Raw genomic sequence first — 57,671 nt, 5'->3', positions numbered from 1 at the left:
TCGTCTCCCTGGTTCACGTGACCGAACGCAAGCTGACGGACCTTGTGGCGATCGTCCATGTCGGTGATGAGCACCGGCGTGGAGATGCTGGGGGCGTTCTCGCGGATGTAGTCGAGATCGAACGTCAACAGTGTATCACCGCGCTTGACCTCATCGCCCTGCGCCACGTGCGCCGTGAACGGCTTGCCGCCGAGCTTGACGGTGTCGATGCCCACATGGCACAGCACGCCCGTGCCGTCCGGGAGCTCCAAGCCGACGGCGTGCTTGGTCTCGAACACGAAGGCGACCTTGGCGTCGCAGGGGGCCACGAGCTCGCCGACCGCGGGCACCACGCAGGCGCCGTCGCCCATCATCTTCTCGGCGAACACCGCGTCGGGGCAGGCGGTGAGCGCCAGGGCCTCGCCGGTCAGCGGGCTGCCCAGGGTGATGGTGGCAACCGGCTCGCGCGGGGTCTCGGGCTCGGCGGGGGCATCCTGCTCAGCGGCGGCCGAGGCGTCGGATGCGGAGCTTGCGGGATGTGCGGCCAGGTAGGCCTCGAGGTTCGTCTTGATGACGTTCACCTGCGGGCCGTACACGACCTGCACGCCCTCGCCGCGACGGATGACGCCGGCGGCGCCGGTGCCCTTGAGCACGCCTTCCTGGACCTTGGATCCGTCGTGCACCGTCACGCGCAGGCGCGTGGCGCAGCAGTCGACGTCGCGGATGTTGGCGACACCGCCCAGGCCCGCGGCGATCTGCGCGGAGCGCTCATCATCGGACGAGGCGGCAGGGGCGCCATCGGCGGCGTTACCCTCCTTGCGGGCGTTGTAGTCGGCCTTGGTGTAGAGCTTGGTCTCGGCGTCGCCCTCCTCGCGACCGGGGGTCTTGAAGTCGAACTTCTTGATGAGGAAGGTGAACAGCAGGTAGTACACGGCAAAGAACGCGATGCCCAGCGGGATGATGAGCAGCCAGCTCGTCTTGTCGTTGCCCTGCAGGATACCGAACATGAACAGGTCGAGGAAGCCGCCGGAGAAGGTGAGGCCGACGGTGATGTTGAGCAGGTAGCACAGCATGTAGGCGAGGCCCGCGAACACCGTGGAGATGCCGAAGAGCACGGGCGCCACGAACAGGAACGAGAACTCGAGCGGCTCGGTGATACCGGTGAGCATGGAGGTCAGGGCAGCGGAAAGCAGCAGGCCGCCGACGGCCTTCTTGCGCTCGGGCTTGGCCGCCTGGTACATGGCCAGGGCGGCACCGGGGAAGGCGAAGATGTACAGGACGAACTCGCCGGTGAAGCACCAGGTGCCCGCGGTGGAGAAGTGGGTGACGGTGGGGTCGGCGAGCTGGGCGAAGAAGATGTTCTGGGCGCCGTAGACCATCTGGCCGGCGACCTCCATGGAGCCGCCCACGGCCGTCTGCCAGAACGGCAGGTAGAACACGTGATGCAGGCCGAAGGGAATGAGCAGGCGCTTGATCATGCCGAACAGGAACACGCCCACCGGGCCGGCGCTCGCCACCGCGTAGCCGAGCGCGTTGATGCCCTCCTGCACGGGCTGCCAGACGAAGAACATCGCGATGCCCACGAACGTGAACACCACCGTGGAGATGATGGGCACGAAGCGCGAGCCGCCGAAGAACGACAGCGCCTGGGGCAGCTGGATCTTATAGAACTTGTTGTGCAGCGCAGAGGTGCCGAGGCCCACGATGATGCCGCCGAAGGCGCCCATCTGCAGCGAGGTGATGCCGAGCACGCTCGCGGTGGCGCCGTCGATGAACTGCTCGACCCCGCCGGTGAGGTCGATCATGGCCGAGATGGCCGAATGCATGACGAGGAACGCCACGGCGGCCGAGAGCGCAGCGACCTCCTTCTCGGCGCGGGCCATGCCGATGGCCACGCCCACGGCGAAGATGAGCGGCAGGTTGTCGAAGATGACGCCGCCGCAGGCCGACAGCACCGTGAAGACATCCCATGCGATGGTGCCCGGGCCCATGATGCCCAGCAGGTTGTAGGTCGCAAGCGTCGTCTCGTTGGTGAACGAGCTGCCGAGGCCCATAAGCAGGCCGGCAACGGGTAGGACCGCGATGGGGAGCATGAACGAGCGCCCCACGCGCTGAAGGATTCCGAAGATCTTGTCCTTCATGTGCGCCTCCTTGAGGTCGTGCGCCCTTGCGGGCGCGGGCTTTTCCGGGCGGGCGCCCGGAAGGTTCGTCGCCGGCTCAGGGAGTGCGCGGATGCTGCGGCGTGTCGCGGGCCCGATGCCCGGCTGGTTCTCGGCATGAAAAAAGCACCGACCTGCGACATATCCGCAACGACGCCATGCGCCGCCCATGAGCCGAAGGTTAGTGCCTGCTTGCCAGTTACACGCCTCGTTATGCGATTCGATGCCATTGTGCCGTGCGGACGCGGGCTGCCAAGACCGCCGCCGGCGAGCGGTCGGTTTTTACGGACGAACGGCATGAGCTTTATGAGGGACCTGACGGCGATCTCAGTTTTTGCAAAGTCTGCTTGTCTTTTTTTGCAAAGTAGACTATGCTTTTCTTGCAAAGCAAACTTGACATTTGAAAGAGGTCGCCATGGATATGAACACCGTCGCCGCACTCGCAGCCATCTTCCTGTGCACATGCGGGGCGCTCGCCCGAATCCGAGACGGGCGCCGTCGTGCCTCCGGCACCCGACGCTAGCATGCGAACGCGCATCAAGGAGCTGCGCCGCGCAGCCAAGCTCAGCCAGGCGGAACTCGCCGACGCGGTCGGGACTACGCGCCAGACGATCACATCCATCGAGGTCGGAAAGTACACCGCCTCGCTTCCCCTGGCGTACAAGATCGCCCGGCATTTCGGCCTTTCCATCGAAGAGGTCTTCGATTTCTCCGAGATCGATGAGGAACTGTAAGGAGCAGCACCCATGAATCCGTTCGAAACGCTTCGCCGAAGTCTATCGTTGTTCGATGAACCGGAAGGGGTACCCATGAAACGCACTCTCGAGACCGTGCGCGCCGATGTCCGCCGCCGTCTGCGCCGCGAGACCGCCTCCGCAGCCGTCATCTGCGGCTCCCTGATCGCCCTCGGCGTGCTCAGCGCCAGCGACAGCCTCCCCGCCCTGCACGGCGACATGCGCATCTCGGGGTTCCTCGCCGGCTTTCTGACGGGCCTGTTCGCCGTGGCCGGCGTCATCACTATCCGCCGGATCGTCGACATGCGCCGCGCGCTGCGCGACGACGCCGCGCTGCGCCGGCTCCATGCCAAGGAGCACGATGAGCTGCAAGCGCACATGGAGCGGGAGATCGCCCGGACGTTCATCCAGATCATGCCCGCCCTGGCCGTGGTCGCCATCTTCGCCGGTGCGCTCGTGGGCCTCGAGGCCATGGCCGCCGTCGCCGCGACGCTCGTGTTCCTCTCGCTCGCCCTGCTCGCGGTGAAGCTGTACGTCAAAGCGGGCTACCGCCACGAGGTCGCCGAGGACGCCTAGCGTGCCGTCGTCGGCTTTGCCATCGAGGTGCCAGGGCGGTGCGCGGCCTACACGCCATTTTCAACAAAGCGCACCGTCGAATTATCCCAGTGCCCACGGTAGACCCTGCTCTCGACCCTATCGAGGTTGAGCTGGTACATCCTGAACACGACGGGGATGTCTTTCGGCTGCCATTGCTCCTCATAGGAATATCGGTACCTCATCCCCACGTTGCGCATGACCCCGCCGCTTCTGGGATTGTTCCTATCATGCGTCGCCGTCACAAACGGCATGCCGTCTCGTTTCACCCGCTCGATGACGGCCCGCGCGGCCTCCGTCGCAATTCCCCGATGCCAGAACTCCTTGCGGAGCCCGTAGCCAAGGTCATGGTGCTCCTCCATGGAAACGTTTATGTAACCGATGGGGCACCCGTCTTCCTTCAGGCATATCGCATAGGCATACGCTTGCGGCAGCGCATACAAGGGGACGTATCGCCCCTCATAGAATGCCTTCGTTTCCTCGAGGCTCTCAACGGGGTACCACGGCAAGAACCGGTTGGCCTCCTTATCCCGAAGGATCAGGAACAATGCGTCGAGATCCCGTTCCGTAAATGCGCGCAATACCAGACGCCTGGTCTCCAAGGCGGGCGTATTCATCCACATCTCCCTTAGCCGACACATGCACGCTCATGCTCTTTATCCCATCATAGCGCCGGACCGTTTCGCGCTCTCAGCTTTGGCGAGCCTCTCGCCATGCCCGTCCCCGCCGCAAAGGGCAGCTTGGGGCGCATGGGGACGCGCTCAAAGTCCTCAACAAAACACCAGCTCAGAACCCCTGACAAGAACTCTTGTCAGGGGTTCTGCCGTCAGCCGGGCGCCTGTCGGGAACCTTTGATGGTAAAGTGGGACGCGCCGTGCCACCCTGCGAGGTGAAGGACTGGCACGCGAGGACCCGAAAGGAGGGACATGATGGACACGATGCAGATCGGGGCGCAGATCAAGCGACACCGCGGCGAGCTCGGCCTGTCGCAAGACGGCCTTGCCGCCAAGGTCTACGTCTCGCGCCAGACGATCTCGTCATGGGAGACGGGCAAGACCTATCCCGATGTGCAAAGCCTCCTCATGCTCTCCGAGCTCTTCGGCGTGACCGTCGACGACCTCGTGAAGGGAGACCTGGAAACCATGAACAAGGCCATCGACTCCGACATCATCTTGATGAAGCGCTTGAGCATCGCCATCCTCGGCTTCTTGCTGCTGATGCTCGCATGCCTCATTTGGCTGAGCGTGCAGATGATCGCGTGGGACTGGACCTTTGCGCAGACGATGCCCACCGCCCTGCTCGCGCTTTCCATGTGGGGCATCGCCATGTTCTTCGCCGTCTGGACGGAGCGGATCAAGAAGGACCGAGACCTCATCACCTATCGGGAGATCGAGGACTTCCTGGCGGGCCGCACGGTCGACCGCAGCACAGAGCGCGGCCGGCGCGAGCGCATGATCCCGGGCTGGATGAAGATCGTCCGCACCGTGGGCCTCACGCTGCTCGCAGCCGCTATCGGAGCGTTCTTTGGATACGGCGGCGCGGCGCTTGTGGACCATCTGATGGGATAGGGCGCCGCGACGGATCTTTCGCCTTCTGGCAGGCTGGAGCTCGAACCCATCCGCCTCACGCCTGCGCCACGCTGCGCGCAACCACCGGTTGACACCTCTTGAGGGCCGAGCCGGCCGAAACTCCCTGCAGCCCGGTACAATCGGGATGACCCCGGCCAAGGGAGGCACCTATGAAGGCAGACACGCGCAACGATCGCACGCCGTCCATCGCCTGCGGGCTGGCCGAGCGCCTGGGCGCACGCAGGCGCGAGCGCGGACTCACCCAGGGCCAGGTCGCCGTCCGCCTCGGGATAAGCAGGCAAGCGGTCTCCAAGTGGGAGCACGGGCAGTCCGCCCCGGACCTGGACAACCTTGCCCGCCTAGCCGACCTGTTCGGCTGCACCGTCGATGAGCTGCTGGGAGGCGCCGTTTCCGGCGATGGGCCCGGCGACCGCCACCCGGCGCACCAGCAGGCCCCCGCCATGCAGACGCCCGCCGAGTCCGAGCGCATCGCATCCGACCGCCGCTTCATCGCGGGCGCCACCTTGGGGCGCGGAGCGCTCATAGGGCTCGGGCTCGCCCTCATGCAGCTCGCCCACGACCCCTCGCCGCGGCAGGACGCGGGGCCGCTCGCATGCGCCTACCTCGTCTTCATCCTGCTCTGCGCCATCGGGCTGTCCGTCTGCAACCTTCGCTACACGAAGCGCGGCGGCCCGAAGCGAATCATCCTGTTCGACCTCGCCGCCATCCTGATGGTCTCCATCGTGCCGCATGCGCTCGGGGGAGCTCCGGCGGTACTCGCCGCCTGCGGCATCATCGCTCTGGCGCTCACGGTCTGTGCGTCCAGCATATACCGCTGGTGGCTGCTCTATCAGCGCGTATGGAACCCCGTCGAGGATCTCCGCGATCCCTGGGGGCGATCTGCGCACTAGGGAAACGCTGATCGAAGGGCTTCGAGCCCCACGGAGCACCGCGGACGGGCGAGACGGTACGCTATAGGCACGCCGCCCCGTCGAAAGTACGCTATGGGCACGTTTTTCGCCCGAAAGCGTGCCCATAGCGTACCGTGGATGGGTCGACGTGCCATATGCGTACCGTCGATCCGGACGGGCCCCGGGATGCGCGGCACGGAGCGATCGGGGACAGGGCGCTTCGACCGGCGTTTGCCCCATGCGGTTTGCGGCGGGATAATCGTATCGACCGCACCCGCTATCCAAAGGAGCCCCGTGCACGTTCGCGTCGAACCATACTCCCCCGCTTGGGCAGCGCAGTTCAAGGCCGAGGCGGCACGCGTCGCCCGTGCGCTGGGCGACGCCCTCCTCGAGGTCCATCACATCGGCAGCACCTCGGTGCCGGGGCTTGCCGCCAAACCCGTCATCGACATGATGCCCGTCGTGCGCGACCTCGCCTCGGCTGACGCGCGGCGCGAAAGCCTGGAGGCCCTCGGCTACGAGTGGTGCGGGGAGCTCGGCATCCCCGGCAGGCGCTACCTGCGCAGGTCATCCCCCTCCGACTCAGACCTCCGCCTGTTCCAACTGCACGTCTTCTCGCAGGACAGCGTCGACGACATCCGACGCCATCTGGCGGTGCGCGACTACCTGCGCACCCATGCGGACGCCGCCCGCGCGTACGGCGCGCTCAAGGGACGGCTCGCACGGCGCTTCCCCGAGGACATCGACGCCTACGGCGACGGGAAGGACGACTTCGTGCAGCATCTGCAGCATGACGCCGTCGCCTGGATGGCCGGGCGCGTCCAGTCGCTTCCCGTCATCGCCCTGCGCGATCGGCCGGATCTGATCGAGTGCGCCGCCGAGTGGTTCTCGTCGATATGGGGCGTCGCGACAGAGGATTACCGCACAAGCATGCGCGCATGCGTGCAGGGACGGACCGCGATTCCCCAGTGGTACATCGTGTGCGACAACAGGCGGATCGCGGCGGGCGCGGGCGTGATCGACAACGACTTCCACGAACGCCGCGACCTCGCCCCCAATGTCTGCGCGGTCTATGTGCAGCCCGAATATCGCCGTCTGGGCGTGGCGAGGCGGCTGCTCGATGCCGTCTGCCATGACATGGCGCGCCGAGGCGTGCCGCACCTGTACCTGCTCACCGACCACGATAGCTTCTACGAGCGCCTGGGCTGGCAGTTCGTAGGCATGGTGCGCGACGATGACGGAGAGCTCGGGCGCATGTACGCGCGCCGGATGCCCGACGGGTGCGCGGAATAGCCGCTTTTGCGAACCGAGAGACGACGTAAGAAGGAGGAGCCATGGAGCGCCGTGACGACGAGCTGGAACGCTTCTTTGCGCGCGACCCGCTCATGCTGCCGATCTACCGCGTCCTCGAGGACCGCATTTTGGAAGAGATCGGCGCCGACGTGCTCATACGCGTGCAGGAGACGCAGATCACCTTCTCGGACCGTCGCGTCTTCGGCTGCGCGTCGCTTCCCATCCGGCGCAAGCGCGACTGGCCCCGTCACTGCCTCATGGTGACCTTCGGGCTCGCGCACCGCGTGGACGCGCCGCGCATCGCGGTGGCGACGGAGCCCTACCCCAACCGGTGGACGCACCATGTGCTCGTCGAGCGCCCGGACGAGATCGACGACGAGCTCATGGCCTGGATGCGGGAGGCGCACGCCTTCGCGCTGAGCAAGGGAGGCGCCGGCAGACCATCCGCGTGATCAGCGCCGAGAGACCGCGCCCACCCCAAACCCCACCACGACCTTTCCTGGAGGGAACATGCCGACATTCACAGAGGACACCGTGATCAAAACCGGAGCGGCGACCAGCGACGAGCTACTGTGCGAGGCCGCCGGGCTGCGCTGGCTCGCCGAGGCCGAGGCGGATGGCGGCATTCGGTGCGCCCGCGTCCTCTCGGCATCGCGCCGTCAGCTGGTGGAGGAGCGCATCCGCACCGGCGCGCCCTCGCGCGCGGCCGCCCGGAGCATCGGCGCCGCGCTCGCCCGCACGCATGCCGTCGGCGCCCCGTGGTGGGGCTGCCCGCCTGCGGGATGCCCCGAGGGCGCTGCGGGCATCGGCCGCGCGGCGACGCCCTACGTCCCGCGCGATGAGGCGCCGTCCTCATGGGGCGCGTTTTTCGCAACCTATCGCATCCGCTACTACGTACGGATGCTCCGTGACGACGGGTCCTTCGGCCCGCGCGAGACGGACCTCCTCGAACGCGTGGCGTCCCGCGTGGAGCGCGGAGATTTCGACGCCGAGCAGCCCGCGCTCGTGCGGGAGTCGGGCGCGGTCTGCGCGCGGCTGCACGGGGACCTGTGGGCGGGCAACGTCTTGTACCTGGCCGATCAGACCGAGCCGAGCGGCGGCGCGCTGATCGACCCCATGGCATACGGGGGACACGCCGAGACCGACCTGGCGATGCTCCAGCTGTTCGGCTATCCGTACCTCGACGACGTGATCGCCGGCTACGACGAGGCCTCGCCGTTGGCCGACGGCTGGCAAGAGCGCGTGGGCGTGCACCAGCTGGCACCCCTGCTGCTGCACTGCGTGCTCTTCGGAGGCGGCTATATCGGCGAGACCATCGCCGTCGCCCGCCGCTACGCGTGAAGGCGTAACATCCTCTGCCTTGCTGCCACGCCGGTTTGCTATACTCGGAGCGTCGGCTGAGCGAAACATGGGGTTTCGCAGCGCGTGTGGCGGCGCCATCGGCTCGACGGAAAGAAGGCTGAACATTGCGGATTCGCTAGACACACTCATCTGAACGCACGCGTATCGTCGCTCATCCAAGGAGTATGTCTATGCAGCTTTCGCTCACCGGCGTCACCTTCGCCTACCCTTCCGCCCAAGAACCCATTCTCAACAACGTCACCGTCGCGTTCCCTGTCGGCTGGACCGGCCTTCTCGGCGACAACGGGTGCGGCAAATCCACCCTCGCGCGCATCGCCTGCGGGCAGCTGCAGCCCGATGCGGGATCGGTCACGCGCGGACTGGTCAGCATCATGTGCGCGCAGGAGGTCGACGAGATGCCCGACGGGCTGTACGACTTCGCGGCGGACTACGGTCGCGACGCGCGCGAGCTGCGCCGCATCTTCCGCATCGAGGACGACATGCCTTGGCGCATCGACGAGCTCTCCTTCGGCGAGCGCAAGAAGCTCCAGATCGCTGTCGCCTTGTGGCAGCGCCCCGACGTGCTCGTCGCCGACGAGCCCACCAACCATCTGGACGCAGACGCTCGCTCCCAGCTCGCCGACGCGCTTCGGCGCTTCCGCGGCATCGGAATCCTTGTTTCGCACGACCGCGACCTGCTGGACGACCTGGTGGACCGCTGCGTATCGTTCGAGGCGGGCGGCTCTCTCGTCGTGCGGCCGGGCGGATACACGGCGGCACACGGCCAAGCCGAGCTGGAGCGGACCTCCGCCCTGCACGAACGCGCCGCCGCCAAGGAGCACCTGGCGAGGCTCACCGCCGAGCAGGAGCGTCGGGCACACGAGGCCGCACGCGCCGACGCGCGCCGCAGCAAGCGCCGAATCGACCCCAAGGACAAGTCCGCGAAGGCAAAGATCGACCTCGCCATCTACACCGGCCAAGACGGGGCGGCGGGAAAATCCGCGGTGCAGATGAACGCGCAGGTCGACGCCGCCCGCAAGCGGGTCGCGGCCGCATATGTGCACAAACGCTACGACGGCGACCTGTGGGTGGACGCGCAGCCGAGCCGCCGCAAGACGGTGCTGCACATCCCGGCATCGCGCATTCCCTGCGGGCCGGCCGAGCTCTCGATCCCCGAGCTGTTCGTGGGGAACACCGACCACGTGGGCATCGTCGGGCCGAACGGCGCCGGCAAGTCAACCCTGCTTGCGCATCTGCGCCGCCTGCTGGCCGACGACCTGCCCGTGCTCGATATCCCGCAGGAAGTCGAGCCCGACGAACGGGAGCGTCTGGTCGCACGCATCGCCGCGCTCTCTCCCGCCGAGCGCGGGCAGGTGCTCTCGACCGTCGCGCAGCTCAACTCAGATCCCGATCGCATCCTGGAAGGCGGCCGCACGAGCCCCGGGGAGCTGCGCAAGCTCATGCTCGCCGAGGGGCTGCTACGCCGCCCGGTCCTCATCATCATGGACGAGCCCACCAACCATCTGGACCTGCATTCCACCGAGGCGCTGGAGCGGGCGCTTGCCGGATATCCGGGAGCGCTGCTGCTGGTGAGCCATGACCGAACTTTCTTGCGAGCCTGCACCTCGAGCGTCTGGGACGTCCGCGACGGACGGGTCTCGCCCCATGCATAACGTGCCCGGGCGCCGATCCGCCCGGGCATCCGTCTCTCACGCGCGCATGGGTTGAAACGAGACCGCCCCCAGATGCACCAGGGGCGCCCGCCACGGGGGCGCCGGCGCGAAATGAATTGATCAGTGTTCCCCTAGAGGGAGCGCAGCCAGCGCACCTCGAACGGGGCGAGCTCGAGCGATCCGTCCAGCTCAACCGGCGCGGCACCGCGATCGAGCAGGTCGGCAAACGGCCCGCGCAGCTCGTCGGCCTGCAAGGTAAAGGACTCGTCCACAGCGTTCACCGCCACCAGCACGCGCTCGGCCGGATGCTCGCCATCCATATCCGCCGCGCGCTCGAACAGCAGCTGCTTGTTGGTGATGACCACGTTGCGGTAGGACCCGTAATTGAGGGCACGGCTGTCGGCACGCGCGGCTATGAGCCCCTTCAGGTACTCCGTCAGCTCGTTCGGCTCGGGCTCGACGAACTCAGGACGCAGGTCGTAGTCGTCGTGCGCGCCCTTCACGCCGGTCTGCCCCCATTCGCTGCCGTAGTACAGGCACGGGATGCCCGGCATGCCGAACAGCACGCCATAGGCGGGGCGGATGGCGCGCGGCTCGGTCAGGATGCTCGCCAGGCGCGTGACGTCGTGGTTGTCGGCGAACGAGAGCAGGTGCAGCCCGCGATAGATGCACCACGGGTCGCCGCCGAACTGGCGATGCAGCGAGTGGGCGATCTCGAACATGTTCTGGGAGTTGAAGCTCGAGTACAGCCCCTTGTAGCACTCGTAGTTCGTGCACGAATGCAGCATCCCGTCGTTGACGATCTGGCTGTAGTCGCCGTGGAGCGTCTCGCCGATGAGGACGAAGTCGCGCCCCGGCTCGCTCGCCGCGGTGATGTCGTTTGCGACCTGGCGCAACCGGCGGATGAAATCATGGTCGAGCGAATAGGCGACATCCAGGCGCAGGCCGTCGATATCGAACTCGTAGCGCCAGGCGCGCACGATGTCGAGCAGGTACTCGACGACCACCGGATTGCGCAGGTTGAGCTTCACCAGGTCGAAGCACCCTTCCCAGCCCTCGTACCAAAAGCCGTCGCCGAACGCCGAATCGCCCTCGAAATTGATGAAAAACCAGTCGCGGTAGGGTGAGTCCCAGCGCTTCTCGCGCACATCCTGGAACGCCCAGAACTCGCGTCCGACATGGTTGAACACCGCATCGAGCACCACGCGGATACCGTGGTCGTGGAGCTCGCGGACAACCTCGACAAAATCATCGTTGGTGCCCAGGCGGCAATCGATCTTGGTGAAGTCGCGCGTGTCGTAGCCGTGCGCGCTCGACTCGAACACGGGGTTGAGCAACACGGCGCCGACGCCCAGCTCCTCCAGGTAGTCCGCCCATTCCGCCACGCGCTTGATGCGATGCTCCTGGATGCCGTCGTTATGGAGTGGCGCACCGCAGAACCCGATGGGATAGATCTGATAGAACGTGCTCTCGAATGCCCACATGACAGCTCCTCCTTTGCCGCCTGATGCCCACAAGCAAGTAGTATACCCGTCGCGGCGCAGGCGAACCGTCCGCGGCGAATGCGGAGGCGGCCGTAGCGGATGCGGCAGCGGTCGCGGCGAGAATCAGCCCATCAAAGAACCGTTGAAATGGATGATGCCTCCCAGCATCACGACAAGGCCGATACCGCACAGCACAAGTGCCGCCACCAGCAGGATCTTGACGATTCGAGGCATCGGTCGACGTGTGCAGAACATGGCCAGCCCGATGGAGGACGCCAAGCCGGCACCGAACACGATGGTACCGGCGCCGACCCATGCGGCAAGCGCCGGGAGATCATCGGGATCGACGTTGACGAGATGGTACCCGTGCAGCATCGACGGGTCGCCGGATGCGATCATGAGCACACCCGGCACCACGGTCGCGGCGCACACGACGACCGCGGCTAGAGCGCCGAGGCCGATCATGAAGGCGCGCGATGTCCCCTGCGTGCTACCTCCCATCGTGACCAAGGAGCCGTTGAAGTGCACGATGGCACCCAACGAGATCCCGATGCCGGCGATGAGCAGCGCGATCCCTATGACGCTCATCCAGTCGGGCATGTCGGCGGGCGGCATCAGCAGGGCGCACCCGACGCCCGCGACAAGCAGCCCCGCGCCCGACCAGCGCGCCAGCGGAACCATCTTGGAAGGCGGCACCGACGCGTAATGGTAGCCGTGCAAGATGCGCGGATTGCCGGAAACCAGCATGTAGACGCCCGTTGCGCCCACGATAAGACCGCAGAGCATGCAGGTGATGAAGCCGCCCATCTGTTCGTCCATGACGAGCCTCCTCAAGGTCGCACATCCCATCGATCCGAAAGGATTGAGCAATCATAGCGCTCGGCGGCAACAGTGCAAGGTGCCCACTCGCACGTCGGCAAGCGGAGCCTTCAGAAGGATGAGCGGATGCAAATCGGGGGACGTACCTTCCGCTTGCATACTTAGGGTGCCTATGCATAGCAGGGGCATACTTTTTGCATACATTTATATGTATCGCATATCTAAGGCGTACCAGCCGCACCAAAAGTGCAAATCGGGGACGTACCTTCCGCTTGCATACTTAGGATGCTCATGAATATCGGGGTCGTATAGTTTGTATATATTTTTATACATATCGCATATCGGAAGCGTACCCGCCGCACTAAAAGAATGCACGCGGAAGGTACGTCCCCCGATTTGCACCGATCAGCGGTCCTTCAGGATTGCGCGGATGGGCGCCGCCGTCTTGGGCAGCCAGAACTGGACCAGGGGGCCGGTGAGCAGCACGGCGACGATCGTCCCCGCGCCCACCGTGCCGCCGAGCGCAAAGCCGGCGGCCACGAAGAACAGGTCGCAGGCGACGCGGACCCAACGAAACTCGATATTCGGAAGCTTGTCGGACAAGATGATCGCCACCAGGTCGTTCGGACCGGTTCCGGCGTTGCTGTTGATGACGATCGACATGCCGAGCGACAGCACCACGCACCCGACGAGCATGCTTGCGACGCGCAGCGCCATAGGAGACATCTCGTTGATGGCACCCTGGAGCAGCCAGGTGAACGCGTCGATGATGGGGCCGCCGCAAAACGCGCAGACCACCGTTCCGGGTTTGACGTAACCTTTCGTGGTGAGCAGCATGACCGCCATCAAGATGCACAAGACGATCACGTGGACCGTACCGACCGTCAGCCCGAACACGCGCGAGAGGCCCTGGATGAACACGGTGAACGTATCGGTCCCGAGCGACGACTGCAAAAACAGCGTGACGCCAAGATGCGCCACCGTGAGCCCGATAAGCAAGATAACCAGGGCCTTTGCCCAATCCTGTGCGCTCCTGGCAGACGTATCCGATGCGAACTGCGCCATATGGCCCCACTTTCCGACGAGAACCGATCGGCCGCATTATCTCACGTCGGCCCCGAAACCCGCACGACGAACGGAGCGGCTAGCTGAGCAGGCGCCGGTAGATGGCGAGATCCTCGTCGAGAAAGACGTCGAACACGACGCGAAGATCGGCAGCAGGGTTCGCATCGAGCCACGCGCGAACGGCTTCGACCGCGATCTGCGCGGCCTCGGCTTGAGGAAAGCCGAACACGCCGGCTCTGATGCAGCAAAACGCGACGCTTGTGAGGCCCTCCGCCGCCGCGGCGTCCAGGCACGCCGCATAGCACCGCGCGAGTTCGCGCCGATGCCGCGCGGTGGGCGCCCCCCGCGCGATCGGCCCGACGGTATGGATGATGCGGCGGCAGGGCAGGTTGTTCGCACCCGTAACCTTCGCCTGCGCGGTGGGCTCGGGGTGGCCCTGCGCCGCCATGATGCGCGCGCACTCAAGACGCAGCTGCACGCCGGCAAAGGTGTGGATGGCGTTGTCGATGCACGAATGGAGCGGCTGCCAGCATCCCGTCATGGCGGAGTTGGCGGCGTTCACGATCGCGTCCGCGGCGATCGTGGTGATGTCTCCGCGCCACAGCCCCATGCGCGTATCGGCCGGGCAAGGTGCCACGTCCTCCACGCGCGTGATTCCCGCCTCGACGATCAGCCCTTGCAGCAGCTCATCTTGCACCGCCAGGAACTCAGGCGCCGCAGGAGCCGGCTCGCGCGTGTTGACCAGGGCCCGAAACGCGCTCCAGAGCTCTTCGAACGAAGACCCGGGGCCATCATCCCCGCGGGAAGCATCCAGCCGCCCGTCTCCCCGCATTCGCGCACCAACCACTCCACGGCCCTGCGCGCCAACGCGTAGCGACGCCTATCGTCCATCATCGCTCCTCACCTCTTGCTCGGGAAACGCCGAGCGATACATGTTCTTACCCGGTGTTCGCATCTGCCACAGGACGGGCGCGCTTAGCAAATGCGGGCACCGAATCCACCCATCGTCCCACGAGTTTAGCCCTCTACACCTCACATGAGATGTAATGTCAACTGCTACACCATAGCGGGCGACTTCTCCACACTTCCTCCATGGTGTACTATAAACACGTACACCTCATGTCATGACACCGCTATTCACACGGAAGAAAGGGAAGCCCCATGCAGATCTCGACGCGCTTCACCATGACCGTGCACATCCTGCTCGCCATCGGCGAGTTCTCCCCCGCCACGCGCACCACGTCGACGTTCCTTTCAAAGAGCGTCAACGCCAACCCGGTCGTCATCCGGCGCGCGTTGGGCCAGCTCAAAGACGCCGGCATCATCACCGTGGAGATGGGGCCGGGCGGCGCCGCGTTCGCGCGCCCCGCAGAGCAGATCACGCTGCTCGACGTGTACCGCGCCGTGGAAAGCACCGAGGACCATCTGTTCAACTTCCACGAGAATCCGAACGCCGAGTGCCCGGTCGGCCGCAACATCCATGCCGTGCTCGACAGCGAGCTCGATGACGCCCAGAAGGCGCTCGAGGACCGTCTGGCGCAGACGTCCATCGCGGATCTGCTCGCCCGCATCGACACCCTGGTCGCCGAGCAGCAGTAAACGCAGGCAACGGGAGCAGCCGATCCGCCGCTCGCCGTCCACTTCCCAGATTGAACAAAGGGGCCGATGACACAAAGCGGGCGAAATAGCACGCTAAGAGATTTATTCAACCCCCTTTAGCGTGCCAAACGGCCCGTTTTGTGGGTTGGTTGGGGACGGGTTCGTTTCAACCCGTCCAGAGGTCTGTTCAAAAGCGGGGCGGCCCGGAAACGATATGCATCGTTTCCGGGCCGCCCCGAACGGGTACGAACCACGATGTCAGCCAACATCGCAAGGAGGTATCTATGAACACGCTCGATGCCCTCACCACGCGCCGAAGCGTCCGCAGCTATCGAAGCGATCCCGTGCCTAAAGACGCACTCGACCGCATCATCGAGGCGGGCACCTACGCCCCCACCGGCATGGGCAGGCAGTCCCCCATCATCATCGCCATCACCGACCAGAAGGTGCGCAACGAGCTCTCCGCCCTCAACGCGAAGATCATGGGCTCAGACGGCGACCCGTTTTACGGAGCGCCCGCCGTGCTCGTCGTGCTCGCCCGCAAGGACGTGCCCACGCATGTGTACGACGGCAGCCTGGTTATGGGAAACCTCATGAACGCCGCGCACGAGCTGGGAATCGCGAGCTGCTGGATCCACCGCGCCAAGGAGGAGTTCGAGCTGCCCGAGGGCCGCGCGCTGCTCCAGGGCCTCGGCATCGACGCGGACGCCTACGAGGGCATCGGCCACTGCATCCTAGGCTATGCCGACGGCGCCGAGCCGGAGCTGAAGCCGCGCAAGGAGGATTACGTGTACCGCATCGCATGACACCGCTTGAGGAACCACCGATCGATTCATTTCGCGGCAGGCGCCCCGTGACGAAGCGCCTGCCGCGAAAGCAAGTAATCGGCGGCTCCCTAAAGCTCGGAGAGGCGCTTGACGTAGCGTTCGTGCGCCTCGTCCCAATCGGAGAATGCCTCGTCTCCGCGATGGTCGCTGACCCCATAGCGGCCCGCGAGTATCGAGCCTATGGCGTGGGTGACCTTCTGGGCGCCTCGCAGGTTGAGGTGGTCGCCGGCATCATAGGTGTCCTGCTGCCAGTCGATCTCCACCTTGTCGGACCCGGAGTTGAGGTCGATGTAGTCCACGTCCAGCTCGTCGGCGACCTGGGCGATGCGGTTGTGCCGCGCCATATTCCAGTTCTTGGTGCTCGGCGTGCTCACGAGCACCAGGCGCGCGCCGGCATTCTTGCACATCTGGGAGATCTGCTCGAGGTACGCGCGGTTGAGGTCCGCCATCGGGGCCAGTTCGTCAGTCGGCTCCATATAGCCCTGCGTGTCTGCCGGCTTCGCCTCGAGCGCGCGGCGCAGGCGGAACCCCTTGAGCTCATCGGCCCAGGTGTAGCGGACCGGGCTCAGGAAGTCCTCTGCGGTGAGGATCTTCCAGCGATCGTGGTACTCGAAGACGGGAAACACGTCTTTGAGCAGGCGCCGTGCCGCATCGGCCATGGAGAACCGCGCGAAGGTGCAGTTGGTCTCCAGCACCACGACGCGCGGCGCCTGCCGCTTCAGCGCACGGGCGAGCAGGGTGCGCGTGTAGCACAGCCGCTGCGCCGCGGTGGCGCTCACGTACGACGTGATGCCCCGATCGCCCCACAGCTGCAGCGGGGAAAACGAGCTGAACGCCTCGGAATCACCGAGGAACAGCACGTCGACGCTGCCCTCGCGCTCGCCCATCACGCCGTTGGCGCGCGCGTCGATCTGCCCGAACTCCCGCTGGTTGTTCTTGGGCATCACCACATGCGACAGCACGGCCAGCACCATCAGAAACACCGCCACCGCCGCCACGGTGCGCAAGGCGTACCGCAGGGGCAGGGGCAGCCCCTTGTTTCTCTGAATCATGTCATCTCCCATCCAGCGGGCGGCGGGAACGGAAGCATCGCGTCCGGCACCCGCCGCCCCCTATCAGAACTGTGCGTACATGGGGTCGACCGGCTGGTAGTTCTCGCCGTACGCCCCGAACACGATGGCGACCAGAAACAGCGTCATGACCACGGCTGCGCGCCCCGCATAAGGCGCCGGGCACAGCCGGGCGAGAGGATGGACGCCGCTCTCCCGCGCGCGCCCCACCGCAGCCAGAACCAGGATCGCCACGGCAACCAGGGCAAAGTCCGCAACGTCCATGCCCAAGCCGAGGACGGTGCCGTCTGCAGCCGATGCGAACGTGAACCTGCCCACGAGGCGGCCGAGCATGGCCAGCGCGTCGCCGGCGCTCGAGGCTCGGAAGATGAGCTCGCCCACCACGATCACCGCGAGCGTGCGCACGCGCTGCCACGCGCGCCAGGCGGCGCCTGAGCGCGACACGCCCATGCGGCCGCAGATCGCGTCCCCCGCCAGGGCCGCGAACCCTCCAAGCCAGATCAGCACGAAGTAGTAGAGTCCGAACAACAGGTACTGGCTGCCCGCGCCGTGCCATATCCCGTTGCCGAGCCACACGCAGCCGAGGGCGATGCCGCTCGCGGCAAGCGGCCCCACGCGGTTGCCGAGCACGCGGCGGGCGGCGCCGGTCACGCGCTTGACGGGAGCGCTCAACGACACCGGGTAGAACACGTAGTCGCGAAACCATGCGCCCAAAGAGATGTGCCAGCGCTGCCAGAACTCCGCCGCCGTGCGCGACGCGAAGGGCTGACGGAAGTTCTCAGGCATCGTCACGCCGAAGATGCGCCCCGCGCCGACAGCGAAATCCATCGTGCCCGAGAAATCGCAGTACAGCTGCAGGGTGTAGAGGGCGGCCGCCAGGGCGATGACGCCCCCGTCGTAGGCGGCATGGTCGGAAAACACCGTCTTGACCAGCACGTTCACGCGATCGGCCACGACCATCTTCTTGACCAGGCCCCACATGATGCGCACCGACCCGCTCCACAGGCCGTCGGCCGTGATGGGCCTGCCCGCCGAAAGGCTCGCGCCCACCTGGCCGTACCGGGAGATCGGCCCCTCCATGACCTGCGGGAAAAACGACAGGAACAAGGCGAGCCTCAACGGGTTGCGCTCAGCCTGCACCCCGCCTCGGTACACATCGACCACGTACGAGACCGCCTGCAGCGAGTAGAACGAGATGCCCATGGGCACGCCGATACCCGAGATGTCCAGCACTCCGCCTGCGGGCACGAAATGGGGCAGGTAGCGCAGCACCGCCAACAGGCCGATGTTGACCGCCACGCCCACCGTCACGGCGCCGCGACGATAGCGGCGATAGCGACGCTTCACCGCGCGTCGGGCATCCGCGTCCGCAGCCTCCGCGCGCGCTGCCGCCTGCTGCCGATCCAACGAGGAAAGCGCCAGGCCCACCAGCCAGATGGATACGGCGGAGAGCAGCACGAACGCGATGAGCACCCCGCTGACGCTCGCGTAGAACACGCAGCTCGCGGCCAGCAGCACATAGGGGCGCACGCGCGGGGGCACCGGCTGGTAGAGCAGCACGGTGAGAGGCAGGATGACCCCGAGCATCGCCACCGAGAAATACGATTCCATAGCGATCGTCCCCGAAGCCGACAGGTCCTACAGATCGGCCGCGCGCAGGCGGCTGACCATATCCCAGATCCCGGAGAGGGTGTTGAAGTTCGCGGGAACGATCTCCACTGCCGGGATGATGATGTCGAAGGCGTCCTCCAGCTCCGAGACGAGCGCGAGGATCGTGAGCGAATCGAGCACGCGCGCATCCACCAGATCGGTGCGGGTGCGGTAGTCCTCGCCGGGCTTGAGGTCTTCGAGAATGTCGAGAATGGCGTCCATGGGTAGTCCTTTCCAATCGATTGATGCGAAACGGCGCGAACGCACGCCGAGGATGACCGAGGAGCGGGTCGCGCCCCAGCCGCGGGGGACGGGTGCAGGCGGCAGGCTGCCACATTGGATTCGGAAGGATGGCGGGCACGGCGGCCTGCCGTCTGCGCCCGTTCCCCGCAGCCGCCCTTGAGCCGGTTACGGCGTCGGGGAGTTGAGCGGATCGGTGGGAAGCGCGTCGCGCACCAGGCGGGCCTCGCCCGATCGGTCCACGACCAGCACGCGCGGCAGGTCACGGCTCAAGAACAAGGAGATGCCCTCGGTGGCGCAGTAGGCCCCCGCCGTGCCGAACGCCAGCACGTCTCCGGTCCGCAGGCCCGCAAGCGGCATCTGCTTGGCGATCAGGTCGTTCGCCGTGCAGAGCGACCCGCAGATGTTCCAGGCCTCGGATGCCAGGTCCGAACCTCCCGCGGGTGCCTCGTCCGCAGGCGCGCCGCCGACTTGCGACAACAGCCGGCACGGGGGCTGGCGCATGGCCATCGACTGCCCGTAGTAGGCCAGATGGTGCATGCCGCCGTCCACGATCGCGTAGCGCGCGCCCGCGTTCTCCTTGGCGTCCTCGACGCGCGTCAGATAGGTGCCGCAGCTTGCGACCATGCTTCGGCCCACCTCAAGCGTGACGTGACCGCGCCACGCCATGCCCTCGAGCAGGCCGGCGAGCTCGGCGAGAAACGCGGTCTCGTCGAACGCGTCGCCCGCGAAGTACGCGACCGGCAGGCCGGGTCCGTACTCGAGCTCCGGCGCCTCCCATCCGAGCTCGTCTGCCATCTCGGACAGCAGCCGGTCGACGCGGGAAAGCTCGCGGCCGATGCGCTTCAGCGAGGTCTTCTGCGTTCCGGAGAAGAACTGCACGCCGCGCAGATCCGCATGCGGGTCGTCGAGCGCCCGACGGGCAAGCTGCTTGAGCTCGCCTGCGTTAACGCCGAACTGGTTGCCGCTCGTCAGGCGGAGCAGCAGCGGAACGCAAGCCCTGTGGGCGCGCGCCCGATCCAGCACCAGGTCCATCTGGGCACGCGACTCCACCGTCACCGCGGCGGGCATCTCGGGCCACCGGAGCGCCGCGTCCACCGTCTGCGCATCCTTGTGCACGCCGGACACCACGACGGCACCGGCAGGCACTTGCATGCGCTCGCAGATGCGCAGCTCGCCCGGCGAGCAGGCCTCGATACGGTCCACGAGCGAGACGAGCTCGGGCAGCACGAAGGTGTTCGCCTTCATGGCGAAGCACAGGCCCACGCCCTCCGGGAGCATCTCGCGCAGGTACGCGATGCGATCGGCGAGAACGCGCGCGTCGAACACATAGGACGGCGTGCCGAAGTCCCGCGCAAGCCGAAGCAGGCCCGCGTCGTCCATTCCGAGGCCCGCAGGAACCGTTACGTTCATGGGAAGTCCTTTCGTTTTCCGTTCGTGTCCGGATAAGGCCGCGCCCGCGACCGCTTCGATCCGGGCGCGCTTTGGCCGCCTGCTCTCCCGCATGGGAGGAGACGTATGACTGTTGCGATATCGAAGAAGGGAAAGCAGCCGGCCGAAGCACGCCCGGCAAGGTGCTCAGTTCGGAGACACCGCCCGTCGGTCCGCATGCAGGCGGAGGAGCTCGGCGCGGTCCACCTTGCCGTTCTTGGTGAGCGGCATGGTCTCCACCGGCACCACCGCTGCCGGCACGAACGGTCCGGGCAGCACCCGAGCCGCGGCGTGGCGCAGGGCGCGCACGTCGAGGTCCGCCCCTTCCACGAAGGCGCAGATCCGCTGTCGGCGAGCGTCGTACGCGCATCGGCAGCGCAGCACGCCCGGCTGCCGCTCGAACGCGGCGTCGATTTCCTCGAGCTCGATGCGATGCCCCAGATGCTTGATCTGGTTGTCCGCCCGCCCGCAGAAGAAGAGTTCCCCGCCGTCCCCCAGACGCACCAGGTCGCCGGTGCGGTACAGGGTCTCGCGCACGAGCGGCTGCAGTGGATTGCGCACGAAGGCCCGCGCGGTGCGCTCGTCGTCGCCCGCGTACCCCGAGGCGAGCGCCGAGCCGCCCACGTACAGCTCGCCCACCTCACCGGACCCGCGGACCTCATGCCCCGCGCCGTCCAGCACCAAAACGCGCCGGTTGGAAAACGGTTCCCCCAAAGGCAGGCCGTCCCCATACGCCCGTTCGCGATCGACCTCGTGGAACAGGCAGTTGCACGTGACCTCGGTGGGGCCGTACAGGTTCACGAAGCGCGCTTGGGGCAGGCGCTCCATCCAGAGCCGCAGGTGGTGCGGGGGCATGACCTCGCCGCTGAACATGACGAAGCGCACCCGCGGCAGATCCGCCCGCTCCAAGCCGCGCAGGGCGGACAGCAGGCACAGCGCGGCCACCGCCCACACCATGACGGTCACGCGATGGGCTCGCAGCGCGTCCATCAGCTCCGAGGGCGCCGAGAACAGGCGACGCGGCAGGATGACCAGCCGCGCGCCGGCGGCCAAAGACCCGTAGATGTCCTTGACCGAGACATCGAAGTCGAACGGCGCCTGGTTGCCCAAGATGTCGTCTGGACGCAGCCCGAACGTCTCGACGAACGTGCCCACGAAGTCGACGATGGCGCGATGGCTCACGACGACCCCTTTCGGCGTCCCCGTCGAGCCCGACGTGAACAGCACGTACGCCGCGTCGCTGTCCACGATGCCGCGCGCGACGCGCGCGAGCCCAGCAACGTCTACGGGGCACTCGACCAGCTCCTCGGCAGCCAGCACGTCCGCCTCGGGAAAGCGCTCGCGCGCGGCCTCCCGGTCGGAGGCGGCGGCGATGACGGCCCTGGCACCCGACGCCTTCAGCACCGCGCGGGAACGCTCGACGGGTGCCGCCATGTCCACGGGCACGTAGCAGCCCCCGGCCGCAAGGACCCCGAACATGGCCGCGAGCATCAGCGAGCCCTTCTCCATGAACAGCACGACGGGCGCACCCGCATACCCGCCCGCGATCAGCCCGGACCCTGCACGGCGCGCACGGGAAAACAGCTGTCCGTAGGTATACGACGAGCGCTCGTCCACAACCGCCACCCTACCCGGATGACGGGCCGCCCCGCGCTCGAGAAACACGAGTGCGGTATGGCGGTACGCAGAGGCCCCTGCCTCGACGGCGGCGGGAGCGCTCTTCACAAGCACCTCGTACATCATGTCGACCTCCTCTCGATTCCCGGTGTCTGCCGGGTCGCTCGATTTCGACTATCAAGCTTACGGAGGCCTCCTTCAGGACCCCTGAAGGGAACCTAAAGGTTCGCTAAGAGTGAGGCTGTTGGATGGAGCCGATTTGTCCAGATTTGTGTGCATACGAGAATTTGCATAATACTTTTATTAATATGCAGAAAGATTGGTAGTTTGCGCATTACGCGGCAAGGCGGCTTGATCGGGGCCGAGTTTGTCATTGTTTTTGGGTCCCGTTTTCCCACCGTCGCGATGGCTTCGACATTTCCGCAGGATTCAACTGGGGAAATGCCGAGAGGTGCGGCGCATGTGGAGAATCGGCACCGAAAAACAATGACAAACTCGGTATGCAGGTTTTTTCATCTGGTCGCTGTGCGAATTGGGGACGTACCTTCTGCGTGCATGCAAATTGGGGACGTACCTTCCGCATGCACTTCCGAACAGCCGGGAGCGCGACCCGCCCCGCCTCCCGGCTGCGACGAGCACCGGGGGCTCGCCCAGGACGCGCAGCGCCACAAGGCGCTCGGCAACTCCATAACAGCGCTGGTCATCGCGTGGAGAGGCCGGCGCATCGAGTGAGCTCTGCCCAGTCTGGCGGAGCCGCGACTGCATATCGGGGACGTACCTTCCGCATGCGCTTGTGCACGCCGAAGGTACGTCCCCAGCGTGCAAAAGTGCATGCGGAAGGTACGTCCCCGATTTGCACACGGGCGGGTGCGGGGCGTGTTTTCCTAGCGGTCCGCCTCTTCTGCGCAGGGCAGTTCCAGCACGAAGCGGGTCGACCACGGAGCGTCAACGGCAGTGTCGAGGTAGGCCATGCCGCCCATGACTTCGGCGGCGCGGCGCACGATCGAAAGCCCCAGGCCCGTCCCGCACCCTGCGGCGCGGGCCTCATCCGAGGTCGCGAACGGCTCGAAGATCCGCTCGGCTATCGCAGGGTCAACGCCCTTTCCCGTATCGGACACCGAGACCGTCACAAGCCCTGACCCCTCGTCACGCGAGCACGCCACGCGGATTCGGACGCCGGGCTCATTGTGAACGCAGGCGTTGTCTATCAGATTCAGCACCGAACGGCGCAGCAGCTGCACATCGACCAGGGCGCGCGCCGGACCTTCCGCGCACACCTCGAGCGTGCACCCGGTGCTCTCGACCTGCCCGCGCGCCTCGTCGGCGGCACGGCGCACCTCGCACGCCACGTCGATCTCCAGCAGATGAGGCTCGTACGCGGGATGTTCCATCTTGGAGAAGCTGAACAGCAGGTCGATGAGCTCGCCTGCAGCCTGCGCCCGATCCCGCATGGAGCGCAGGTAGCCGGGCGCCTTGTCGGGGGGAACCACGCCGTCGGCAAGCGCCTGGGCGTACCCGCCGATGACCGTGAGCGGCGTCTTGAGGTCATGGGAGACGTCGGCAATGAGCTGCTGTCGTTCCAGTCGCGCCGTGCGCAGACGGTCCATGAGGTCGGTAAAGTTGTCATAGGTGGCCATGAGCTCGCGAGGGACCTGCTCGGCGGGGGTGACCTCGCCTCCGTTCCTGTACGTCTCGATCGCCCGGTCCAGCGGACGCGCCGCACGCCGCATCAGGCGCGCGAGCCCCCAGGCAGCCACGACCGTGGCGATCAACCCGGCAGGAATCGCCAGCAAGGCGATACGTCCCGCATCGTCCACCACGCGCTGATAGGAGGCATCGTTCACCAGCGGAGCGGCCAGCACCAGCGTGCGCAGGTCGCCGTCAGCTGTCTGGTAATCGAGCCGCTCGACGGACATCCGCGCGTCGTACATGCCCTTGATGAAGTTGAATTCGCGACGGCTGAGCGAGGTCCTGCCCGAGAACAGGTCGCCGTCCAGAACGTTCAGGTCGGCATCGAGCAGCGCCTGAGCGTCGATGCGCTTGTAGGCGGCGTCCACGAGCACGTCGGCGCCTCCGTCCGCATCGCCGGCCTCTACGAGCACATCGTACTCGGTGGCCGAGCACATCATGATGCGATAGCACGGCTCTCCGTCGACCTGCTCGGAAAACACCTCGTAGAACAGGCCCTCCCGATAATCGTTGATGAGCGGCAGGTAGCTCGCCCTGATCTTTTTGGCAGCGACGTCGTCGGAGGCGTACAGCCGCGCCCCGTCGCCGTCGAACACCGCGATGCGGCACGAGGAGAGCTCGGGATCCCGCAGCGCGCCGAACCGGTCGTGCTCGAGATCCCCCTCGTGCGCAAGAACCGTCTCCATGGACGGAAAGGCGGTCGCCAGCAAGAACTCGCCGGCCGCCCCCACCGCGAAGGCGATAGCACCCAGCACGAACGCGTAGGCCGCGAGCACGGCCAGGCAGCGAGCGGTCAGGCTGCGCGTCGCGACGCGCAGCGCGTCGGCAAGCGATCTGCTCCTCATCCCGCGTCGCCCGGATCCACCCCGGACGCGCCCGCTTTCCTTACGCATCGAGCCGGTACCCCAAGCCGCGCACGGTCCTGATATAGCGGGGGCGCAGCGGGTCGTCTTCCAGCTTGGCGCGGATGTTCGAGATATGCACCATGACGCTGCCGGCTCCGCCCACCGCAGGCTCCCCGTTCACGCAGGCGTACAGCTGGTCCTTGGAGAACACGCGGCCCGGCGAGGCCATGAAGGCGGCCATGATCTTCAGCTCCGCCGCGGTAAGCGGGACGGCGCGGCCCAGGCGGCTGAGCACCAGTCGCTCCGTGTCGAACGAAAGGTCGCCGCAGGTCAAAACCGAAGAAGAGGGAGACGGGGATCCCTGCTCGCCCATCTCGGCACCCGTGCCCGAAGCTGCCTGCGGGGCGTCGCCGCCCTCGGCGTCGCTCCCCCGCATCGATGCGCGGCGCAGCACCGCGCGAACGTAGGCGGTCACCTCCAACGGGTCGAACGGCTTCGAGATGTAGCCGTCCGCCCCGGCGTCTAGCCCTACGATCTTGTCGGCGGGCATCGTGCGGGCGGACACGATGATGATCGGCACGTCGCTGAACGCGCGCGCCGCGCGTATGAAGTCGAAGCCGTTCATGCACGGCATCATGATGTCCACGAGCGCCACATCCACTGGATGCTCGCGCACCGTCGCGAGCGCCTGCTCCCCGTCCGCAGCCGTAAGCACCTGGAACCCAGCCGCCGCAAGATAGAGGCTCAACAGCTCGACGATGTCCGCGTCGTCCTCGGCTATCAGCACGGTCTGCGCCATGATGCACCTCCGATCTCGGTCATTTGCTGACCATCCTAGCGGGTCGGAGGGCATGCCATGGGCAATTCACAGGTGTCTACAATCTGTCGACGCCCTGGTACAGGGGTGCGCCCCCATGCTCCGGAAACGAGGTAGACAACAGGGCGCCCTGGAAAACGTCGATTGATTGCTTTCGCGACGCCGGCATGGGGCCGGCCGCCGCGGAAGAATCGACCAGCGTTTCCCTAGCAGCCGAACAGCTCGGCGGCCCTGGCCATCTTGTCGGCGATCTTCACGCCGAACGGGCAGCGGCTCTCGCACGCACGGCAGGCGACGCAGTCCGCGGCCGTCGCGTCGAGCGCGCGGTAGTGCTCGCGCAGAGAGTCGGGCACCTCGTCGTACATGGTGGCGAGGTCGTAGAACTTGTTGACCGTCGCGATATCGATGCCGCGCGGGCAGGGCGCGCAGTGGCCGCAATACGTGCACTGGCCCACGTAGGCGTGGCGCGGGGCGCCCGCCAGCACGGATGTGTAGTCGCGCTCGGCATCGGATGCCGTCTCGTAGGCGACCGCCCCGTCCACGTGCTCGGGCGTGGTGAAGCCGACCATCACGCTCGCGACCGCCGGGCGCGTCAGCGCGTAATGCAGGCACTGGACGGGCGTGAGCGCCACGCCGAACGGCGAGGTCTTGGCGTCGAACAGGCGACCGCCCATATAGCCCTTCATGACGGTGATGCCCGTGCCCGTCTGGTCGCACAGCCCGTAGAGCTCGGCGCGCTCCGGCGTCATGCCGTCGGTCGCGCTCTGCTCGCCCGCCTCGCCAAACAGGTCGTCGAGGTTCTCGGTCGCGGGCATCATGTCGAACGCCGGGTTCACCGAAAACAGGATCATCTCGATCTCGGGATTCTCGGCAGCACGCTTCGCCACCTGCGGATTGTGCGTCGACAGGCCGATATGCCGGATGGTGCCCACCTCGTGCAGGTCGCGCACGTAGTCCATGAACGGGCCGGCGATGATCTCGTCGTACTCGTCGACCTTGTCCACATAGTGGATCATGCCGAGATCCATATAGTCGGTATGGAAGCGCGCGAGCAGGTCCTCGAACGCAGGCCTCACCTGGTCGAGGTCGCGCGTGCGGACGTACTGTTCGCCCTGCCACGTCGAGCCCAGATGCCCCTGGATGACCCACTGGTCGCGAATCCCCAGCTTGTGCAGGGCGTCACCAAGATTGGAGCGACGCGTGGGGTCGGGCATCCATACGTCCAAGATGTTGATGCCGGCCGCATGGGCGCGCGCGACGACCTCGAGCGCCTCCTCCGGGGTGCCGTCCATCCATTCGCCGCCAAATCCGATCTCGCTGACCTTGAGTCCGGTACGGCCCAGTTCACGATACTGCATGCGTCCTCCCCTGACGTGATGTCTGATGGCGACAGCGTAGCAGGTTGCGCGGACACAGAAGAGGAAGGCATCCGGACGGAAGGCGCCATCTGCATCAAAAGGCTCCGTTCGACCGCTCATATTAATTTGATATCTATCAAACTGTTGGGGTATACTCCGCACCGAAGGAGGGATGCCCTATGGCAGGAGACGGATTCAAGGCGCTCTCCGACCCGACCCGCAGAAAGATCCTCGAGCTGCTCGGCGACGGCGACCTCGCGGCCGGGGAGATCGGCGCTCACTTCGACATGAGCAAGGCGACACTCTCCCATCACCTCGACGTGCTGAGGGAAGCGGGGCTCGTCAGCTCGGAGCGCCACGGCAGGCATATCGTCTACAGCCTGGAGACCACCGTGCTCCAGGACATCATCGCCTGGTTCTACAATATTACCGATAAGGAGCAATAACCATGAAGCGTAGTCTTTCGAAAGGCGAGCTCGCATTCTGGATCGTGCTCGCACTCGCCGTGCTTGTGAACTTCGCCACCTACATCGCACTGCTGCCGGCCATGCCCGATCAGCTGCCCAGCCATTGGGGTGTCGACGGCGTCGATGATTGGAACAGCAAGGAAGCCTCCCTCGCGATGGCTGCTTTACCGGCCATCATGCTCGCCGTGCTGTTCATCGTGCCGCGCATCGACCCCAAGGGACGCAACTTCGAGCGCTTTTCCGGTATCTACCGCACCTTTGTGACCGTGCTCACGCTGTTCATGATAGCCATCAGCTGGGCAGGCCCCCTCACCGTCTGGGGATACCTCTCCACCGACGGTGCCGTCCTGAACACGCTGCTCTTCGGCTTCTTCGGGCTGCTGTTCATCGGACTGGGCAACTACCTGCCCCGCGTCAAACCCAACTACACCTTCGGCATCCGCACACCCTGGACGCTTGCGAGCGAGGAGGTCTGGCGCCGGACGCACCGCGCCTCGGGGCCCGTGTTCGTCGTCGCCGGCATCGCGACGTTTATCGCCGCGCTCTTTGCATCGATCGCACCTGCCATCGCCATCGGCGTGATGCTCGTCACCGTCCTCGGCGCCACCGCGTTCGCCGGCGTGTACTCCTACCTCGCGTGGCGCAAGCTGTCCGCTTAACCCCCAGAGGCTCTCGTTCATTCATGAATGAACGAGGCCCCTTTCAGCATTTCCGCAGGAAAGATATGATTAACCCCCGACTTCGTTCATGAATGAAGGCAGGGGTCAATCGTTGCATCAAAGCCCGCATAGGCGCCCGGCGGCGCGGTGCGCGAAAACTCAGCCGAAGAACAACGCGAGCAAAAAGGGGACGCACGTCGAGCAGATGATGCCGTTGACCAGCGAGAACACCACGGTCCGCTCGTCGGTGTAGCGGATCATCATGGGAAGGGTCGTGTCCTCGCTCGTGGCAGCGCCCGCGGCGATGCAGGCGTAGTAGTTGAGATGGCGCGCGATCCACGGGATGCAGAAAAACGAGATGAGCTCGCGCATCAGGCTGCTGAGAAACGCGATCGCCCCGAGCTGGGCGCCGGCCATCCCCTCGATCGTGACGCCCGCCAGGCTGTACCAGCCCAGACCGCTCGCCACGCCCATGCCCTCGCGCAGGCCGTAGCCGAGCGCCACCGCGGCGAGCGCTCCTCCGGCTATCGAACCCACGACCACGCCGAACGGAATCACCAGCGTCTTGACATGATGCTCGCGGATGCTCGAGATCAGCCCACGACGAAGGCCCACGCTGATGCCCACCGAGAACATCAAGAGCCACAGCACGAGCGTGCTGTGATCCGACAGGAGCGCGAACGGCGCAAAGGAGGGCGCGGCCAGGCCGCTCAAGATGCCGAGCGCGAGCGCGATGAAAGCCATGATGGCGAAGCCCTCCTCGTGCACCACGGCACGGATGCGGCGCGCGATGCCGCCCGTCGCACCAGGATGGGCGCCAGCGGATGGATCGGGCCTCCCGTCTCCCATGAGCCAATTCGTGAGCAGGTAGACGAGGATCACCGAGCAGACGGTCGGCAGCAGGCAGAACACGAGGCTCTGCGCACCGAAGACGCCGAGGTTCGAGAGGAAGTCGTCTTGCGCCCCAAGCGAGATGCCCATCGCGAAGATCAGCAGCGCCGTGCAGCAGGTCTGGAACAGCTCGTTGACGCGCTTGACCGACGCGGGAACGAGCAGCCTTCCCACGACCGCGCCCGCGCACATGATGACCAGAATGTCCACCGTCGCCTCCCCCTGTCGACACAACCGCCCCATTGTAGCCGCACCGATGCGCGCCGTGGGTCGTTTTCATGTGGAACGCTTTGCCGATTCGGTCCCCTCCGGCAGCCGAATGCGGTGCGCATGCTGGTATATCGCACGGCAGAGCGGGTATTTCCCGAGCGACATCCAACCCATGGGCGCCCGCATCGAGCGGTGCCTCAACATGAAAGGACCAGATATGCTGCTTTCTGGAAAGACCGCGTTCATCACCGGAGGCTCGCGCGGCATCGGCCTCGCCATCGTCAAGCGCTTCCTCAAGGAGGGCGCGAACGTCGCCCTGTGCGGCAGCCGCCAGGAGACCGCCGACAAGGCCGTTGAGGCCATCGTCGCCGAGAACGCGGACGCCCGCGTCATCGGCCTGTCCCCCGACCTGACCGACGAGGCGGCCGTCGAACAGGCCATGCGCGAGACCAAGGAGCATTTCGGCGGGCTCGACATCGTCGTGAACAACGCCGGCATCTCCCAATCGACCGCGCTGGGCGACTACGCGCCCGAGGACTTCGACCGCGTCGTCGACGTCAACATCAAAAGCGTGCTCAACGGCTGCCAGGCCGCATCGCGCCTGCTGGAGGCCGGCGGCGTCATCCTCAACACGAGCTCCATGGTGAGCAAGAACGGCCAGCCGTCCGGCGTGGGCTACCCCATGTCCAAGTTCGCCGTCAACGGCATCACCGTCTCGCTCGCGCGCGAGCTCGGCCCGCGCGGCATTCGCGTGAACGCCGTCGCTCCCGGCGTGACCGCCACCGACATGGTCGCCGCCCTGCCCGAGGAGATGATCAAGCCCATCGCCGACGCCATTCCGCTGAAGCGCGTCGGCCAGCCCGAGGACGTCGCCAACGCGTTCGTCTACCTGGCGAGCGATCTGGCCTCCTACGTAACCGGCGACGTGCTGCACGTCGACGGCGGCATGACGGTCTAGGGAATCGGGCTGCACAGCGAGCGGCGGGGCGACTCCGTCCCGCCGCTCGTCATGTCGATTGTGTTTCCTGCGCAGATGCGAGCCGGTCTGGCAAATCCCATGGGTACAACTCCTGATGGCGCACCGCGCCTCATGCACCCGTCCAGAAAGGACTACCGTCATGGCTCATCTTGATCTCGACAACATCCACGTCCTGACCCATAGCTGCATCCGCATCCAGAGCGCCGCGGGAACCGTCATCTATTTCGACCCGTATCAGCTGACCGAGGCCCCGCACGACGCCGATTTCGTCCTGGTGACGCACGCGCACTACGACCACTTCTCACCGGAGGATATAGAACGCGTGGCGAAAGACACCACCGAGCTCGTGGTGCCCGCGTCCATGGCCGGCGAGACGGCGCAGGCGAAGGCGGCACGCGTGCACACGATGCAGGCGGGCGAGCACATCGAGCTGGCCGACATGGTCGTGAACGCCGTGCCCGCCTACAACGTCGAGCCCGAGCGCCTCGGGTTCCATCCGCGCGAGAACGCGTGGATCGGCTATATCGTGACGATCGACGGAACGCGCGTCTACGTGGCGGGAGACACCGACCAGAACCCCGATACCCTGCAGGTCAGCTGCGATATCGCCCTCATCCCCATCGGCGGCACCTACACCATGGACCCGCATCAGGCCGCGGCCTTCATCAACCGGATCATGCCGCGCATCGTCATCCCGACGCACTACGGTAGCATCGTGGGCACCATGGACGACGCCCAGGCCTTTGCCGACGAGGTCGATCGACGCGTGGAGGTCGTCCTCAAGCTCGAGCGCTAGGCACGACCCGCCCGGTACGCCCCGACGCCCCTCGACAATCCGAAGCAGGGGCCGATGGCACAAACAGGCGCCCGCCCGGCATGCAGACTCCGTCTGATGTGCCGGGCGGGCGCTTTTCGCATCAGCTGCAGCCGGTGGTCGTGCCGCAATCCATGCAGACCTTGCACGTGCCGTTTTGCACCATGCGCGAGCTGCCGCAGTTCGGGCAGGTGCTGCCGTCGTACAGGCGCTCGCCATGGATCGCCGTGTCGTGCACCGCCTCGTTCACGAAGGCCGCGGTATAGCGGTCCTTGCTATCGAACGTCCCCGTCTCCTCGAGCAGCTCATCCTGCTTGGCGGCCGTCAGGCGCGTCAGCTCCTCGTCGCTTACCGCCGGCTCGTCGTCGAACAGCGGATCCGGCGCAGCGGGCGCTGCCGCCGCGGGCGCGGGGACGGCGCCTGCCACCTGCGACCAACCCTCCGGCTTGACCTGGACGCGCGTGTAGTCCCCCAGCTCGATGTCGATGACCTTGGAGATCAGATCCGAGATGGAGTTGACGTACTTGATGTACGGATGGCTCTGGACGAATCCGTACGGCTCGTACATCTGCCCGCGCAGCATCTTGGAGATCCGCTCCGCGGGAATGCCGTACTGCAGCATGACCGAGATCGTCTTGGACAGCGAGTTGAGTAGGCCCATGATCGTGGTGCCCTCGCGGTCGGTCGTCACGAACAGCTCCGAGATGTCACCGTCCTCGTTGCGGTTCACCGTCGTGTAGATCTTGACGCCGTCGATCTGCGCCAGATGCGTGTGGCCGCTGCGGATGCCCATGATGCGCCGACGCTCGGCGGGCTTGTGCTCGCTCGCGAGCTTGGCCTGCGCGTCGCGCGCATAGTCGAGCAGCGCGGCGTAGCTGAGGTCGCCCAGGTCCTTGACGGCGCCGTCGTCGGTCAGCTTGGTGTTGAGCGGCTGTGCGTTCTTGGACCCGTCGCGATACAGCGTGATGCCCTTGCAGCCCGTCTTCCATGCGAGCATCACCACGTCCTTGAAATCCTGGACGGTGGCTGAGTTCGGCAGGTTGACGGTCTTGGAGATCGCCCCCGAGATCAGCGGCGTCATCGCGGCGACCATGAGCACGTGCCCGCGCGGGTCGATATAGCGCTCGCCCGTTCCGCACGTGTTCGCGGTATCGAAGACGGGCAGGTGCTCGTCGCGCAGATGCGGCGCACCCTCGATCTTGCCGTCGACGACCATGCCGTTCTCGTCGGTCGCCTGCACGTAGTCGAGGATGTCGGCGATCTCGTCCTCCGCGTAGCCCAGCCTGCGCAGCGCGTCGCCGATCACCGGGTTCGCGATGGTCATGAAACCGCCGCCCGACAGCTTCTTGTAAATCATGTGGCTGAAGAACGGCTCGATGGAGGTCGCGGCGCAATCCATGGCGAACGAGATGGTGCCCGTGGGCGCCATGACGGTCATCTGCGCGTTGCGGTACCCGTGCTCCTCGCCCAGCTCCTCGGCGGCACGCCAGGACGCCACGAGCGCATCGGCGAGCGGGCGCTCCCCCACCTGCTCGAGCAGGGAGAGGTCGACCGCGGGCGGTTGCACCGTCAGCTGCTCGAACGCGTCGTCGCGCGCACCGGCCACGCGGGCGTGGTTGCGGATGACGCGCATCATGTAGCGGCGGTTGAGCTCGAAGCAGTCGAACGGACCGATCTTTGCCGCCATGAGCGCGGAGGCGGCATAGCTGCGCCCCGTGAGCGTGCCGACGATCGCCGCCGCGAGCGCACGGGCCTCCGGCGAGTCGTAGGGCACGCCCTTGGCCATGAGCAGGCTCGCGAGATTGGAGATGCCCAGGCCCGTCGCGCGGAACCGATACGTCCTGCGCGCGATGTCGCGCGTGGGGAACTGGCCCCATGCGATGGACGCCTCGAGCGCGAGCTGGGCGATGTCGATCGCGTGCTCGTAGCCCTCGATATCGAACGCATCGGTTGCCGGGTCATAGAACCGGTAGATGTTGATGGAACCGAGGTTGCAGCTCGAATCGTCCAAAAACGCGTACTCGCCGCACGGATTCGTGGAATTCAGGCGGTTGTAGGGCGCCCCCACCTGGCCGTCCTCGCCCGCCGGGCAGGTGTGCCACTCGTTGAACGTATCCGAGAACTGCGGCGCGGGATCGGCGCACCGCCAGGAGCTCTCGTTGAACACGTCCCAGATATGGGCGACCGAGACGTCGCTGTCCTTGGAGGGGTCCACGCGCCCGCGCAGACGATAGGTCGCGTCCGGATCGGCATCCAGGTTGTCGACCTTCTTCATGAACTCGTTGTCGATGCGCAGGGAGTTGTTGGAGTTCTGGCCCGAAACGGTCGAGTACGCCTCGCCGTTGAGGTCCCCGTCGTAGCCCATCTTCATGAGGGCGAGCGCCTTGTCCTCCTCGACCGCCTTCCACGTGATGAACTTCTCGATATCGGGATGGTTGATGTCCAGGCTCACCATCTTGGCGGCGCGGCGCGTGGTGCCGCCGCTTTTGATGGCGTCGGCGTTGCGATCGAGGCCGCGCAAGAAGCTCATGACGCCGCTCGAGACGCCGCCGCCCGACAGCTTCTCGCCCTCCGCACGCAGCGCAGAGAAGTTGGAGCCCGTTCCGGAGCCGCCCTTGAACAGCTTGGTCTCGGTCACGAACTCGTCGGAGATGGAGTGGTCCCCCAGCAGCTTGTCTTCAACGGACACGATGAAGCAGGCCGACGCCTGCGTGCGCGTGTACTGATCGGCCGACTCCACGACCTCTCCGGTGGCCGGGTCGACGTAGAACATGCCCTGCGGCTCGCCGTGGATGCCGTAGGCGCGCTCCAGGCCGGTGTTGAACCATTGCGGCGAATTCGGCGCGAAGCGCTGATCGAGGATCATGTAGACGAGCTCGTCGTACAGGATGCGCGCCTGCTCGCCCTCCTCCACCAGGCCCTCGTCGACGAGCGCCGCGACCCAGAAGTCGACCATGCGATGCGCGACCTGCCGCATCGAGGTCTCGTGTCCCGTGTCCGGGACGCCAGCGCGCCGGAAGTACTTGGACGCTATGATGTCGACCGCATTTTGCGAATAGCGCGCCGGAAACTCCAGGTCGTGCATGTCGCACAAGACCTTGCCGGTCTTGTAGTCGGTGAGATGGACATCGCGCCTCTCCCAATCGAACAGGTCGTAGACGGTCTTGCCCGCATATGCGGCATCGTCGAGCGCCGCGGTGAAGCGGCGGGTGATAAGCTCATCGATAGTCTTGGCCATGAGCAACCTCGCTTTCTCTCGGCAGCCTGAGTATCTCCCCTCGCGTGGACAGAAAACCTCATATTCGAAAGCGAGGAGAACTCAGCGGCCAGCGATATCGATTCTATCAAGGTGAACTTGAATGTTTCTCAATATCTTGTTTTCTTCTGTGAACGGTATCACTACATGTTGTGTTTCCAAATGATAAACCTGCAGAACAGCCCGAAGCTTCCCAGCTCGAGGAGACCCCGTATCTTGAGCAGACGCGCACCCGGTCGGGACGGACCTCTCGGTGAACAACACATTCCCTCAACGAATGCTCAAGGGACGCTTGGCAGGCGTGCTATGCGGCAACCTTCTGAGCACGCAGGCGGATGCGCACGTAATCGACGATCCACCGTCCGTCCTGCCACAGAGAGGGACGGACCGCCTCAACCGCCTCGTCGACGATGCGTTGGGCGAGCTCGTCATCGACACCCTCGAACGGCTTCTTGAGGAACATGCGAATCCAATTGGCCATGCCGTCGGCGCCCTCTTGAGGCGTGGGGCGGTCGAACAGCGCGGCAAAGGTCACGCGCAGGCCCGCCGCCTCCATCCGCGGCGCGTACTCGCCGATCGTCGGGAAATAATGCGGATGCCGATACGCCAGTCCATGGCGCGCGAACGCGTCGGAAAGCGCCGCATGAACCTGCGCCGCGCAGCCATATCCGCCGAACTCGCAGGCCAGCTGCCCGCCCTCCACCAGGTTGGCGGCTATGTTAGCGAGCAGCTCATCTTGGCGCTCGCCCTCGATCCAATGGAAGACCGCGTTGGAAAACACCACGTCAGCCGGCCGATCGAGCGCAAACGTCAGGGCGTCCGCCTGCTCAAAGCGCAACCCCGGATGGTCCCGACGCGCCGACTCGATCATGTCGGGCGAGGCGTCGATGCCCGTGACCTCGAAGCCGCGCCGCGCGAGCTCGGCAGTCAGCGCGCCCGTACCGCACCCCAGATCGACCACCCGAGCCCCCGGCTTCGCGTCGATAAGGTCAAGCACAGCCGACCCGTATTCGTGCACGAACGAAAAACCCTGCTCATAGTCGTTGGCATCCCATGTGATGTTCATGGCATGTCCTCCCTTCAGCATGGACGCACGCGCATCGAGGAGATACGGTTAGCCCCCTCGGAGCACGTTCACGGCATTCCATCCGATGAGATACCGCATTTGAAAACAACACGTCAATAGGCTGACCCCGAGATAGACCGGCTCCCTGTCGCTGAATGAAACGAGACGCAAGGTGGTATACTGGATATGCCAGCGAAGCCCGCAGGTGCTAAACGTGGCGCGGGCGGCGCGGGTTATTGATTCGAGAGCCCGGTTGCCGCCGGGCTCTTCTCATCTCCCTTCGTCATCCGTTATCGCGCTGTCTCTCCTTCCACCGGTCGTACAACTCGAAGAGCGTCTTCACGGTGCTCACGATGGTCGCGAGGGCTTTCAGGAGATTGAGGATCATATCCATAGGCGTCGCCTCCCTATCGGTGGCGTCGCCCGCGCGCGGACTTCGCTGGCGATAATGAATATACCCAATACACTAAGTAGATGTACTCTTTATTATCTTCCTTATTGTGGCAACAAGAAACCGCCCGTCTCTCTGGGCTCAACGATCCTGCTGCGCGGTCGGCATATTAAACGGCTGCGCCGCCCCATTCGGAAAGAACGACTCGGTCGCTGATAGCATCGCGGGCAACACTCCGGTACACGTTGCTCAGATTTTTTAGCAAGTCCCTGCCAGACCACCGTGGATACGATGGCCCCTGCGACCACGGCGGGGCGGCAGCCGGGACATACCGTCGCCCCTAAACCACCCCACACTTTTTCATGAACGCGGAGGGGCCGATCCGACATTCCCGCAGGAAGGGAGACAGCGACCTCGTACTTTTTCATGAACAACCCCGCCCGGGCCGCCGTGCCCACGGAGGTCTAACAGGGGGTTTCAGCGAGAGCTCGCCCTGGGGCCTCCACTCGAGGCCGCGGACACCAAGCCGTTGCGCGACGCTACGTCCCGCCTTCCATCTCGCCCGGTCATCGCGCTAGCTCCTCTGCGATATAGCGCCCGGTTATGCTTCCCGAGCATGCCGCGACCTCTTCCGGCGTGCCGGCGCACACGATGCGCCCGCCGCCCTCTCCACCGCCCGGACCCATGTCGACGATATAGTCCGCGTTGGCGATCATATCCAGATCGTGCTCGATCACGACCACCGTGGCGCCGTTGTCGATCAGCCGTTGAAGCACGCCGAGCAGCACCTCGACATCGAGGGGGTGCAGGCCAATGGTGGGCTCGTCGAACACGAACAGGGCGTCGTTCTGCTTGCGCGTGAGCTCGCTGGCGAGCTTCAGGCGCTGGGCCTCGCCGCCCGAGAGCGCAGGCGTCGCCTCGCCAAGCGTGAGGTACCCAAGACCCAGATCGTGCAGGATTCGCAGCTTGGATTTGACCGTGCGCAGCGTGGTCTCCGCAAGAACCTCGGACGCCTGGTCGACCGTGTAGGACAAAAGCTCCGGCAGCGAGATGTCGCCCGCGAGCTTGATGTCGTACGCCTCGCGCCCATAACGCGCGCCGCCGCAGTCGGGACAGGGGATGTCCACGTCGGGCAGGAACTGCACGTCGAGCGAGATCTGGCCCGTGCCGTCGCACGTGGGACAGCGCAGCGACCCCGTGTTGTACGAGAACGCGCCCGCCTTGAGGCCGCGCTCGCGCGCATCCGCGGTCTTGGCGTACGCACGGCGCAGGTCGTCCAGGACACCGGAGTAGGTCCCCACGGTCGAGCGCACGTTGGCGCCGATGGGCGTCGCGTCGATAAGGTTCGCCCGCGCGATGCCGTCCGCCTCGACGCCGCGCACGTGCGCCGGGAGCGCCTCGCCCGCGATGGCGGCGCGCAGGGCCGGAATGAGGCTCTCCAGCACCAGCGTGGTCTTGCCGGAGCCGGAAACCCCCGTCACGGCGGTCAGCCGCCCGCGCGGGATGTCCACCGAGAGCGGTTTGACCGTATGAATCGCATCCGTGTCGAGGTGGATGCGACCGTCCGCGAACAGGTCCGGCCCCTCCGCGCGCTCGCGCACGCTCACCCGCCGCGCACCGGACAGATACGGCCCGATACGCGTCGCCGGCGATGCGACGATGTCGTCGACGGCCCCCTGGGCGATCACCCGACCGCCCGCGGCACCCGACCCCGGGCCAATCTCGACGATATGGTCCGCATGGCGCAAGACGCGCACGTCATGGTCGACGAGCACGACCGAGTTGCCGTCGGCGAGCAGGTCGTCCACCACACCGAGCAGGCCCTCCACATTCGAGGGGTGCAGGCCGATCGACGGCTCATCGAGCACGTAGAGCACCCCGCAGGTGCGATTGCGCACGGCACGCGCCAGCTGCACGCGCTGGCGCTCGCCCGTCGAGAGCGTCGAGCTTGCGCGGTCGAGCGACAGGTAGCCCAACCCGAGCTGCTGCAGGCGGCACATGGGCTCGACCATCTCGTCGCAGATCGTCTGGGCCATAGGACGCATGGATTCCGGCATGAGCGCGGGCACGCCCGGCACCCACGTCGCGAGCTCATCGAGCGTCAGCGCCGTGGCGTCGGCAAGCGTCATGCCGTCGATCACCGGGCCGCGCGCCCGCTCGGACAGGCGCGTTCCGTGGCAGTCGGGGCAGACCTCCTCCTTGAGAAACCTCGCCACGCGCGCGAGGCCCTTCTCGTCCTTCGCCTTTGCCAGTGCGTTTTCGACCGTGTACACCGCGTTGAAGTACGTGAAGTCGAGCTCCGCGAAGTTGTCGCCTTTCTTGGCCTTGTACAGGATGTGCTTCTTTTCCGCCGGCCCGTGGAACACGATATCGCGCTCCTCGGGCGTGAGCTGGGAGAACGGCACGTCGGTGCGGACGCCCATCTCGCGCGCCACCTGCTTCATGAGGTCCCACATGAGGGTGTTCCACGGGGCGACCGCGCCCTCGTCGATGCTCAGCGACTCGTCGGGCACCAAAGACGACTCGTCCACGCGGCGCACCACACCGGTTCCGCCGCAGGTGGGGCATGCCCCGCCGCTGTTGAACGCGAGGTCCTCCGCACCGGGCCCAAAGAACTCCCGCCCGCACGAAGGGCAGGTGATGGGCAGCATGAGCGCCACGTTCATGGAGGGTTCCGCGTGCGCGCCGCAGTGCGGGCACGCATGGCTACCGAGCCGCGAGAACATGAGCCTCAGGTAGTTGAGCAGCTCGGTGGACGTGCCGAACGTGGAGTGCACGCCGGGGATGCCAGGCCGCTGGCGCAAGGCGAGCGCCGCGGGAACGTGAAGCACCTCGTCCACGGTGGCGCGCCCCGTCTGGGAGATGCGCCGGCGCGTATAGGTGGACAGCGCATCCAGATAGCGGCGGCTGCCCTCCGCGTACAGCGTGCCGAGCGCGAGCGAGCTTTTGCCCGATCCCGACACGCCCGCAATCCCCACGAGCTGTCCGAGCGGGATGTCCACGTCGATGTTCTTGAGGTTATGCACGCGCGCCCCGCGCACCTGGATATGCGTTGGCTGCAGATAGTGGTCGCTGCGCTTCATCCGCCCCCCCCCTTCGTCTTCCCCAGTATAGAACCACGCGTGCGCAAGCGGTCATCGCGACGGGCCGAGCGGCGCGGGCGGCTGTGCGTTCCGAGACGCCCGCCCTGCTGTGAAATCCTTCTCAGCCCCTGCGGTACAATGCAAGCGCACGACGGAAGGAACGAGCATGGATATCAATCAGATCGCCCAGATGGCAGGCGTCTCGCGCGCCACGGTCTCGCGCTACTTCAACGACGGCTATGTCTCCCAGGAGAAGCGCGCGGCCATCAAGCGTGTCATCGACAAGACCGGCTACGTTCCCTCCCGCCAGGCGAAGGTGCTGCGTACGGGCAAGACCGATATCGTGGGCGTCATCATCCCCAAGATCAACTCCGCGTCCGTCTCCCGCATGGTTTCCGGCATCACGCCGGTGCTCAACGATGCCGGCTACCAGGTGCTTTTGGCGAACACCGACAACGATGCGGCACGCGAGGTCGAGTTCATGCGCCTGTTCTCCGAGCGCCGGCAGGTCGACGGCGTCATCCTGGTCGCCACCATCTTCACGCCCGCCCACCTGGCGGCCCTGAAGGAGCTGAACACGCCGCTCGTCGTGCTCGACCAGAGCCTTTCGGGCTATTCGTGCGTGTACCAGGACGACTACGAGGCGGTGCGCGAACTGACCGGCCAGGTCCTCGCCACCGCAAAGGCACCGGCATACATCGGCGTGCTCGAGGAGGACGTTTCCGCAGGCGAGATGCGCCATCGTGGCTTTTTGGACGCCTGCCGCGAGTGCGGCGTCGAGGTGCCCGAGGATGCCCAGGAGCTCGCCGAGTTCACCGTGGACTCCGGTTATTCCTGCGCCGAGGCCATCATGCAGGCCCGCCCCCATACCGACGCGATCGTGTGCGCGACCGACTCCATCGCATTCGGCGCCCTGACCTACCTGCACGAGCACGGTCTGCGCGTCCCCGAGGATGTCCAGGTGACCGGCGTGGGCGACAGCGAGCTCGCGCAGGTCGTCACCCCGCGGCTCACCACGGTGCACCACCATTACAAGACCTCCGGACAGGAGGCCGCGAAGATGCTGCTCGGCACCATGTCGGGCGACGACACCGTCGCGCGCACGATCAAGATGGCCTACGAGATCGTCAGGCGCGCGTCCACGCGCTGACGGCATGCGCCGGATACCGTTCACCGACGCATAGCGACCGTTCATAACTGGAATCGATTTCACATAGGCAAATCCAGTAGCAATGAAGTATTACTGAAATTGTGAGAACGATTACATATGAGAGCGTTCCCATATTCAGTCAGCGAAAGGGGTTTCCATGGCACTCGATTACACCAAGGCCGCCCAAGAAATCTTGGACGCCATCGGTGGCCCGGGCAACGTCGTCTCCGCAGCGCACTGCGCGACGCGCCTGCGTCTCGTCATTGCCGACGACTCGAAGATCAACCAGCAGGCCGTCGACAACGCGGAAGGCGCCAAGGGCAATTTCCAGGCTTCCGGCCAGCTGCAGGTCATCTACGGCACGGGCACCGTCAACAAGGTCTACGACGAGTTCATCAAGCTCGGCAACATCACCGCCGCCACCAAGGCGGAGGCAAAGGCCGCTGCGGCCGAACAGCAGAAAAACCCGTTCATGCGCGCCATCAAGCTGCTGGGCGACGTCTTCGTCCCCATCATCCCGGCCATCGTCGCCTCCGGCCTGCTGCTCGGCATCCTGAGCGCCCTGTCCTTCATGGACTCCAACGGCTTCATCACGCTCGACACCAACAACGCCTGGTATCAGATCCTGAACCTCGTGTCGAACACCGCGTTCACGTTCCTGCAGATCCTGATCGGCTTCTCCGCCGCCAAGGCGTTCGGCGCCAACCCCTACCTGGGTGCGGTCATGGGCATGCTGCTCATCAACCCCGGCCTGCAGAACGCCAACACCGTCGCCACCGACGGCGTGCTGCAGACCTACACGGTCATCCCCGGGCTCTACAGCATCGACTGGACCGGCTACCAGGGGCACGTCATCCCCATCGTCATCGCGGCCGGCATCCTCGCGTTCATCGAGAAGCGCCTGCACAAGGTCGTGCCCGAGGCCTTCGATCTGTTCGTGACCCCGCTCGTCTCCGTCGCCGCCACGGCCTACATCGTCATGCTCGCCGTCGGCCCCGTCTTCGTGTGGGCGGAAAACGCCATCCTCGGAGCCATCCAGCTGCTGCTCACCCTGCCGCTCGGCCTCGGCTCGCTCATCATGGGCGCCCTCTACGCGCCGACCGTCGTCACCGGCATCCATCAGATGTACACCACCATCGACCTCGGCCAGATCGCAAGCTACGGCGTGACCTACTGGCTGCCGCTCGCCAGCGCCGCCAACATCGGCCAGGCCGGAGCCGCGCTCGCCGTCGCCCTCAAGACCCGCAGCGTCAAGACGCGCTCGCTTGCGCTCCCCTCTTCGCTGTCCGCCTTCATGGGCATCACCGAGCCCGCGATCTTCGGCGTGAACCTGCGCTTCTTCAAGCCCTTTGTGGCCGGCTGCATCGGTGGCGGCCTGGGCGCCATGTTCGCCTCCATCTCGGGCCTCGCGGCCAACGGCACCGGCGTGACCGGCATCTTCGGCATCCTGCTGTGCCTCAACCAGCCGGTCCAGTACATCATCATGTTCGCCATCGCGGCACTCGTCAGCTTCGGCCTCTCCTTCATGCTCTACAAGGATCCCGAGCCGGAGACCGCCGGAGGCGCCACGGTCCAGGCGGCCGTCACCGCGCCCGCTCGCGACGAGGCGGAGGCCGCAGCCCTCTCGTCTGCCGCCGCGAACGCCGCCGTCGCCGCCATCGACCAGACGCAGGCCGCCTCGGCCCAGACCGCAACGCTCGTGGCGCCCATGTCCGGCCAGGCCATCGCCATGTCCGAGGTCTCCGACCCCGTGTTCGCCAGCGAGGCCATGGGCGGCGGCATCGCCATCGTCCCGTCCGAGGGCAAGCTGTACGCCCCCGCATCCGGCACCATCATCGTGCTCGCCGAGACCGGGCATGCGGTGGGCATGAACACCGACGCCGGCACCGAGGTCCTCATGCACATCGGCATCGACACCGTCACGCTCGAGGGCAAGCCCTTCACCGCCCATGTGAAGGTGGGCGACCACGTCGAGGCGGGCCAGCTGCTGATGGATATCGATCTCGACTACATCAAGGCGCAGGGCCTCGACACGGTCACGCCCGTGATCATCACCAACACGGCCAGCTATGAGAGCGTCGCGCCCGTTGCGCATGACACGGTTGCCGTGGGCGACCCGATCATCACCGTCAAGTAAAACCCCTCCCTGCGGGCGCCGGATACCCCATGCGGCCATCCGGCGCCCGAGTCTGAAAGGATTCACATGGCACGCACGCGCTGGAGGATGGGATTTCACCTCATGCCGCCCGTCGGCTGGCTCAACGATCCCAACGGACTGTGCCAATTCCGCGGCACCTACCACGTCTTCCATCAGTACAGCCCCGATTGGCCGGCGCCGAACGCGCCGCGCGGCTGGGGCCACTTCACCAGTGAAGACCTCGTGCACTGGCGCCATCACGGCATGGCCATCGCACCGGACACGCCGGAGGAGGCCACCGGATCGTACTCCGGCTGCGCCGTGCTGATGCCCGGCGCAGCCTCAGACGGCGGCGACCGGCTGCGGCTGTACTACACGGGCAACGTCAAGGAGCCGGGAGATTTCGACTACATCCGCACCGGCAGGCGCGCCACCCAGATCCTCATCGAAAGCGACGACGCGATGAGCTTGGGATCGAAGCGCGTCATCCTGCGCAACGAGGACTACCCCTCCGATTGCACCTGCCACGTGCGCGACCCGAAGGTCTGGCGAGACGATGACCGCTGGTGGATGATCCTCGGCGCACGCGACACCTCCGATCGCGGCATCATCCTGCTCATGAGCTCCGAGGACGGCGTCGCCTGGACGGTGGCGGACGAGCTTCGCTCTTCCGAGCCGTTCGGCTACATGTGGGAATGCCCCGACCGCATCGTCCTCGACGGCCGCACCTACCTCTCCTTCTGCCCGCAGGGCATGGAGGGGCTTCCCTGGGCAAACGGGGTGCGCGACCAGTCCGGATATGTGCCGCTGCCCGAAGGCTCCGACCTCAACACCCCCGGGATATCCATCGATACCGGCGCGTTTCGCCGCTGGGACGCCGGGTTCGACTTCTACGCCCCGCAGACCTTCGTCGATGAATCCGGGCGCACCGTGCTCATCGGGTGGATGGGCATGCCCGAGGCCCCGTTCGAAAGCGCGCCCGACGGCCTGCCGTGGTGCCACTGCCTCACCGTCCCGCGCGTGCTCACGCGTCTGGACGACGGCGCCATCGCGCAGACGCCCGTCCCGGAGCTTGAGCGCCTGCGCGAGGCCGAGGAGCTCCTCATCGCCCCGGGGACCATGGTGTTTTCCGGACAGCGCGCAGACATCGAGCTGACCGGGATCGAGGGACCGCTGCGCCTCACCCTCGACGGCGGGCTTGAGATCGCCTTCGACGGGCACGAGCTGTCCTGCACGTTCACGGAGGGGGCCTGCGCTCTCGGAGCCGGCCGCACGCGCAGGGCGCTTCCGCTCGACCGCATGGGCGACCTGCGCGTTCTCGTCGACGGCTCCGCTGTCGAGATCTTTGCCGAGGGCGGCCGCGCCGTGATGTCGACGCGCTGGTTCCCCGTTGCAGATGCGCTGAGCGTGACGATCGAGGGCACCTGCGCCTCGGCGCGCGCTTGGCGCATGGGCGACGGCATGACGGGCTCCGTCGACGCATAGCGCGCCCGACGCCGACGCGTCGACATGCATGCGGCGTCGGGCGAATCGCACAAAAAGGCGCCCGCGGGGCATCTCCAAAAGATGTCCCGCGGGCGCCCATTGCGTTCGCGCGGCGATCGGGAGGCTAATCGTCCCCACCGCCGAAGATCTCCATGATGTCGCCGAATGCCGCCATGGGACTGCTCTTCTTCTTTTTCTTGTACTCGCGGTACTCGCGCTCGCGGCGGTCATCGTAGCGTTTGTCATCGTAACGGCGGTCGTCGTAGCGGCGGTCGTCTCGACGATCCTCCTCGTAGGCCGCGTACTCGCGCTGCGCGCTGCGCGCCCGCTCGACGATCTTGTCGAGCTCGCCGCGATCGAGCCAGATGCCGCGACACTCAGGGCAGTAGTCGATTTCAACGCCGTTCTTCTCGGACATCAGCAACGTCACGTCCTTGCATACTGGGCATTTCATGGGTACAACCGTCCTTTCCGGAGTCGAAGGTTGGTCCACTTGTACCCCGTGCGTCGGTTTTTGAAAACGAGACGCCGCGAATGAGCCGATGCTTCCCCGAGTTCCGGCCCCGCTCATTCATGAATGAGCGGAGGCCATTTCGACGTTTGCCCAGGATTCGTTTGATTGACCCCCTTCCTCATTCATGAATGAAGGGGTCGATGGGAGTGCGGCAGGAATCTTGGAGTTCCCAAAACGACACGGCCCCGCATGCGGGAATGCGGGGCCGTGAGGAAGGGGAAAGCGATGTTTATCGTGCTGTCGAGCGATGCCTTCAGCGGTCGATGCGCTTCATGGACACCGCCTCGACCAGCAGCGTGATGCCGGCGATGATCAGGTATGCGGCGAGCACGTATCCGAGCACGAGGCTCGAGTACAGCGGCATGGCGATGAACATGACGCCCAAGATGACGTTGATGACGCCGGTCACCGTGCCCGCCGTGGAGTTGGGCAGGCCGAAGTACTTCATCTGGCGCGCAAAGGAGATGCGCTCGAAGCCCGTCAGGATGAAGAGGAACGCGAGCAGGAACACCAGCGTGCTAGCGGTCAGGTAGACGGGCAGCAGCAGGAACATGATGCCGAGCAGCGCGTTCAGGATGCCGGAGACGATCAGCGCCGAGCTGCGGAAGAACTCGGGCGTGCCGAAGTAGGAGATCACCTGGACGCCGCCGTGGACGAACAGGGCCACGCCGGCGAGCACCTGGATGAACGAGTACAGGCTGTACGGGGCCACCGCGCTGAAGACGCCCGCGACGACGAGCAGGGCTCCCAAAACGCCCATCGCCGCCTTGGCCTGCTTGATACGGCTGTTCCACCGGTCTATGAAATCGCCCTTGTAGTCAAAATCGGAGTCGAACATCTGCATACCTATCACCTCAACAAACAGGGCCCTTCTTCGTGAATCGAAGTTCCGAGAGCCCCCTGGTGACTTTCTTCTACCCGAACCTGACCCATATTTCAGAGGAAGCGAAAATGCTTGACCCACCATATTTCCCACACACTAGATAGGTTTTTCTTAAGTACGACGACCATGCTTAAGAATCGCTGAACGATTTCCATGTCGTGCCGTCACGCCCCGCGAACGCACGCAAAAAGCCCTGCCCGGGCATATGACGCAGGGCAGGGCTTTTAATGAAAGGAGAGGCAAATCGAATACGGGCAGAGAGGGAAACCCTACGGGACGAGAAACGCTACTCGGCGAAGCGGTTCTTGTGATCCCAGCTGTGGATGTAGGGCTTGTCGGACGTGAGGTACTCGTAGATGTCGTCGACGATCTCGATGCCGCCGGCGGCGTCGCACTTGGCCTTGCGGATGAGGGCGCGCTCGCCGGGGTAGTACACCTTGTCGGAGCCGGGGCCGGGCTTGACGGCGGAAAGCTCGTCGAGCACCTCGGACATATGGCGCTTGAACTCGTCGAGGCCGCAGAAGCGGGACGGATCGATGACGATGTGCAGGTGACCGAGCTCACGGCCCTCGGACAGGTCATGATACATGGAGGACACGTTCTTGCCCGCGGGGACGCCCAGCAGCACGCCGGACAGCACGTCGACGAGCATCATGAGGCCGTAGCCCTTGGGGCCGGCGATGGCCACGAGCGCGTTGACCCTGTGCGGGTCGGTGGTGGGGTTACCGTCAACGTCGACGGCCCAGTCGTCGGGGATGGAGCGGCCGGCGCTCTTGGCGTCGAGGATCTTGCCCCAAGCCTGGACGGTGGTGGCCATGTCGAAGTTCACGAAACGGTCATCGGCGGTAGGGGCGCCGAAGGCGATGGGGTTGGTGCCGTAGAAGGGCTCGGCGCCGCCGTACGGAATGACCATCGGGTCGGACTGGCACATGGTGAGGCAGACTAGGTCGTTCTTGGCGGCCATCTCGGTGTAGTAGCCCAGCGCGCCGGTGTGGGACACGCGCTTGACGCCCACGACGCCGATACCGCTCTCCTTGGCCATCTCCATGGCGTACTCGAGGCCCTTGATGGCGAACGGATAGCCGCAGCCGTTGTCGCCGTCGAGGATGCCGGAGCACGGGCCGGTCTTGGTCCAGGACCAGTTGGGATCGACGGTCATACCGCCCTTGGAGATGCGCTCGGTGTAGTACTCGACGCGAACCTCGCCATGGGAGTGCAGGCCGCGCTCAGAAGACCAGGTGAGCACCTCGGCCATGGCGTCAGCATGATCCTCGGCATGACCGGCTCCAGCTTCATCGTCAAGCAGCTCGGCCTGCCCTGGCAGACCATGGCCATCATCGCCGTCGTGCTCATCGTCCTGATGGTCGTCTGGTATGCGATCGCCCTGCGCGACAACATCGCCGAGAAGCGCGCCATGCGCTCCGGCGCCGCAACCGCCGAGACCGCCTCTGCGACCGAGACCGCCGTCGAGACCGGATCAACCGGCGAGAAGCCCCGCCTGTTCAGCATGCGCTTCATCGCCTGCTACGCGCTGTACTTCTGCACCTGCTACGCCTACTACATGATCGTCACGTGGCTGCCCTCGTTCCTCGAGACCGACCGCGGCATCACCGGCGGCCTGATCGGCATCATCACCTCCATGATCTCGGTCACCGCCATCCCGGGCGCTCTGTACTTCTCCCGCATGTCCGACAAGAAGCGCGACAAGAAGTCCCAGATCATCCTCGGCCTCGAGATCGCCGCGTTCGTCCTCGTCGCCGTCTCGATGCTCGCTCCTGACGCGACGTCTTTGTCCATCATCCTGCTGCTCTACGGCCTGCTTGGTAAGTTGGCTGTCGACCCGGTCCTCATCTCGTACATGTCCGACCAGGCCGATCCCAAGAGCGTCGCAACCACCCTCGGCGTGTTCAACTTCTTCGGCATGGCCTCGTCCGTCGTCGCCCCCGCGCTGACCGGTGTCATCGAGTTCGACAACGTGCTCGCCTACCTCAACGGTACGCCGCGCAACGTCTGCACGCTGTAGCACGGCAGACCTTGCGCCGTTTAGAGCCTTCTTTTACTAACCCACCTCTTCATTCATGAATGAAGAGGTGGGTTAGCCATTGCTTTCCTGCGGAAACGCCGTTTTGGGCCGTCTTCGTTCATGAATGAACAACGCCGCCGATTCGCGGATGGCGCCTCAAAGGCCCCTACACCGTTTTCGTCCCGAAGAGCTCTTGTCTAAGCTCGGCATTCTTGCTTTGAAATTCCTTGGTCTGGCGCATCGGCTTCAGGCCCATATGCTTTCTAATCGTTGCCACAACCGATTCCAACTCGTTTTTTCTGAGCGTTTGATACCGTGTAAGGTCAAGTACGGTATATCCTGCTTCCAGCAGATGGGTCTTCCGCGCAGCATCAAGACCGAAGCGGTCGCTTCGATTGTGAAACTCATCGCCCAGATATTCGACGATGAGCATGAATTCCTTCCAGAGGATATCTGGACGGCGTTCCTCCTGTTCACCGGCTTTACAGGCGACCACAGGCTCGTTCATGGTGGGAAGCGGCAACCCGTATCCCCCCATATGCCCCGGCAGCACCAACACGATCACAACGTTCGCTTCCTCAGGAGAGGCAGCCCCATCGACGACGAAATTGAGGAGTGTTCGCACTTTCCTTGCCCCGCGAATTCCCTGTGCCGCATCGAGATACTCCTTTGCCTCTTCAACCGTCATGAGAGGCGGGCGCTCACGAAGGCCGTCTTTGCTGTATCTATAAGTTCCTGTTAACTGATATAGGCATTTGAGAATCGAGACGTCGCTCATAGAAAGCGATGCTTTCATAAGGCACGCGATGGGAGAGAGCACATAGACGTTCGGTGCGATCCGTACAAACGTCTTCTCCGGATACGGAGGTCTCCAGAGATGCGCAAGAACCTGAGTTGAGAACCGCTGTCGTTTATGCTCGTCAACAAGTACGTGAATGGGGGTCGAGCGAACTCCCAGGCGTTCCAGGACGTCTACTGGAAGCTTCGACGGGGCCACCATGTTTTCCACCGTGGACACGTACGCATTCGGGCTTATCGTGCGCGTCACCTCCTGCGCGCCAAACCAGTAGGCCAGACCGTGCGCATCGCAAAGAACCAGATTCGAGTCCCCGATCGTCCCTTTCACCATTGCCTCATCAGCTCCTCTTAGGTAGCCCCGCTGCATCTCCTTTGCGCGTAATGTTCCATATGCATCATACTAGTTCAACTTTAATATGAAGTTGGTTATTGCTAAAGAGATTGATTTTGTACCAGTGGAATCTTACCGGATTCCAACAGCGCAGGTTATAGCCTCGTTGCCGCTTATGTCGATTCCTTCTGCACTCACTGGCATGAACCCTCGCCCTGTTCATTCATGAATGAAGAGATGGGTTAGTAATTGCTTTCCTGCGAAAATGCCGTTTTGGGCCGTCTTCGTTCATGAATGAACCAAGACACGATCCTGCTTGTTGGTCACGCAGCGCAAAAAGGGCCCCGGAGCAGATGCTCCGGGGCCCTTGCATCACGTTGACGATCGGTCAGACGCGAGGTGCGCTCTTACTCGTTGTACAGAGCGTTGAGCTTCAGCAGGTGCTGATAGCGGTCCATAGCGGCCTGCTCGTTCTCGGCGAACAGCTCCTCGGCGCGCTCCGGGAAGGCGCGGGTCAGGGAAGCATAGCGGGCCTCGTTCATCAGGAACTCCTGATAACCGCCCTTCGGCTCCTTGGAGTCGAGGGTGAACTTCTTGTCCGCAGCGGGGTTGAAGCGGAAGAGGTTCCAGTAACCGCAGTCGACAGCCTTCTTCATCTCCATCTGGCAGTTCTGCATACCGCCCTTCTTGATGGAGTGCATCTCGCAGGGGCTGTAGCCGATGACGATCGACGGACCGTCGTAGGCCTCGGCCTCCTGGATGGCCTTGAGGGTCTGAGCCGGGTTGGCGCCCATGGCGACCTGCGCCACGTAGACGTAGCCGTAGCTCATAGCGATCTCGGCGAGGCTCTTCTTCTTGATGGCCTTACCAGCAGCGGCGAACTGAGCAACCTGGCCGAGGTTCGAAGCCTTGGAAGCCTGGCCACCGGTGTTGGAGTAGACCTCGGTGTCGAAGACGAAGACGTTGATGTTGTGGCCGGAAGCCAGGACGTGGTCCAGGCCGCCGAAGCCGATGTCGTACGCCCAGCCGTCGCCGCCGAAGATCCAGAAGGACTTCTTGGTGAGGTAGGACTTGTCGGCCAGGATCGCCTTGGCGGCATCGCAGCCGCAGGCCTCGAGGGCAGCGACGTAGGCCGCAGCGGCGGTCTTGGAGGCCTCGGCGTCGTTACGGGCGTCGAGCCAAGCCTGACCGGTGGTCTTCACGTCCTCGGGCGTGCCGTCGGCAGCGATGAGCGCCTCGGTGTCGGCCACGAGCTTGTTCTGGACGGCCTCATAGCCGAGAGCCAGGCCCAGACCGTGCTCGGCGTTGTCCTCGAACAGGGAGTTGTTCCACGCGGGGCCGTGACCGTCCTTGTTGGTGGTGTACGGGCAGCGGGCCGCGGGGTTGCCCCAGATGGAGGAGCAGCCGGTGGCGTTGGAGATGAACATGCGGTCGCCGCAGACCTGGGTCACGAGGCGAGCGTATGCGGTCTCGGCGCAGCCGGCGCAGGAGCCGGAGAACTCAAGCAGAGGCTGCTTGAACTGGGAGCCCTTGACGTTGTTGGCCTGCAGGACGGGCTTCTCGGAAACCTCGGCGACGCAGTAATCGAAGACGGCCTGCTCGGCAGCCTCCTGCTCCTGCGGAACCATGGTGAGGGCGCCCTTGGGGCAGACCTTGACGCAGTTGGTGCAGCCCATGCAGTCGAGCGGGGACACGGCCATGGTGAACTTGAGGCCGGTGTCCTTCGGCATCTTGATGTCGAGGGTGCGCAGGTTCTCGGGCGCGGCCTCGATCTCGGCCTCGGTCAGACCGAACGGACGGATGGTCGCGTGCGGGCAGACGTAGGCGCACTGGTTGCACTGGATGCACTTGGTCTCATCCCAGTGCGGAACCATGACGGCGACGCCGCGCTTCTCGAAGGCGGAGGCGCCGGTGAGGAACTGACCGTCCTCGTGGCCAGCGAAGGCGGAGACGGGCAGCTCGTCGCCCTGCATGCGGGAGATCGGCTCCATGATGGACTTGACCTGCTTGGCGATAGCGGAGCACTCGGCATCGGAGAGCTCGGCGACCTCGTCGGTGGCGTCGGCCCAGTCGGCGGGCACCTCGAACTTGCGGAACGCGGTGGCGCCGGCGTCGATGGCCTTCCAGTTGGCCTCGACGATGGCCTGGCCCTTCTTGGCGTAGGACTTCTCGGCGGCGGCCTTCATGTACTCGATGGCGTCGGCCGCGGGCAGAACCTGCGCGAGCGCGAAGAACGCGGACTGCAGCACCGTGTTGGTGCGCTTGCCCATGCCGACCTTCTCGGCCAGGTCGATGGCGTCGATCAGGTAGACGTTGATGTTGTTCTTGGCGATGAAGCGCTTGGCCTCGGCGGGCATGTGCGCGGAGAACTCCTCGTCATTCCACTGGCAGTTCACCAGGAAGGTGCCGCCGGGCTTGACGTCGCGGACCATCTTGAAGCCCTTGACGATGTAGGAGGGGTTGTGGCACGCCACGAAGTCGGCCTTGGAGATGTAGTACGGCGAACGGATCGGGGAGTCACCGAAGCGCAGGTGCGAGATGGTGACGCCGCCGGTCTTCTTGGAGTCGTACTGGAAGTAGGCCTGGACGTACTTGTCGGTGTGGTCGCCGATGATCTTGATGGAGTTCTTGTTGGCACCGACGGTACCGTCGCCGCCGAGACCCCAGAACTTGCACTCGATCGTGCCCTCGGCCGCCGTGTTGGGAGCATCCTCCATCTCGGGCAGGCTGAGGTTGGTGACGTCGTCCACGATGCCGACGGTGAACTCGCGGCGCGGAGCGTCGGACTTGAGCTCCTCGTAGATGGCGAACGCGGAAGCGGGCGTGGTGTCCTTGGAACCCAGGCCGTAGCGGCCGCCGACGACGGTGATGCCGGTCTTGCCAGCCTCGTAGAGGGCGGAGACGACATCCTGGTACAGGGGCTCACCGATGGAGCCCGGCTCCTTGGTGCGGTCCATGACGGCGATCTTCTTGACGGTCTCGGGGAGCACGTCGACGAAGTGCTTGATGGAGAACGGACGGAACAGGCGGACCTTGACCAGGCCGACCTTCTCGCCCTGGGCGTTCAGGTAGTCGATGACCTCCTCGAGCGTGTCGCAGAAGGAGCCCATGCAGACGACGACGCGGTCCGCATCGGGAGCGCCGTAGTAGTTGAACAGGCCGTAATCAGTGCCGAGCTTGGCATTGATCTTGCCCATGTAGTCCTCGACGACGGCGGGCAGCGCGTCGTAGGCCTTGTTGCAGGCCTCGCGGTGCTGGAAGAAGACGTCGCCGTCCTCGTGAGAGCCGCGCGCGGAGGGGTGCTCAGGATTCAGCGCGTGATCGCGGAACGCCTGGACGGCGTCCATGTCGCACATCTCGGCCAGGTCGGCGTAATCCCAGACGGCGACCTTCTGAATCTCGTGAGAGGTGCGGAAGCCGTCGAAGAAGTTCAGGAACGGAACCTTGCCCTCGATGGCGGCGAGGTGCGCCACGGGAGCGAGGTCCATGACCTCCTGGACGTTGCCCTCGGCGAGCATGGCGAAGCCGGTCTGACGGCAGGCCATGACGTCGGAGTGATCGCCGAAGATGTTGAGCGCATGGGAGGCGACGCAGCGGGCGGACACGTGGAAGACGCCCGGCAGGCCCTCGCCCGCGATCTTGTACATGTTCGGGATCATGAGCAGCAGACCCTGAGACGCCGTGTAGGTCGTGGTCAGAGCACCGGCACCGAGCGAACCGTGGACGGTACCGGCAGCACCGGCCTCGGACTCCATCTCGATGACGTTAACGGGCGTACCGAAGATGTTCTTCTTGCCCTGCGCGGCCCACTGGTCGACATGGTCGGCCATAGGGCTGGACGGCGTAATCGGGTAGATACCCGCAACCTCGGTGAACGCATACGATACGTATGCGGCCGCCTCGTTGCCGTCCATAGACTTGAACTTACGCGCCATATACCCCTCTCCTCTCAAGTTGGGTGTACATGTTCCGGAAGCGTCCGCCCCCGGTGATTACCATGCATGGATACCTTCCGGCGATCTGGATGGCATCAGTGGACAAAAATCCGCATGCAGGATTATTGTACTCCGAACACCGGAATAGACATACGAGATCTGGGGCAGTTTTTGTCCTGCGGAATTGTTATCGGTACCAGCGGTTTGGTTGCCTTCGGCTGACCGCGCGACCTTCAGCAGGAGCGAAAAAGAACAGCCGCGGCACACTGCGCGCAATATCTGTTTTCAATCCCAACAGCACCGCATTCGTTCCGTCGCCCGTCCGGCTCGTTTGACCCCGCCGGGAGATGGGTCATTTGGGGACGGGTTCGTTCCAACCCATCGGCGATCTGCGCGGCCGCCGATGGGTTGGAACGAACCCGTCCCAAAATGACCCATTCACACCTGCTGGCGGGCGACCAGGTCGGCAAACAGCCCGCCGCGCTCGACGAGCTCGTCGTAGGTGCCGTCCTCGACGATGCGCCCGCCGTCGAGCACGACGATGCGGCTGCAGGCGCGAATCGTCGACAGGCGGTGCGCGATGACGAGCCTGGTGCACTTCAGCGACTCGAGCGAGTCCGACACAATCTTCTGCGTCATGTTGTCGAGCGCGCTCGTCGCCTCGTCGAACATGAGGATCTTCGGTCTGGCGGCGATGGCGCGCGCGATCATGATGCGCTGGCGCTGCCCGCCCGACATGCCGCCACCGCCCTCGGTGACCATCGTGTTCATGCCCATCGGCATCGCATCGATATCGTCGGAGAGGCCCGCGAGCTCGGCGGCCTCCCAGGCCTGCTCGAGGGTGAGGCCGGGCGCCGATATGGCGATGTTGTCGTAGATGCTCCCGGCGAACAGCCTGCCGTCCTGCAGCACCACGCCGATGCGCTTGCGCACGCTTCCCGCGTCCACGCTCGCCAGGTCGCGCCCGTCGTAATAGACCGCGCCGCGCTGGGGCCGCTCGAACCCGAGCAGCAGGCGCATGAGCGTCGACTTGCCGCAGCCGGTCTTTCCCACGACCGCGACGTACTCCCCAGGACGGACCTTGAGCGTCAGGTCCTCCAGCACCGGCCGGTCGTCGCCGTAGGCGAACGTGACGTGGTTGAGCTCGAACCCGCCGGACATGCGCTCGAGGGCGCGCTTGGACTCCGAGGTCTCCGGCACCGTCTTGAGCAGCGGATCCGCCATCGACAGGTACGGACGGATGCACGCCATGTTGACCGCCGCCGCGCCGAGCGCCGCAAGCGCGGCGGAGACCGCGCCGTAGGCGGAGGTGAACGCCATGTACTCGGCAACCGAAAGACCGCCCGCCGCGGCGCTCAGGTAGAACACGATCGTGCCCAGCGAGGCAACGGCCATCTGGATCGTCGAGGAAAGGCGCGTGAGCAGCGGCCCGTTGTAGGTGAGGCGCGCCTGCCGGTGGTAGAGGTTCGCCCAGGTGGCGAACGCGCGCTTCTCGGCACCGACGAGCTTGATCTTCTGCAGGCCCTCGATCAGGGCATACTGCCAGCCCGACAGGCGGGTCCCGAGGTCGAGGCGCCGCGCGGTCACGCGCATCTGCGCGGCGGCGACCAGCGCGGTCACCGCCGTGGTGAGCAGCGCCACCCCGACGGTCGGCAGCGCCATGGCCGGCGCGATGGCGGCGATCTGGCCCACGTAGGCCATCGCGAACAGCGCGTTGAGGAGCGCGGTCAGCACGACGTCCTGGATGAGGCGCCCGACTTCGCCCACGATGGCCAGGCGCTCGGACAGGTCGCCCGTCTGATAGCGCGAGAAAAACGATGCCGGCAGCGACAGGGTGCGCATCATCATCGCCGCGTCGAGCGGCACGCTAAGCTTGGTCGAGATGCGCGCGAGCACGATCTGCCTGATCCCGCCCACGATGACCTGCGCCACGAGCACGCCGACGAGCAGCACCGCGAGCGGCGCGATGATGCTCGCCGTTCCCGCCTCGACGACCGGGCCGAACACGATGCGGTTCACGAGCGGCGCGACCATGCCGAGCGCCGTCGAGGCGGCGGCCGCGCAGATGAGCGCGATGATGTCGCCGCGGTCGAGGGAGCGCGCCATGAACAGCAGGATGTCGCGCACGCCCAGCTCGCGCTGGGGCAACGGCCGGTAGAAGCACCAGGCCTCGTCCGCCAGGCGCTTGGCGCTGCGCTCGTTGACGCGCACGGGCCCCATGCCGTCGATGAACTGGTAGCCGCCGCGCGCCAGCGGGATCAGCGCCACGGGCAGCCCGTCGTCGGCAAAGCCGAGCATGGCCCCCATGGCATCGCGGTACCATGCGCCGGACAGGCGGACCGGGCGGCACATGATGCCTGTCGAGCGCAGGCGCTGCTGGATGAGCTCGTCCATGCTCTTCACGCCGCGCGGCGTTTCGCCGCCCTCGACCCCGTAGTAGGCGAGCACGTGATCGAGCGCGCTGCCCGCCTGCACGAGACGGGAAGCGCCCTCGGCGGTCCGCGCGCCCGTCACCGCGTCGGACAGGCGGTGCAGCGCCTGCTCGAGGCGCTCATCGTCGAAGCGGCGGCGCGCCTCGACCTGACTCTCGAAGAGATCCATGCGCACCCCCTACTCCGCCGTGACCAACCGCTCGTACAGACCGCCCGCGCCCATGAGCTCATCATGGGTTCCCCGCTCGACCACCCGGCCGCGATCGAGCACCACGATCTCGTCGCAGTCCCGAATGGCCGACAGGCGGTGCGCGATGACGATCAGCGTGATGCCGCGGCGGCGGATGGCGCGCATGACCTCCGCCTCCGTCTGGGCGTCCAAGGCGCTGGTCGCCTCGTCCATGATGAGGATGACCGGATCCGCGGCCAGCGCGCGGGCGATCTCCAGGCGCTGCCGCTGGCCGCCCGACAGGTCGCGCCCGCCCTCGGCGAGCACGCCGTCGTAGCCGCCGACGCGCCGCATGATGTCGTCGTGAACCTGCGCGTCGCGGGCGGCGAGCAGGACCTCGAAATCCTCGATCGACTCGTCCCACAGGCGGATGTTGTTCGAGATCGTGTCATTGAACAGCGTGATGTCCTGGTCGATGACCCCGATCGAGGCGCAGCGCGCCGAGCGCGGCACCTCCTCGAGCGGCGTGCCGTCGAGCAGCACCGATCCCGACCAGGGGCGGTACAGGCCGGAGATGAGCTTGGAAATCGTCGACTTGCCGCAACCCGACGGGCCCACGAGCGCGATGCTTTGGCCCGGCTCCACGTCCAGGGAAAAATCCTCGAGCAGGGGCTCGGCGAGCGGCGAGTAGCCGAAGGTCACGTGGTCGAGCCGCACGCCGCCGCGCAGCTTCCCCATGAACAGGCCGGCCGCGGGCGGGCGCTCTGCCGAGGGCGTGCGCTCCGCCGCGGGCGGGCGCTCTGCCGAGGGCGTGCGCTCCGCCGAGGCCGTGCGCTCGTCCGCATCGTCGTCGCGCTGCGGCCCGTCCTCGGCGCACAGCGGATCGGTCGGATAGTCCATCACGTCCTTCAGCCGCTCCATGTCCGTGCGCATCTCCTGAAAGGCCTGCAGGCTCTCGATGAGCCCCTGGACGGGAGCGGCGAACTGCGCGGCGAACCCCTGGAAGGCCAGCAGCATGCCGACCGACAGGTCGCCCGCGATGATGAGCCAGGCGCCGAGCACGAGCACGGCGATGTTCGCCGTGCAGGTCACGAGCTGCGGAACCAGGCCGAGATACTGGTCGATGCGCGCATAGCGCACCGTCTGCGCGTTGGCGTTCGCCTGAAAGCCCGCCCACCTGCGGAAAAAGCCCGTCTCCACGCCGGAGGCCTTCAGGGTCTCGACCATCGAGATGCCCGCCATGGTCGCGGCGGCCAGGTTGGCCTCGTCGCGCATCTGCACGCGCGCGATGTTGACGCGGCGCGCCGAGATGACGAGCGCCATCGCGACGTTGACGGCAACCGCCGCGATGCCGACGGCGGACAGCAGCGGCGAATAGGCGACCATGAGCACGAGATACGCCACGACCATGGCCGCGTTCACCAGAAGCGGGGTCAGGATGCCCACGATGGTCTTGGCGATGCCGGCGTTCGTCTGCGCGCGGGCCATGATGTCGCCCGCAGCGCGCTGCGAGAAGAACTCCATCGGCAGGTGCAGCACATGCCAGAAAAACGAGGCCGCCGACGATACGGCCATCTTGCCCTCCAAGCGCAGCAGGTACACCGCGTTGAGGGCGGAGGTGACCACCTGCAGCAGGCAGGCGATCGCCAGCGCGCCCACGAACGGGACGAGCCAGTCGGGATTCGTCCCCGTGATGATGCGATCGGTGAAAACCTGGGAGACGGCGGGGGCGACAAGCCCCAGCAGCGACACGATAGCGCAGGTCAAGGTCACGAACAGCACCAGAAAACGCGTGCCGTGGAGGCGACGGCCGGCAAAGGCGGCGATGGATGCGGGCGCGCCGCCCGGTATAAATTCCGGCCCCGGCTCGAGCGCCAGCACGATGCCGGTGAACTCCCGGTCGAACTCCTCGAGGGGGACGCGGACCTCTCCGCGGGCGGGATCGTTCAGATAGGCGAAGGCGCCCTTGAAGCCGCGCAGCACCACGAAATGGTTGAACCCCCAGTGCACGATGCAGGGGAACTCGCCCTCTTCGATCAGGGCGTCCATCTCATAGCGGAACCCCTGCGCATCGAACCCGTATGCACGCGCCGCGCGCAGCATGTTCGCGGCCGACTGGCCGTCGCGCGAGACGCCGCAGTCGCGGCGCACCTCCTCGAGCGGCAGCCATTTTCCGTAATAGGCGCACACCATGGCAAGGCAGGCGGCCCCGCATTCGAGGGCCTCCATCTGCATGATCTGGGGAATGCGGCGCGCCAGCCCCCGCATGGGGGCACAGGCGCGCCGCCTGGCGAGCCTGCCGGTCATCTACGCCCCCGACAACAGCTCGAACGGCGAGTAGCTCTTGACGACGACCGTGCAGTCGTAGGTGCCCACGGGCAGCTCTATGAATGCCGTGCCGACGTCGTACCAGCCGCTTTCGGGAGCCGTCGCATCGGGAACCGTCACCATGGACGCAAGCACGGGGGTTCCGCCCACCGATCCGATCGTCCCGGAGACGTCACCGACCCGCACGGTGTCCCCGCGTGACAGGTCGGATGCCTTCTCGGAGTCCATGTAGCACGTCGCTCCGTTGCGGCCCACTACGATCACGGCATCCTGGGTGTCCTCGAGTCTTCCGAACACCCCCCACACGACACCGGCGGCAAGCACCAGGATGACCGCCAGAACGATCATCCAGGCGCCCGGGTTCGATACCTGGATGTAGTCGTCCAGGTGCTCCGGCGACCGCATGTGCGCCAGGCTCTTGTCCCGAAACAGGCTCGCCATATACGTCGATTAGCGCATGCCGGGCTTGGGGCGGGAGATGTAGCCGAGGCCACCCACCACGCCGTCAAGCAGTGCGTCCTCGAGGGGCTGAGCGCCCCGATGCTTCACAGGACGGGTTTCGGCAAGCTTCTCGTCCGAGCGCTCGCGAAGGTCCTGCGACGCCTTGATACGCTTGTTGTCCATTTCGCCCTCCTTACCTTCAGGCCGACGCGCGGGAGCGCCAGCGGTCTCATAATGCTATCCCAAAGCCGCTGCCCCGCGCCCCCTTGCGGGAAGCCGGAGCGAAAAGCGGAGCCGCAGCCTATGGAATCAATGGTCGTCGCCTCGATCGGCGACGTCCGCGGGATCTGCCGCGGAGCCCGCCTGGTCCGCTGCGGGCCAGGCCTCGCAGCGAAGCGCGAGCACGGTGATGTCGTCTGCCTGCGGCGCGGCGCCAGCGAAGGCGTGCACGCCCGCGAGCACCTCG

General features: G+C 65.5%; 46 protein-coding genes (2 of these 46 cut by a window edge). 18 read left to right on the top strand and 28 right to left on the bottom strand.

Features of this window, described 5'->3' with window-relative positions:
- Positions 1–2,120, bottom strand: the 5' portion of a protein-coding gene (locus B5F74_RS03880; RefSeq protein WP_087200170.1) for a PTS transporter subunit IIABC. The gene continues 31 nt to the left of window position 1, outside the view; the window shows 2,120 of its 2,151 coding nt (coding positions 1–2,120); the start codon lies at positions 2,118–2,120; its stop codon lies beyond the left edge, outside the window.
- Positions 2,121–2,662: 542 nt separating this feature from the next.
- On the opposite strand from B5F74_RS03880, the gene B5F74_RS03875 reads away from it, so the two are divergent.
- Together B5F74_RS03875 and B5F74_RS03870 are read left to right on the top strand one after the other, a co-directional pair.
- Positions 2,663–2,872 (top strand): helix-turn-helix transcriptional regulator, encoded by a 210-nt coding sequence (locus B5F74_RS03875; protein WP_066828856.1) that lies wholly within the window; start codon positions 2,663–2,665, stop codon positions 2,870–2,872.
- Between the two features lie 75 nt (positions 2,873–2,947).
- Positions 2,948–3,448 carry a hypothetical protein gene (locus B5F74_RS03870; protein ID WP_087200168.1) on the top strand — a complete coding sequence of 167 codons (501 nt, stop codon included), beginning with the start codon at positions 2,948–2,950 and terminating at the stop codon, positions 3,446–3,448.
- A gap of 47 nt (positions 3,449–3,495) precedes the next feature.
- Here the strand turns inward: B5F74_RS03870 and B5F74_RS03865 are convergent, their stop codons facing one another.
- Positions 3,496–4,083, bottom strand: coding sequence for a GNAT family N-acetyltransferase (locus tag B5F74_RS03865; protein ID WP_087200166.1), 588 nt, complete (start codon positions 4,081–4,083; stop codon positions 3,496–3,498).
- Between the two features lie 309 nt (positions 4,084–4,392).
- Between B5F74_RS03865 and B5F74_RS03860 the strand changes: the two genes are divergently transcribed.
- From B5F74_RS03860 to B5F74_RS03830, 6 genes are all read left to right on the top strand, one after another.
- The gene (locus B5F74_RS03860) at positions 4,393–5,034 is read left to right on the top strand and encodes a helix-turn-helix transcriptional regulator (RefSeq protein ID WP_239283340.1); all 642 of its coding nucleotides are present in this window, start codon (positions 4,393–4,395) and stop codon (positions 5,032–5,034) included.
- Positions 5,035–5,204: 170 nt separating this feature from the next.
- On the top strand, positions 5,205–5,945 hold the full coding sequence (locus B5F74_RS12515) for a helix-turn-helix transcriptional regulator (protein ID WP_087200165.1): 741 nt from the start codon (positions 5,205–5,207) through the stop codon (positions 5,943–5,945).
- A 294-nt stretch (positions 5,946–6,239) separates the two neighbouring features.
- Positions 6,240–7,238, top strand: coding sequence for a GNAT family N-acetyltransferase (locus B5F74_RS12510; RefSeq protein ID WP_204212438.1), 999 nt, complete (start codon positions 6,240–6,242; stop codon positions 7,236–7,238).
- 41 nt (positions 7,239–7,279) lie between these two features.
- On the top strand, positions 7,280–7,690 hold the full coding sequence (locus B5F74_RS03840) for a DUF5655 domain-containing protein (RefSeq protein WP_087200163.1): 411 nt from the start codon (positions 7,280–7,282) through the stop codon (positions 7,688–7,690).
- Positions 7,691–7,748: 58 nt separating this feature from the next.
- Positions 7,749–8,579 (top strand): fructosamine kinase family protein, encoded by an 831-nt coding sequence (locus B5F74_RS03835; RefSeq protein WP_087200161.1) that lies wholly within the window; start codon positions 7,749–7,751, stop codon positions 8,577–8,579.
- Positions 8,580–8,770: 191 nt separating this feature from the next.
- Entirely contained in the window at positions 8,771–10,252 is a 1,482-nt protein-coding gene (locus B5F74_RS03830) for an ATP-binding cassette domain-containing protein (protein ID WP_087200160.1), read from the top strand.
- A gap of 131 nt (positions 10,253–10,383) precedes the next feature.
- Here the strand turns inward: B5F74_RS03830 and B5F74_RS03825 are convergent, their stop codons facing one another.
- The 4 genes from B5F74_RS03825 to B5F74_RS03810 all read right to left on the bottom strand — a co-directional run bounded on the left by B5F74_RS03825 (position 10,384) and on the right by B5F74_RS03810 (position 14,452).
- Entirely contained in the window at positions 10,384–11,736 is a 1,353-nt protein-coding gene (locus B5F74_RS03825) for an alpha-amylase family glycosyl hydrolase (RefSeq protein ID WP_087200158.1), read from the bottom strand.
- Positions 11,737–11,859: 123 nt separating this feature from the next.
- Entirely contained in the window at positions 11,860–12,555 is a 696-nt protein-coding gene (locus B5F74_RS03820; protein ID WP_087200156.1) for a hypothetical protein, read from the bottom strand.
- Positions 12,556–12,960: 405 nt separating this feature from the next.
- Complete coding sequence (locus B5F74_RS03815; RefSeq protein ID WP_066828878.1) at positions 12,961–13,620, bottom strand: hypothetical protein; 660 nt, start codon at positions 13,618–13,620, stop codon at positions 12,961–12,963.
- A 79-nt stretch (positions 13,621–13,699) separates the two neighbouring features.
- Entirely contained in the window at positions 13,700–14,452 is a 753-nt protein-coding gene (locus tag B5F74_RS03810) for a protein-ADP-ribose hydrolase (RefSeq protein WP_087200155.1), read from the bottom strand.
- 329 nt (positions 14,453–14,781) lie between these two features.
- On the opposite strand from B5F74_RS03810, the gene B5F74_RS03805 reads away from it, so the two are divergent.
- Together B5F74_RS03805 and B5F74_RS03800 are read left to right on the top strand one after the other, a co-directional pair.
- The gene (locus tag B5F74_RS03805) at positions 14,782–15,219 is read left to right on the top strand and encodes an Rrf2 family transcriptional regulator (RefSeq protein ID WP_087200153.1); all 438 of its coding nucleotides are present in this window, start codon (positions 14,782–14,784) and stop codon (positions 15,217–15,219) included.
- Between the two features lie 284 nt (positions 15,220–15,503).
- Entirely contained in the window at positions 15,504–16,025 is a 522-nt protein-coding gene (locus tag B5F74_RS03800) for a nitroreductase (RefSeq protein ID WP_087200151.1), read from the top strand.
- Positions 16,026–16,114: 89 nt separating this feature from the next.
- Here the strand turns inward: B5F74_RS03800 and B5F74_RS03795 are convergent, their stop codons facing one another.
- The 8 genes from B5F74_RS03795 to B5F74_RS03760 form a co-directional block, all read right to left on the bottom strand.
- Positions 16,115–17,098, bottom strand: coding sequence for a hypothetical protein (locus tag B5F74_RS03795; protein WP_087200149.1), 984 nt, complete (start codon positions 17,096–17,098; stop codon positions 16,115–16,117).
- A 63-nt stretch (positions 17,099–17,161) separates the two neighbouring features.
- Positions 17,162–18,727, bottom strand: a complete 1,566-nt coding sequence (locus tag B5F74_RS03790) for an MBOAT family O-acyltransferase (protein WP_087200148.1) — start codon at positions 18,725–18,727, stop codon at positions 17,162–17,164.
- A gap of 27 nt (positions 18,728–18,754) precedes the next feature.
- Positions 18,755–18,988: a phosphopantetheine-binding protein gene (locus B5F74_RS03785; RefSeq protein ID WP_066828890.1), complete on the bottom strand. Its 234-nt coding sequence runs from the start codon at positions 18,986–18,988 to the stop codon at positions 18,755–18,757.
- Between the two features lie 186 nt (positions 18,989–19,174).
- Positions 19,175–20,419, bottom strand: coding sequence for an alanine racemase (locus B5F74_RS03780; protein ID WP_158095688.1), 1,245 nt, complete (start codon positions 20,417–20,419; stop codon positions 19,175–19,177).
- 165 nt (positions 20,420–20,584) lie between these two features.
- On the bottom strand, positions 20,585–22,180 hold the full coding sequence (locus B5F74_RS03775; protein WP_204212436.1) for an amino acid adenylation domain-containing protein: 1,596 nt from the start codon (positions 22,178–22,180) through the stop codon (positions 20,585–20,587).
- 758 nt (positions 22,181–22,938) lie between these two features.
- Positions 22,939–24,588, bottom strand: a complete 1,650-nt coding sequence (locus B5F74_RS03770; RefSeq protein WP_143753767.1) for a HAMP domain-containing sensor histidine kinase — start codon at positions 24,586–24,588, stop codon at positions 22,939–22,941.
- A 40-nt stretch (positions 24,589–24,628) separates the two neighbouring features.
- Complete coding sequence (locus B5F74_RS03765; RefSeq protein WP_087200142.1) at positions 24,629–25,387, bottom strand: response regulator transcription factor; 759 nt, start codon at positions 25,385–25,387, stop codon at positions 24,629–24,631.
- 224 nt (positions 25,388–25,611) lie between these two features.
- On the bottom strand, positions 25,612–26,763 hold the full coding sequence (locus tag B5F74_RS03760) for an aldo/keto reductase (RefSeq protein ID WP_087200140.1): 1,152 nt from the start codon (positions 26,761–26,763) through the stop codon (positions 25,612–25,614).
- A 179-nt stretch (positions 26,764–26,942) separates the two neighbouring features.
- On the opposite strand from B5F74_RS03760, the gene B5F74_RS03755 reads away from it, so the two are divergent.
- Both B5F74_RS03755 and B5F74_RS03750 read left to right on the top strand, forming a co-directional pair.
- Complete coding sequence (locus tag B5F74_RS03755; RefSeq protein WP_087200138.1) at positions 26,943–27,209, top strand: autorepressor SdpR family transcription factor; 267 nt, start codon at positions 26,943–26,945, stop codon at positions 27,207–27,209.
- Between the two features lie 2 nt (positions 27,210–27,211).
- The gene (locus tag B5F74_RS03750) at positions 27,212–27,889 is read left to right on the top strand and encodes an SdpI family protein (RefSeq protein ID WP_087200136.1); all 678 of its coding nucleotides are present in this window, start codon (positions 27,212–27,214) and stop codon (positions 27,887–27,889) included.
- A gap of 159 nt (positions 27,890–28,048) precedes the next feature.
- Here the strand turns inward: B5F74_RS03750 and B5F74_RS03745 are convergent, their stop codons facing one another.
- Complete coding sequence (locus tag B5F74_RS03745; RefSeq protein WP_204212434.1) at positions 28,049–28,990, bottom strand: lysine exporter LysO family protein; 942 nt, start codon at positions 28,988–28,990, stop codon at positions 28,049–28,051.
- 217 nt (positions 28,991–29,207) lie between these two features.
- On the opposite strand from B5F74_RS03745, the gene B5F74_RS03740 reads away from it, so the two are divergent.
- Together B5F74_RS03740 and B5F74_RS03735 are read left to right on the top strand one after the other, a co-directional pair.
- Positions 29,208–29,948, top strand: coding sequence for an SDR family NAD(P)-dependent oxidoreductase (locus B5F74_RS03740; RefSeq protein ID WP_087200134.1), 741 nt, complete (start codon positions 29,208–29,210; stop codon positions 29,946–29,948).
- A gap of 160 nt (positions 29,949–30,108) precedes the next feature.
- Positions 30,109–30,765 carry an MBL fold metallo-hydrolase gene (locus B5F74_RS03735; RefSeq protein WP_087200133.1) on the top strand — a complete coding sequence of 219 codons (657 nt, stop codon included), beginning with the start codon at positions 30,109–30,111 and terminating at the stop codon, positions 30,763–30,765.
- Positions 30,766–30,886: 121 nt separating this feature from the next.
- Here B5F74_RS03735 and B5F74_RS03730 read toward each other — a convergent pair whose 3' ends face one another.
- The 3 genes from B5F74_RS03730 to B5F74_RS03720 all read right to left on the bottom strand — a co-directional run bounded on the left by B5F74_RS03730 (position 30,887) and on the right by B5F74_RS03720 (position 38,579).
- Positions 30,887–34,021 (bottom strand): vitamin B12-dependent ribonucleotide reductase, encoded by a 3,135-nt coding sequence (locus tag B5F74_RS03730; protein ID WP_087200131.1) that lies wholly within the window; start codon positions 34,019–34,021, stop codon positions 30,887–30,889.
- A gap of 322 nt (positions 34,022–34,343) precedes the next feature.
- Positions 34,344–35,105 (bottom strand): methyltransferase domain-containing protein, encoded by a 762-nt coding sequence (locus tag B5F74_RS03725; RefSeq protein ID WP_087200129.1) that lies wholly within the window; start codon positions 35,103–35,105, stop codon positions 34,344–34,346.
- Positions 35,106–36,062: 957 nt separating this feature from the next.
- Positions 36,063–38,579 carry an excinuclease ABC subunit UvrA gene (locus tag B5F74_RS03720; RefSeq protein WP_087200127.1) on the bottom strand — a complete coding sequence of 839 codons (2,517 nt, stop codon included), beginning with the start codon at positions 38,577–38,579 and terminating at the stop codon, positions 36,063–36,065.
- Positions 38,580–38,745: 166 nt separating this feature from the next.
- Here B5F74_RS03720 and B5F74_RS03715 point away from each other — a divergent pair, with 166 nt between their 5' ends.
- The 3 genes from B5F74_RS03715 to B5F74_RS03705 all read left to right on the top strand — a co-directional run bounded on the left by B5F74_RS03715 (position 38,746) and on the right by B5F74_RS03705 (position 43,351).
- Entirely contained in the window at positions 38,746–39,729 is a 984-nt protein-coding gene (locus tag B5F74_RS03715) for a LacI family DNA-binding transcriptional regulator (protein WP_087200126.1), read from the top strand.
- Positions 39,730–39,886: 157 nt separating this feature from the next.
- A complete protein-coding gene (locus tag B5F74_RS03710) occupies positions 39,887–41,866 on the top strand; it encodes a PTS beta-glucoside transporter subunit IIBCA (RefSeq protein WP_087200124.1) in 1,980 nt (659 codons plus the stop codon).
- Between the two features lie 66 nt (positions 41,867–41,932).
- Complete coding sequence (locus B5F74_RS03705) at positions 41,933–43,351, top strand: glycoside hydrolase family 32 protein (protein ID WP_087200123.1); 1,419 nt, start codon at positions 41,933–41,935, stop codon at positions 43,349–43,351.
- A 124-nt stretch (positions 43,352–43,475) separates the two neighbouring features.
- On the opposite strand, the gene B5F74_RS03700 is transcribed toward B5F74_RS03705, so the two are convergent.
- The 3 genes from B5F74_RS03700 to allD all read right to left on the bottom strand — a co-directional run bounded on the left by B5F74_RS03700 (position 43,476) and on the right by allD (position 46,003).
- A complete protein-coding gene (locus B5F74_RS03700; protein WP_087200121.1) occupies positions 43,476–43,805 on the bottom strand; it encodes a zf-TFIIB domain-containing protein in 330 nt (109 codons plus the stop codon).
- A 313-nt stretch (positions 43,806–44,118) separates the two neighbouring features.
- Positions 44,119–44,709, bottom strand: a complete 591-nt coding sequence (locus tag B5F74_RS03695) for a DUF308 domain-containing protein (protein WP_087200119.1) — start codon at positions 44,707–44,709, stop codon at positions 44,119–44,121.
- A gap of 325 nt (positions 44,710–45,034) precedes the next feature.
- Positions 45,035–46,003 carry an ureidoglycolate dehydrogenase gene (gene allD / locus B5F74_RS03690; RefSeq protein ID WP_204212432.1) on the bottom strand — a complete coding sequence of 323 codons (969 nt, stop codon included), beginning with the start codon at positions 46,001–46,003 and terminating at the stop codon, positions 45,035–45,037.
- 9 nt (positions 46,004–46,012) lie between these two features.
- Between allD and B5F74_RS03685 the strand changes: the two genes are divergently transcribed.
- On the top strand, positions 46,013–46,771 hold the full coding sequence (locus B5F74_RS03685; protein WP_087200115.1) for an MFS transporter: 759 nt from the start codon (positions 46,013–46,015) through the stop codon (positions 46,769–46,771).
- Positions 46,772–46,937: 166 nt separating this feature from the next.
- On the opposite strand, the gene B5F74_RS03680 is transcribed toward B5F74_RS03685, so the two are convergent.
- From B5F74_RS03680 to B5F74_RS03655, 7 genes are all read right to left on the bottom strand, one after another.
- Positions 46,938–47,900, bottom strand: a complete 963-nt coding sequence (locus B5F74_RS03680) for a hypothetical protein (protein WP_158095687.1) — start codon at positions 47,898–47,900, stop codon at positions 46,938–46,940.
- Between the two features lie 407 nt (positions 47,901–48,307).
- Positions 48,308–51,835: a pyruvate:ferredoxin (flavodoxin) oxidoreductase gene (gene nifJ, locus B5F74_RS03675; protein ID WP_087200112.1), complete on the bottom strand. Its 3,528-nt coding sequence runs from the start codon at positions 51,833–51,835 to the stop codon at positions 48,308–48,310.
- Positions 51,836–52,273: 438 nt separating this feature from the next.
- Positions 52,274–54,436: an ATP-binding cassette domain-containing protein gene (locus B5F74_RS03670; RefSeq protein ID WP_087200110.1), complete on the bottom strand. Its 2,163-nt coding sequence runs from the start codon at positions 54,434–54,436 to the stop codon at positions 52,274–52,276.
- 9 nt (positions 54,437–54,445) lie between these two features.
- Positions 54,446–56,743: an NHLP family bacteriocin export ABC transporter peptidase/permease/ATPase subunit gene (locus tag B5F74_RS03665; protein WP_204212428.1), complete on the bottom strand. Its 2,298-nt coding sequence runs from the start codon at positions 56,741–56,743 to the stop codon at positions 54,446–54,448.
- Positions 56,744–57,205, bottom strand: coding sequence for a hypothetical protein (locus B5F74_RS03660; RefSeq protein WP_066828940.1), 462 nt, complete (start codon positions 57,203–57,205; stop codon positions 56,744–56,746).
- 9 nt (positions 57,206–57,214) lie between these two features.
- Positions 57,215–57,388: a hypothetical protein gene (locus tag B5F74_RS12355; RefSeq protein WP_154018713.1), complete on the bottom strand. Its 174-nt coding sequence runs from the start codon at positions 57,386–57,388 to the stop codon at positions 57,215–57,217.
- A 126-nt stretch (positions 57,389–57,514) separates the two neighbouring features.
- Positions 57,515–57,671, bottom strand: partial view of a PP2C family protein-serine/threonine phosphatase gene (locus tag B5F74_RS03655; RefSeq protein WP_143753766.1) — the 3' end only. Its footprint extends 1,751 nt past the window's final position; 157 of the gene's 1,908 nt are visible here — the last part of the coding sequence; its start codon lies beyond the right edge, outside the window; the stop codon is at positions 57,515–57,517.

Origin of the sequence: Collinsella sp. An271 (assembly GCF_002159695.1) — a bacterium.
In the GTDB taxonomy this organism is placed as follows: domain Bacteria; phylum Actinomycetota; class Coriobacteriia; order Coriobacteriales; family Coriobacteriaceae; genus Collinsella; species Collinsella ihumii.
Note: the sequence above shows the minus strand (reverse complement) of the source record. Positions and strands in the feature narration are given on the sequence as shown.

Bases quoted from the DNA above. Each gene is read 5' to 3' on its own strand.
- B5F74_RS03875 (WP_066828856.1), top strand. From the start codon at position 2,663: ATGCGAACGCGCATCAAGGAGCTGCGCCGCGCAGCCAAGCTCAGCCAG.
- B5F74_RS03870 (WP_087200168.1), top strand. From the start codon at position 2,948: ATGAAACGCACTCTCGAGACCGTGCGCGCCGATGTCCGCCGCCGTCTG.
- B5F74_RS03865 (WP_087200166.1), bottom strand. From the start codon at position 4,083: ATGAATACGCCCGCCTTGGAGACCAGGCGTCTGGTATTGCGCGCATTT.
- B5F74_RS03860 (WP_239283340.1), top strand. From the start codon at position 4,393: ATGATGGACACGATGCAGATCGGGGCGCAGATCAAGCGACACCGCGGC.
- B5F74_RS12515 (WP_087200165.1), top strand. From the start codon at position 5,205: ATGAAGGCAGACACGCGCAACGATCGCACGCCGTCCATCGCCTGCGGG.
- B5F74_RS03840 (WP_087200163.1), top strand. From the start codon at position 7,280: ATGGAGCGCCGTGACGACGAGCTGGAACGCTTCTTTGCGCGCGACCCG.
- B5F74_RS03835 (WP_087200161.1), top strand. From the start codon at position 7,749: ATGCCGACATTCACAGAGGACACCGTGATCAAAACCGGAGCGGCGACC.
- B5F74_RS03830 (WP_087200160.1), top strand. From the start codon at position 8,771: ATGCAGCTTTCGCTCACCGGCGTCACCTTCGCCTACCCTTCCGCCCAA.
- B5F74_RS03825 (WP_087200158.1), bottom strand. From the start codon at position 11,736: ATGTGGGCATTCGAGAGCACGTTCTATCAGATCTATCCCATCGGGTTC.
- B5F74_RS03820 (WP_087200156.1), bottom strand. From the start codon at position 12,555: ATGGACGAACAGATGGGCGGCTTCATCACCTGCATGCTCTGCGGTCTT.
- B5F74_RS03815 (WP_066828878.1), bottom strand. From the start codon at position 13,620: ATGGCGCAGTTCGCATCGGATACGTCTGCCAGGAGCGCACAGGATTGG.
- B5F74_RS03810 (WP_087200155.1), bottom strand. From the start codon at position 14,452: ATGCGGGGAGACGGGCGGCTGGATGCTTCCCGCGGGGATGATGGCCCC.
- B5F74_RS03805 (WP_087200153.1), top strand. From the start codon at position 14,782: ATGCAGATCTCGACGCGCTTCACCATGACCGTGCACATCCTGCTCGCC.
- B5F74_RS03800 (WP_087200151.1), top strand. From the start codon at position 15,504: ATGAACACGCTCGATGCCCTCACCACGCGCCGAAGCGTCCGCAGCTAT.
- B5F74_RS03795 (WP_087200149.1), bottom strand. From the start codon at position 17,098: ATGATTCAGAGAAACAAGGGGCTGCCCCTGCCCCTGCGGTACGCCTTG.
- B5F74_RS03790 (WP_087200148.1), bottom strand. From the start codon at position 18,727: ATGGAATCGTATTTCTCGGTGGCGATGCTCGGGGTCATCCTGCCTCTC.
- B5F74_RS03785 (WP_066828890.1), bottom strand. From the start codon at position 18,988: ATGGACGCCATTCTCGACATTCTCGAAGACCTCAAGCCCGGCGAGGAC.
- B5F74_RS03780 (WP_158095688.1), bottom strand. From the start codon at position 20,419: ATGAACGTAACGGTTCCTGCGGGCCTCGGAATGGACGACGCGGGCCTG.
- B5F74_RS03775 (WP_204212436.1), bottom strand. From the start codon at position 22,180: ATGATGTACGAGGTGCTTGTGAAGAGCGCTCCCGCCGCCGTCGAGGCA.
- B5F74_RS03770 (WP_143753767.1), bottom strand. From the start codon at position 24,588: ATGAGGAGCAGATCGCTTGCCGACGCGCTGCGCGTCGCGACGCGCAGC.
- B5F74_RS03765 (WP_087200142.1), bottom strand. From the start codon at position 25,387: ATGGCGCAGACCGTGCTGATAGCCGAGGACGACGCGGACATCGTCGAG.
- B5F74_RS03760 (WP_087200140.1), bottom strand. From the start codon at position 26,763: ATGCAGTATCGTGAACTGGGCCGTACCGGACTCAAGGTCAGCGAGATC.
- B5F74_RS03755 (WP_087200138.1), top strand. From the start codon at position 26,943: ATGGCAGGAGACGGATTCAAGGCGCTCTCCGACCCGACCCGCAGAAAG.
- B5F74_RS03750 (WP_087200136.1), top strand. From the start codon at position 27,212: ATGAAGCGTAGTCTTTCGAAAGGCGAGCTCGCATTCTGGATCGTGCTC.
- B5F74_RS03740 (WP_087200134.1), top strand. From the start codon at position 29,208: ATGCTGCTTTCTGGAAAGACCGCGTTCATCACCGGAGGCTCGCGCGGC.
- B5F74_RS03735 (WP_087200133.1), top strand. From the start codon at position 30,109: ATGGCTCATCTTGATCTCGACAACATCCACGTCCTGACCCATAGCTGC.
- B5F74_RS03730 (WP_087200131.1), bottom strand. From the start codon at position 34,021: ATGGCCAAGACTATCGATGAGCTTATCACCCGCCGCTTCACCGCGGCG.
- B5F74_RS03725 (WP_087200129.1), bottom strand. From the start codon at position 35,105: ATGAACATCACATGGGATGCCAACGACTATGAGCAGGGTTTTTCGTTC.
- B5F74_RS03720 (WP_087200127.1), bottom strand. From the start codon at position 38,579: ATGAAGCGCAGCGACCACTATCTGCAGCCAACGCATATCCAGGTGCGC.
- B5F74_RS03715 (WP_087200126.1), top strand. From the start codon at position 38,746: ATGGATATCAATCAGATCGCCCAGATGGCAGGCGTCTCGCGCGCCACG.
- B5F74_RS03710 (WP_087200124.1), top strand. From the start codon at position 39,887: ATGGCACTCGATTACACCAAGGCCGCCCAAGAAATCTTGGACGCCATC.
- B5F74_RS03705 (WP_087200123.1), top strand. From the start codon at position 41,933: ATGGCACGCACGCGCTGGAGGATGGGATTTCACCTCATGCCGCCCGTC.
- B5F74_RS03700 (WP_087200121.1), bottom strand. From the start codon at position 43,805: ATGAAATGCCCAGTATGCAAGGACGTGACGTTGCTGATGTCCGAGAAG.
- B5F74_RS03695 (WP_087200119.1), bottom strand. From the start codon at position 44,709: ATGCAGATGTTCGACTCCGATTTTGACTACAAGGGCGATTTCATAGAC.
- allD (WP_204212432.1), bottom strand. From the start codon at position 46,003: ATGGCCGAGGTGCTCACCTGGTCTTCTGAGCGCGGCCTGCACTCCCAT.
- B5F74_RS03685 (WP_087200115.1), top strand. From the start codon at position 46,013: ATGATCCTCGGCATGACCGGCTCCAGCTTCATCGTCAAGCAGCTCGGC.
- B5F74_RS03680 (WP_158095687.1), bottom strand. From the start codon at position 47,900: ATGGTGAAAGGGACGATCGGGGACTCGAATCTGGTTCTTTGCGATGCG.
- nifJ (WP_087200112.1), bottom strand. From the start codon at position 51,835: ATGGCGCGTAAGTTCAAGTCTATGGACGGCAACGAGGCGGCCGCATAC.
- B5F74_RS03670 (WP_087200110.1), bottom strand. From the start codon at position 54,436: ATGGATCTCTTCGAGAGTCAGGTCGAGGCGCGCCGCCGCTTCGACGAT.
- B5F74_RS03665 (WP_204212428.1), bottom strand. From the start codon at position 56,743: ATGACCGGCAGGCTCGCCAGGCGGCGCGCCTGTGCCCCCATGCGGGGG.
- B5F74_RS03660 (WP_066828940.1), bottom strand. From the start codon at position 57,205: ATGGCGAGCCTGTTTCGGGACAAGAGCCTGGCGCACATGCGGTCGCCG.
- B5F74_RS12355 (WP_154018713.1), bottom strand. From the start codon at position 57,388: ATGGACAACAAGCGTATCAAGGCGTCGCAGGACCTTCGCGAGCGCTCG.